At 69.0% G+C, this 57,518-nt stretch carries 52 protein-coding genes and 1 pseudogene (1 of these 53 running past the window's edge); 42 read left to right on the top strand and 11 right to left on the bottom strand.

Annotated elements, in window-relative coordinates:
* The 17 genes from ABZ664_RS30245 to ABZ664_RS30165 all read left to right on the top strand — a co-directional run.
* Positions 1–836 carry the 3' portion of a hypothetical protein gene (locus tag ABZ664_RS30245; RefSeq protein ID WP_362517095.1) on the top strand. Its footprint begins 145 nt before the window's first position, so only the last 836 of its 981 coding nucleotides appear in the window; its start codon lies beyond the left edge, outside the window; it ends in the stop codon at positions 834–836.
* Positions 837–1,181: 345 nt separating this feature from the next.
* Positions 1,182–2,231 carry an ABC transporter substrate-binding protein gene (locus ABZ664_RS30240; RefSeq protein ID WP_362517092.1) on the top strand — a complete coding sequence of 350 codons (1,050 nt, stop codon included), beginning with the start codon at positions 1,182–1,184 and terminating at the stop codon, positions 2,229–2,231.
* Between the two features lie 3 nt (positions 2,232–2,234).
* Complete coding sequence (locus tag ABZ664_RS30235; protein WP_362517089.1) at positions 2,235–3,077, top strand: ABC transporter ATP-binding protein; 843 nt, start codon at positions 2,235–2,237, stop codon at positions 3,075–3,077.
* Positions 3,074–3,976 carry an ABC transporter permease gene (locus ABZ664_RS30230; RefSeq protein ID WP_362517085.1) on the top strand — a complete coding sequence of 301 codons (903 nt, stop codon included), beginning with the start codon at positions 3,074–3,076 and terminating at the stop codon, positions 3,974–3,976. Before ABZ664_RS30235 ends, ABZ664_RS30230 begins: the two co-directional genes overlap by 4 nt.
* The gene (locus ABZ664_RS30225; RefSeq protein ID WP_362517082.1) at positions 3,976–5,097 is read left to right on the top strand and encodes a phosphotransferase; all 1,122 of its coding nucleotides are present in this window, start codon (positions 3,976–3,978) and stop codon (positions 5,095–5,097) included. The genes ABZ664_RS30230 and ABZ664_RS30225 overlap by 1 nt, the downstream gene beginning before the upstream one ends.
* Positions 5,098–5,100: 3 nt before the next feature.
* Entirely contained in the window at positions 5,101–6,057 is a 957-nt protein-coding gene (locus ABZ664_RS30220) for a hypothetical protein (protein ID WP_362517079.1), read from the top strand.
* Positions 6,058–6,193: 136 nt separating this feature from the next.
* Positions 6,194–7,261, top strand: a complete 1,068-nt coding sequence (locus tag ABZ664_RS30215; RefSeq protein WP_362517076.1) for a hypothetical protein — start codon at positions 6,194–6,196, stop codon at positions 7,259–7,261.
* A 15-nt stretch (positions 7,262–7,276) separates the two neighbouring features.
* The gene (locus tag ABZ664_RS30210; protein ID WP_362517073.1) at positions 7,277–7,801 is read left to right on the top strand and encodes an aromatic-ring-hydroxylating dioxygenase subunit beta; all 525 of its coding nucleotides are present in this window, start codon (positions 7,277–7,279) and stop codon (positions 7,799–7,801) included.
* Positions 7,798–8,604 carry an SDR family oxidoreductase gene (locus ABZ664_RS30205; RefSeq protein WP_362517070.1) on the top strand — a complete coding sequence of 269 codons (807 nt, stop codon included), beginning with the start codon at positions 7,798–7,800 and terminating at the stop codon, positions 8,602–8,604. Before ABZ664_RS30210 ends, ABZ664_RS30205 begins: the two co-directional genes overlap by 4 nt.
* Positions 8,605–8,827: 223 nt before the next feature.
* On the top strand, positions 8,828–9,544 hold the full coding sequence (locus tag ABZ664_RS30200) for a hypothetical protein (RefSeq protein WP_362517067.1): 717 nt from the start codon (positions 8,828–8,830) through the stop codon (positions 9,542–9,544).
* A 41-nt stretch (positions 9,545–9,585) separates the two neighbouring features.
* Positions 9,586–10,902: an aromatic ring-hydroxylating dioxygenase subunit alpha gene (locus ABZ664_RS30195; protein ID WP_362517064.1), complete on the top strand. Its 1,317-nt coding sequence runs from the start codon at positions 9,586–9,588 to the stop codon at positions 10,900–10,902.
* A 70-nt stretch (positions 10,903–10,972) separates the two neighbouring features.
* A complete protein-coding gene (locus tag ABZ664_RS30190; protein WP_362517061.1) occupies positions 10,973–12,088 on the top strand; it encodes an acyl-CoA dehydrogenase in 1,116 nt (371 codons plus the stop codon).
* Between the two features lie 60 nt (positions 12,089–12,148).
* Complete coding sequence (locus ABZ664_RS30185) at positions 12,149–13,345, top strand: acyl-CoA dehydrogenase (RefSeq protein ID WP_362517058.1); 1,197 nt, start codon at positions 12,149–12,151, stop codon at positions 13,343–13,345.
* Positions 13,342–14,472, top strand: a complete 1,131-nt coding sequence (locus ABZ664_RS30180) for an acyl-CoA dehydrogenase family protein (RefSeq protein WP_362517055.1) — start codon at positions 13,342–13,344, stop codon at positions 14,470–14,472. The genes ABZ664_RS30185 and ABZ664_RS30180 overlap by 4 nt, the downstream gene beginning before the upstream one ends.
* A gap of 11 nt (positions 14,473–14,483) precedes the next feature.
* Entirely contained in the window at positions 14,484–15,680 is a 1,197-nt protein-coding gene (locus ABZ664_RS30175; RefSeq protein WP_362517052.1) for an acyl-CoA dehydrogenase family protein, read from the top strand.
* Between the two features lie 21 nt (positions 15,681–15,701).
* Positions 15,702–16,427, top strand: coding sequence for a nitroreductase (locus ABZ664_RS30170; protein ID WP_362517049.1), 726 nt, complete (start codon positions 15,702–15,704; stop codon positions 16,425–16,427).
* 454 nt (positions 16,428–16,881) lie between these two features.
* Positions 16,882–17,928, top strand: coding sequence for a hypothetical protein (locus ABZ664_RS30165; RefSeq protein ID WP_362517046.1), 1,047 nt, complete (start codon positions 16,882–16,884; stop codon positions 17,926–17,928).
* 120 nt (positions 17,929–18,048) lie between these two features.
* On the opposite strand, the gene ABZ664_RS30160 is transcribed toward ABZ664_RS30165, so the two are convergent.
* Positions 18,049–18,321 carry a hypothetical protein gene (locus ABZ664_RS30160; RefSeq protein ID WP_362517043.1) on the bottom strand — a complete coding sequence of 91 codons (273 nt, stop codon included), beginning with the start codon at positions 18,319–18,321 and terminating at the stop codon, positions 18,049–18,051.
* A 134-nt stretch (positions 18,322–18,455) separates the two neighbouring features.
* Between ABZ664_RS30160 and ABZ664_RS30155 the strand changes: the two genes are divergently transcribed.
* On the top strand, positions 18,456–21,311 hold the full coding sequence (locus ABZ664_RS30155) for a carbohydrate-binding protein (protein WP_362517040.1): 2,856 nt from the start codon (positions 18,456–18,458) through the stop codon (positions 21,309–21,311).
* 60 nt (positions 21,312–21,371) lie between these two features.
* Entirely contained in the window at positions 21,372–22,535 is a 1,164-nt protein-coding gene (locus ABZ664_RS30150; RefSeq protein WP_362517037.1) for a ThuA domain-containing protein, read from the top strand.
* A 39-nt stretch (positions 22,536–22,574) separates the two neighbouring features.
* On the opposite strand, the gene ABZ664_RS30145 is transcribed toward ABZ664_RS30150, so the two are convergent.
* On the bottom strand, positions 22,575–23,303 hold the full coding sequence (locus tag ABZ664_RS30145) for an NAD(P)H-binding protein (protein ID WP_362517034.1): 729 nt from the start codon (positions 23,301–23,303) through the stop codon (positions 22,575–22,577).
* Between the two features lie 120 nt (positions 23,304–23,423).
* Between ABZ664_RS30145 and ABZ664_RS30140 the strand changes: the two genes are divergently transcribed.
* Positions 23,424–23,906 (top strand): Rrf2 family transcriptional regulator, encoded by a 483-nt coding sequence (locus ABZ664_RS30140; protein ID WP_362517314.1) that lies wholly within the window; start codon positions 23,424–23,426, stop codon positions 23,904–23,906.
* 198 nt (positions 23,907–24,104) lie between these two features.
* On the top strand, positions 24,105–27,809 hold the full coding sequence (gene metH / locus ABZ664_RS30135; RefSeq protein ID WP_362517030.1) for a methionine synthase: 3,705 nt from the start codon (positions 24,105–24,107) through the stop codon (positions 27,807–27,809).
* 807 nt (positions 27,810–28,616) lie between these two features.
* Here the strand turns inward: metH and ABZ664_RS30130 are convergent.
* From ABZ664_RS30130 to ABZ664_RS30105, 6 genes are read right to left on the bottom strand one after another with little or no spacing between them, the layout of a single operon-like run.
* The gene (locus ABZ664_RS30130; protein ID WP_362517028.1) at positions 28,617–29,375 is read right to left on the bottom strand and encodes an enoyl-CoA hydratase-related protein; all 759 of its coding nucleotides are present in this window, start codon (positions 29,373–29,375) and stop codon (positions 28,617–28,619) included.
* Positions 29,376–29,414: 39 nt separating this feature from the next.
* Positions 29,415–29,948, bottom strand: coding sequence for a hypothetical protein (locus ABZ664_RS30125; protein WP_362517025.1), 534 nt, complete (start codon positions 29,946–29,948; stop codon positions 29,415–29,417).
* The gene (locus tag ABZ664_RS30120; RefSeq protein WP_362517022.1) at positions 29,945–31,192 is read right to left on the bottom strand and encodes an FAD-dependent oxidoreductase; all 1,248 of its coding nucleotides are present in this window, start codon (positions 31,190–31,192) and stop codon (positions 29,945–29,947) included. The genes ABZ664_RS30125 and ABZ664_RS30120 overlap by 4 nt, the downstream gene beginning before the upstream one ends.
* Positions 31,193–31,198: 6 nt before the next feature.
* Entirely contained in the window at positions 31,199–31,393 is a 195-nt protein-coding gene (locus ABZ664_RS30115; RefSeq protein ID WP_362517019.1) for a ferredoxin, read from the bottom strand.
* 33 nt (positions 31,394–31,426) lie between these two features.
* Complete coding sequence (locus ABZ664_RS30110; RefSeq protein WP_362517016.1) at positions 31,427–32,644, bottom strand: aromatic ring-hydroxylating dioxygenase subunit alpha; 1,218 nt, start codon at positions 32,642–32,644, stop codon at positions 31,427–31,429.
* Between the two features lie 58 nt (positions 32,645–32,702).
* The gene (locus tag ABZ664_RS30105) at positions 32,703–34,100 is read right to left on the bottom strand and encodes a nucleobase:cation symporter-2 family protein (protein ID WP_362517012.1); all 1,398 of its coding nucleotides are present in this window, start codon (positions 34,098–34,100) and stop codon (positions 32,703–32,705) included.
* A gap of 338 nt (positions 34,101–34,438) precedes the next feature.
* Here ABZ664_RS30105 and ABZ664_RS30100 point away from each other — a divergent pair, with 338 nt between their 5' ends.
* From ABZ664_RS30100 to ABZ664_RS30070, 7 genes are all read left to right on the top strand, one after another.
* Positions 34,439–35,122 carry an aspartate/glutamate racemase family protein gene (locus tag ABZ664_RS30100; RefSeq protein ID WP_362517009.1) on the top strand — a complete coding sequence of 228 codons (684 nt, stop codon included), beginning with the start codon at positions 34,439–34,441 and terminating at the stop codon, positions 35,120–35,122.
* 8 nt (positions 35,123–35,130) lie between these two features.
* Positions 35,131–36,078, top strand: coding sequence for a polysaccharide deacetylase (locus tag ABZ664_RS30095; RefSeq protein ID WP_362517006.1), 948 nt, complete (start codon positions 35,131–35,133; stop codon positions 36,076–36,078).
* Complete coding sequence (locus tag ABZ664_RS30090) at positions 36,075–36,770, top strand: GntR family transcriptional regulator (RefSeq protein ID WP_362517003.1); 696 nt, start codon at positions 36,075–36,077, stop codon at positions 36,768–36,770. Before ABZ664_RS30095 ends, ABZ664_RS30090 begins: the two co-directional genes overlap by 4 nt.
* A gap of 146 nt (positions 36,771–36,916) precedes the next feature.
* On the top strand, positions 36,917–38,200 hold the full coding sequence (locus ABZ664_RS30085) for a DUF1116 domain-containing protein (protein ID WP_362517000.1): 1,284 nt from the start codon (positions 36,917–36,919) through the stop codon (positions 38,198–38,200).
* Positions 38,197–39,759, top strand: coding sequence for an amidase family protein (locus ABZ664_RS30080; RefSeq protein WP_362516997.1), 1,563 nt, complete (start codon positions 38,197–38,199; stop codon positions 39,757–39,759). Before ABZ664_RS30085 ends, ABZ664_RS30080 begins: the two co-directional genes overlap by 4 nt.
* Positions 39,756–40,166: a DUF2237 domain-containing protein gene (locus ABZ664_RS30075; protein WP_362516994.1), complete on the top strand. Its 411-nt coding sequence runs from the start codon at positions 39,756–39,758 to the stop codon at positions 40,164–40,166. Before ABZ664_RS30080 ends, ABZ664_RS30075 begins: the two co-directional genes overlap by 4 nt.
* A complete protein-coding gene (locus tag ABZ664_RS30070; protein WP_362516991.1) occupies positions 40,163–41,395 on the top strand; it encodes an MFS transporter in 1,233 nt (410 codons plus the stop codon). Before ABZ664_RS30075 ends, ABZ664_RS30070 begins: the two co-directional genes overlap by 4 nt.
* Here the strand turns inward: ABZ664_RS30070 and ABZ664_RS30065 are convergent.
* Positions 41,290–41,676 (bottom strand): DUF5615 family PIN-like protein, encoded by a 387-nt coding sequence (locus tag ABZ664_RS30065; RefSeq protein ID WP_362516987.1) that lies wholly within the window; start codon positions 41,674–41,676, stop codon positions 41,290–41,292. The two genes, ABZ664_RS30070 and ABZ664_RS30065, sit on opposite strands and share 106 nt — an antisense overlap.
* Entirely contained in the window at positions 41,657–42,274 is a 618-nt protein-coding gene (locus tag ABZ664_RS30060) for a DUF433 domain-containing protein (RefSeq protein ID WP_362516983.1), read from the bottom strand. Before ABZ664_RS30060 ends, ABZ664_RS30065 begins: the two co-directional genes overlap by 20 nt.
* On the opposite strand from ABZ664_RS30060, the gene ABZ664_RS30055 reads away from it, so the two are divergent.
* Positions 42,275–43,045 carry a serine hydrolase gene (locus ABZ664_RS30055; RefSeq protein WP_362516980.1) on the top strand — a complete coding sequence of 257 codons (771 nt, stop codon included), beginning with the start codon at positions 42,275–42,277 and terminating at the stop codon, positions 43,043–43,045.
* A 148-nt stretch (positions 43,046–43,193) separates the two neighbouring features.
* Here the strand turns inward: ABZ664_RS30055 and ABZ664_RS30050 are convergent.
* Positions 43,194–43,373: pseudogene (locus ABZ664_RS30050) on the bottom strand (helix-turn-helix domain-containing protein); the annotation flags it as partial.
* A gap of 284 nt (positions 43,374–43,657) precedes the next feature.
* On the opposite strand from ABZ664_RS30050, the gene ABZ664_RS30045 reads away from it, so the two are divergent.
* The 13 genes from ABZ664_RS30045 (at position 43,658) to ABZ664_RS29985 (ending at position 57,398) form a co-directional block, all read left to right on the top strand.
* The gene (locus ABZ664_RS30045) at positions 43,658–44,203 is read left to right on the top strand and encodes a GtrA family protein (protein ID WP_362516977.1); all 546 of its coding nucleotides are present in this window, start codon (positions 43,658–43,660) and stop codon (positions 44,201–44,203) included.
* A 443-nt stretch (positions 44,204–44,646) separates the two neighbouring features.
* Positions 44,647–45,489, top strand: a complete 843-nt coding sequence (locus ABZ664_RS30040) for an SGNH/GDSL hydrolase family protein (protein ID WP_362516974.1) — start codon at positions 44,647–44,649, stop codon at positions 45,487–45,489.
* Positions 45,489–46,700 (top strand): acyltransferase, encoded by a 1,212-nt coding sequence (locus ABZ664_RS30035; protein WP_362516972.1) that lies wholly within the window; start codon positions 45,489–45,491, stop codon positions 46,698–46,700. The genes ABZ664_RS30040 and ABZ664_RS30035 overlap by 1 nt, the downstream gene beginning before the upstream one ends.
* Before the next feature lie 27 nt (positions 46,701–46,727).
* Entirely contained in the window at positions 46,728–47,252 is a 525-nt protein-coding gene (locus ABZ664_RS30030) for a GerMN domain-containing protein (protein WP_362516969.1), read from the top strand.
* Positions 47,249–47,932, top strand: coding sequence for a response regulator transcription factor (locus ABZ664_RS30025; RefSeq protein WP_362516966.1), 684 nt, complete (start codon positions 47,249–47,251; stop codon positions 47,930–47,932). The genes ABZ664_RS30030 and ABZ664_RS30025 overlap by 4 nt, the downstream gene beginning before the upstream one ends.
* Complete coding sequence (locus ABZ664_RS30020) at positions 47,929–49,392, top strand: HAMP domain-containing sensor histidine kinase (RefSeq protein WP_362516963.1); 1,464 nt, start codon at positions 47,929–47,931, stop codon at positions 49,390–49,392. Before ABZ664_RS30025 ends, ABZ664_RS30020 begins: the two co-directional genes overlap by 4 nt.
* 473 nt (positions 49,393–49,865) lie before the next feature.
* On the top strand, positions 49,866–50,249 hold the full coding sequence (locus tag ABZ664_RS30015; protein WP_362516960.1) for a hypothetical protein: 384 nt from the start codon (positions 49,866–49,868) through the stop codon (positions 50,247–50,249).
* A gap of 55 nt (positions 50,250–50,304) precedes the next feature.
* On the top strand, positions 50,305–50,973 hold the full coding sequence (locus ABZ664_RS30010; RefSeq protein WP_362516957.1) for a DUF998 domain-containing protein: 669 nt from the start codon (positions 50,305–50,307) through the stop codon (positions 50,971–50,973).
* A 116-nt stretch (positions 50,974–51,089) separates the two neighbouring features.
* The gene (rph, locus tag ABZ664_RS30005) at positions 51,090–53,765 is read left to right on the top strand and encodes a rifamycin-inactivating phosphotransferase (RefSeq protein WP_362516954.1); all 2,676 of its coding nucleotides are present in this window, start codon (positions 51,090–51,092) and stop codon (positions 53,763–53,765) included.
* 313 nt (positions 53,766–54,078) lie between these two features.
* Positions 54,079–54,552, top strand: coding sequence for a hypothetical protein (locus ABZ664_RS30000; RefSeq protein WP_362516952.1), 474 nt, complete (start codon positions 54,079–54,081; stop codon positions 54,550–54,552).
* Between the two features lie 333 nt (positions 54,553–54,885).
* Positions 54,886–55,524 carry a TetR/AcrR family transcriptional regulator gene (locus ABZ664_RS29995; RefSeq protein ID WP_362516949.1) on the top strand — a complete coding sequence of 213 codons (639 nt, stop codon included), beginning with the start codon at positions 54,886–54,888 and terminating at the stop codon, positions 55,522–55,524.
* Entirely contained in the window at positions 55,505–55,825 is a 321-nt protein-coding gene (locus ABZ664_RS29990; RefSeq protein WP_362516946.1) for a DUF6204 family protein, read from the top strand. The genes ABZ664_RS29995 and ABZ664_RS29990 overlap by 20 nt, the downstream gene beginning before the upstream one ends.
* A gap of 457 nt (positions 55,826–56,282) precedes the next feature.
* Positions 56,283–57,398 carry a lytic polysaccharide monooxygenase gene (locus tag ABZ664_RS29985; RefSeq protein ID WP_362516943.1) on the top strand — a complete coding sequence of 372 codons (1,116 nt, stop codon included), beginning with the start codon at positions 56,283–56,285 and terminating at the stop codon, positions 57,396–57,398.
* Positions 57,399–57,518 lie beyond the last annotated feature (120 nt).

Genomic DNA, 57,518 nt, shown 5'->3' with positions numbered 1-57,518 from the left:
ACGTGCGCGCCGCCTCGTGTGTCGACGGCGTGCTGACCTCGACGGTCAGGCAGCAGGCGGGCGGCAGTGCTTTTGGCGCCGACGGCTTCGACGTCGACATCGTCGTCCCGTTCGAGAAGATGCGACTCAGTTATGACGGCCGTGGCCGGGTCGGTCTGGACGAGTCCGGCTGGCTCTGCTCCGGGGCGGGGGACTCCCCGTTCGGCTTCGACATCGAGATCGGCACCCGTTGTGCGCCGATCTCGTGGCGGCCGATCACCACCGAGCTGTTCCCGGTCGACCCGACCAACATCTTCACCGTCGCCGAGCACTACGAGGTCGGCTCGGTGTGGAAGGGCACGGTGTGGAGCGGCGGCCGGAAGATCGAGGCGAGCGGCCTGATGTGGCGTGACCACTCGTGGGGCCGGCGCCGCTTCCGCAGCAACGCCGGATACTGGACGCCGGTCGTGCTCGACGGCGGCCGGCGCTTCCTCACCGCGCTGACCAAGCGCTATGAGGACACCTGGTACAGCTTCGCCGCCGAAGCCGTCGACGACCAGGTCGTCAACGTCTACACCGACTACCTCGTGCGGCAGAACACCGCCCACGGCGAGGTGTTCACCGACGCCAGTTCGCTCGCGGTGCGCGACGAGCGGGTGACCCGCTTCGACATCGACGTCGTCCGGGTGATGGGTGCCCCCCGCAACTGGGACGTCAACGGCCTGCCGAACTGGGGCCTGGTCGACCACGTCGGGCACGTGCGCTCGGGCGATTCCGCGGGCATCGGCTCGTTCCAGACGGCCCCGGTGTCGACCGCGTCGATCATCAAGGCATCGGGTTCCGGCGCGGTGCGCTGACCTGCGCGATCAGAGCTGCGCCCGTGGTGTTTCCGCGATCCGGAGGAGAGGTTTCCCGGGCGCGGTAGCAGGCTGCCCTCTGACACGTCAGCCCCGGTCAAGAGGCTGTGTCGGGCCGGTGACGCCGATGTTCCAGTGCCCGGAACTTCTGGTGGCTGTGCGTATTCGGTCATCTTAGTGTCCCCCCAAGTGGTCCAGGGGGCGCTCGCGCAGCGCGGTCCCGTCGACCTCCGAGAGGCGACAAAGAACCTGGGGCGAGGTTCGGAAATCCAAGTCAGTACGCGACTCGGGGCAGGGCCGCGCGAAGCGGTGAGAAGCTCCCCGATTCCAAATGTGAGGCAGCGGATGTTCAAGCGTAAGAGAGTCTCAGCAATCCTCACGGCCGGTCTGCTGGCCGTCGTGACCCTGGCGGCCTGTGGCGGCTCCGATGACGAGGTTGCCACCGGTGCGGCCAATGCCGCCGGTGAAACCAAGGTTCGGCTGCTGCTCGCCGCGGACACCACCGGTTTCGCCGACGCGATCACCGCCAAGAGCGCCGGCTACTTCGAGAAGAACGGGCTGAACGTCGAGTTCCTCCCCTATATCGCGAACTCGGGCACCCAGGTGCAGGCGGCCGTCACGGGTGACACCGACATCGTCGGCGGGGCGATCTCCGCGCTCTTCTTCGGCACCGCGAGCGATCGTGACGTCGTCGCCGTCGCCCGGGCGTCGAACACCCAGAACGGCGTCCTGCTCGCCAACAGCGACTTCGTCAAGGCACAGGAGGCCAAGGGGGTCACCCAGGCGTCTTCGGTCGAGGAGCGCATCAAGGCGCTTGAGGGCGCCAAGTTCGGCGTCGCCTCCCGCGGTCCCGGTAGTGAGGCGTCGCTGCGGGCGCTGCTGCTGCACTACAAGGTTCCGTTCGGTGAGAACAGCTTCGTCGCCCTGGGCTCGCCCGCCGGCCTGGACTCCGGTCTGAAGGCCAAGCGCGTCGACGCGATCTACACCGGCCTGCCCGGTGGCCTCAATCCGGTCAAGAACGACTACGGCGCGATCTGGCTCGGCCCGGCGGACTATGCCCAGACCGGTGCCTGGGACGCGGGCAACATCGCCTACATGGCGGCCGGTCCGTGGGCCGAGCAGAACCGCGAGACGGTCAAGAAGTTCCTCGCCTCGCTCGACGAGGCCCGTCAGTTGCTCGCCGACGACCCCTCCAAGGCCGCTGAGACGTATCTGACGTTCTCGCCGAAGAACGACGCGGCGTTGGTCAAGGAATCGTTCGAGATGATCAAAGCGAACTACGAGGGCGATGCCAAGATGACCGAGAACTACTTCGCGAAGAACAAGGCGATCTACGACATCTCCAGCGACAAGCCGTCGGCCCTCACCTTCGCCGACGGGGTTTGGACGGAATAGGAGATGTCCTTCACCGGAACGCGGCAGACCACCACCGCCGGCGCCCACACATCGGGCGCCGGCGGGGACGACAACTTCCTCCGCGCCGAGAACGTCTCCGTCAAATTCGGCAAACGAGGCAAGAACGAAGTGCAGGCGCTGTCGAACGTCAGCCTCGGTATCCGGCGCGGGCGGTTCGTATGCTTCGTCGGGCCCAGTGGCTGCGGCAAGTCGACGCTGCTCAACGTCTTCGCGGGGCTCCTGCGCCAGACCGAGGGCCAGGTGTACTTCGACGGCAGGGAACTGGGCGGCGTCAACACCGGTGCCGGGTACATCACCCAGCACGACACCCTGCTCCCGTGGTCGACCGTCGAGTCGAACATCGAACTGGCGCTGCGGGTACGCGGCTACGGCAAGGCCGAGCGCAAGGCGCGCGTCGAGCGGGCACTGGAGAGCGTCGGCCTGGAAGGTTTCCGTACCCTCTACCCGTCGCAGCTCTCCGGCGGCATGCGCAAGCGGGTGCTGCTGGCCCGTACGCTCGCCTACGAGCCGTCGCTGATCCTGATGGACGAGCCGTACGGCGCGCTCGACGCGCAGATGCGCCAGCGCCTCCAGACGCAGCTGCTGGAGACCTGGAGCGCCGGTGACAAGACGATCGTCTTCGTCACCCACGACCTGGACGAGGCTCTGCTGCTCGCCGACGAGATCGTCGTCTTCGCGGCGCGTCCCGGCCGGATCGTCTACCGCACCGAGGTGAACCTGCCCCGGCCACGCGATCTCACGTCGCTCCGTACCGACCCGGGCTTCGGCGAGCTGTGGCAGGACCTGTGGAACCGGATGGACCACACGGCTCAGGAGGACGAATGAAAGGCAGAGTCGCGCCGGTTGAGGAGGCGGAACCGGCGCGGGCGCCCGCCGGCCGGCCTCCGGCCGCGGAGCCCGGCAAGCTTTCACAACGCCGTACGATCGGCACCCGGGTGCGGGAACGGATCACGCCGCGCGCCTTGATCGTCGGCGCCGGAAACATCGGGGTCCTGGCACTGCTCATCCTGGCCTGGCAGGTCTTCGCCGGTCGTCCCGGTGAAGGGCTCGCCATCGTCGACGAGTTCTACGTCGGCCGCCCCGGTGAGGCGTGGGCCGCGTTCGTCGGGTGGGTCGAGGACGGCACGCTGCTCACGAACACCATCATCACCCTGCGCGAGACGCTGTACGGGTTCGCGATCGGTTGTTCCCTGGGCGTCGTGGCCGGTTTCGCGCTGGGCCTCAGCAACATCCTCGGCGACATCCTGCGGCCGCTGGTCATGGCGGCGAACACGATCCCGAAGCTGGCGCTCGCGCCGATGCTGATCATGTGGTTCGGCATCGGTGAGGCGTCGAAGGTCGCCGTCGCCGCCCTGCTGGTCTTCTTTCTCGTCTTCAACAACACCTACCAGGGTGTCCGCGAGGTCGACCAGCACCTCGTGAACGCGTTGAAGATGCTGGGCGCCTCGCGGATGCTCATCCTGCGGCGCGTCACGATTCCATCCAGCCTGGTCTGGGTGGTGACCAGCATGCGGATCTCGGTGCCGTACGCGTTCCTCGGGGCCGTGGTCGGCGAGATGATGGCCGCCCAGGACGGGCTGGGCACGCTCATCCAGAAGTCCAGCAACGCTTTCCAGCCGTCCGCGATGGTGGCCGCGATCCTCGTGCTCATCGTCATGGCGCTGATACTCAACGCGGTGATCAGCGTACTGGAGCGGGTGCTGTTGCGATGGAGGTACGTCTGATGAACCTCAAGAACGATGCCGTCCTCTCGCCGGCGACCGTCGCCGATGTCACGGCCGGCTGGCTTTCCCCGATCCTCGCCGCCGAGGGGGTGGCCTCGCCGCTGACCGGTGTGCGTATCCAACCCCTGGGGGAGGGCGTCGGTGAGATGTCCCAGGTGGCGCGGGTGCACCTCGACTACGGCCCGTCCGAGTCGGGCACCGGGCCGGACAGTGTCATCGTCAAGCTCTCCAGTTCGTTGCCCAAGCGCATCGAGATGGCCGTCGAGATGTCGACGTACAAGCGGGAGTTCCGTTTCTACGAGACCATCGGCGACGACAGCCCGTTGCGCTCACCTCGGTGCCACCACCGGGAGATCGACGACGACGGGGCCCGGTTCGTCCTGGTCATGGAGGATTTCCCCCATCACATCCCCGGCGACGACGTCGCCGGGTGCACCGTGGAGCAGGCCGCCCTCGCCCTGAAGTCGGTGGCCTCGCTGCACGCCCGGTACTGGCGCACCCAGGATCCGGCGCTGCATCGGACGTTCGCCCGGCACGACGCGAGCCACGGGCCGTCGATCGCGGCGAAGGTCGGGAGCAGCTGGGCCACGATGATCGCCGACTTCGGCGACCTGCTGCCGGAGCGGCTGCGCGGCATGCGTGACGAATATCTGGCAGCCCTGCGGTCGCTGCAGACCTGGCTGTCGGAGGACGCCACCATCGTGCACGGCGACTTCCGGCTCGACAACCTCATGTTCGGCCCGCCGGGACACCCGGACGCGTTCGTCGCCCTCGACTGGCAGGGCATCATGCGGGCCAAGGGCATCCAGGACGTGTCGTACCTGGTCACCCACTGCATGGACACCGAGGTCCGGCGACGCCACGAGCAGGATCTGCTCGGCGTCTACAGTGCCGCCCTCGGCCGGCACGGGGTCACCTACGGTCCTGAACAGGCCTGGCACGAGCACCGGCTCGCGACGCTGCTGTTCTTCTCCTACGGGGTGGTCGTCTGCGGCTCGCTGAAGACGGACAACCCGCGGGCCCGCCGCCGCGCCGCAGGCCTGGTGCGGCGACTCGGCCAGACCCTGCTCGACCACGATTCGATCACGTTGATCGACGAGATCAACACGAAGGGGGTGTAAGGGGTGGTGGAGCTGACCGGTGCCGACGAGTTCGCGCACACCCCCGGCGAGGGCTCCTGGCAGGAGAACTACGCGTTCTACGGCGGCAACGCCGCGCTCACCGAGGGCCTCAGCCTGCACCTGCAGCACGTCGCCCGGGACGGGACCCTGGACGTACGCGCGGGGGTGACCGTCGGTGGCGTTTCCACGACCACCACCACGCACAGCTCCGGTGAGGACTGTTTCGCCTCACCAGGGCTCACTGTGGAGGTCATCGAACCGTTCCGGCGATGGCGGCTGCGCTACGAAGGCCGCGGCTTCGTCGGACCGGACGCCGACGGCTGGTACTTCACTCAGGACGGCGACGTGCCGTTCGGCTTCGACGTGGAGTTGACGACCAGGCACCACCCGATCTTCGTCTCCGAGCTCGCCGCGAAGTTGTTCGCCGACGATCCGGGCGCCCGCGAGATGGGCATCTGGTTCGTCGCGAACCACTACCAGGTCGGCGCCGAGTGGGTCGGCCGGCTGTTCAGCGGTGACACCGTCACCGAGGCGTCGGGGCTGCTGATGCGTGATCACACGTGGGGTCCACGCGACATCAGGATCGACGACATCTTCTGGACGCCGATGGTCTTCGACGGCGCCCGGCGCTTCATCGCCTCCAGTTGTGCCCTCTACGACGGGGTTTGGCGCAGCTACTTCATCGAAGCCGACGAGACCGGCATCGTGCACGTGCTCCCGGACTACCGGGTCCGCACGAACGCCGTCGCATCCCGGCCGGCCTTCACCGCGGCCGACTCCATCGCCGTCGGCGACGGAGTCGTGCGCCGCTTCACCCATCCACGCGGCGTACACGTTCCGGCCGGACGCAAGAAGACATTCCAGGGCAGCACCCGCGGCCTGGTCAACTTCCTGGCCGAGGTGCACTCCGACGCTTCTGTGGGGTTCGGCACGGTCCAGTACGTGCCGATCACGCCTTGACCGTCGGTGGGGGTTCCGAACACCAGAACTCGAAGTGGTCTGCCGTTCCGGAACCCCAGAGCATGGCCTCACGTGACAACCGGCCGTCCGTACGCGACCCGGGCGGTCCGCCTTCCCGACTCGCAGAGGATTCAACATGGCAGACGTGATCGGTCTGGGCATGACCCACTACCCGATGGTGGCCACGGACAACGCGAACATGGCGAGCCTGCTTCGCGGAACGCTGAAGGACCCCGACATCCCGGCCGACCGTAAGGATCCGAAGAACTGGTCCGAGCAGGCGCGGCGTGAATGGGGCGACGACGCCGGAGCCGCCGCGGCGCAGGGGCACCGTGAGGCGCTGCGCGCCGGCTTCGACCGCATCCGGGCCGAGCTCGACGAGTTCCAGCCGGACGTGATGGTGGTCTGGGGCGACGACCAGTACGAGAACTTCCGCGAGGAGGTCGTCCCGTCGTTCTGCGTGCTGGCCTACCAGGACACCGTCGTGGACCCGCTGGCGCTGCTTCGCAAGCGCAACCATCCGAACGCGTGGGGCCTGCCCGACGAGGGCCAGAGCTTCGTCATGCGGGGCCGGCCGGACTTCGCCAAGCGGCTCGTCACCGACGTGATCAACTCAGGTTTCGACATCGCCTACTCGTACGAGAAACGCAGCGGGATCAACTTCCCGCACGCCTTCGCCAACACCCAGCTCTTCCTCGACTGGGACAACGTCGGCAAGGAGTTCCCGTACCCGATCGTGCCGATCGCGGTGAACTGCTACGGCGAGCACGTCATCGCCCGCCAGGGCGGCATCGCCCGCTTCGCCGACATCAACGCCGGTGAGGACCTGGACCCGCCGGGGCCGTCGCCGCTGCGCTGCTTCGAGCTGGGCCGGGCCGTCGGCCGGTCCGTGCGCGCCGGCGGTCGGCGAGTGGCGCTGGTCGCCTCGTCGAGCTGGTCGCACGCCTTCCTCAACGACAAGGACTGGCACCTGCGTCCGGACACCGAGGCCGACCTGCGGCTCTACGACGCCCTGGTGGCGGGCGACTACGACACCTGGCGCGCGGCCACCACCGGCGAGGTCGTCGCAGCGGGCCAGCACGAGATGCTGAACTGGTTCTGCCTGCTCGGGGCCATGTCGGAGCTGGGACTGGAGCTGCGGTGGAGCGAATTCGTCACCACCGAGGTCTTCAACTCCAACAAGGCATTCGCCGTCTACCGCTGAGCGGAGAAACATTCCATGACTGAGACGACAGCCGTGAGGCCGGCCGCTGCCCCGGTCTCCGACGCGGAGCTGCGCGCGGTGGAGCGGTACCTGTTCCAGGACGCCGATCTGCTCGACGAATGGCGGTTGCACGAGTGGCTCGGGCGTTTCGCGCTCGAATGCCGCTATCTGGTGCCCTCCACGGACCTGCCGGACGGAGATCCGAGCCGGCACCTGTTCCTGGTGCAGGACGACCGGTTCCTGCTGGAGCAGCGGGTGAACTCGCTGCTGACCCGGTCGGCGCACGCCGAGTACCCGCATTCGAAGACGCGGCGGCTGATCACCAACATCCGGGCCGTCGACGAGGGCGACGACCGGCTGACGGTGCACGCCAACTTCGCGATCTATCGCACGCGCCCGGGGGTGTTCGACACCTACGTCGGCCGGTATCGGCACGTGCTGCGCCGTGACGCGGAGCACGGTTTCGTCTTCACGGAGCGGCGAGCGATTCTGGACCTCGACACGCTGCGCCCGCAGGGAAAGGTGAGCATCATCCTGTGAACAGGTTGGCGGGACGTATCGCGATCGTGACCGGTGCCAGCCCGAACATCGGCGGCGCGCTGGCCCGCGGGCTGGCGGCCGAAGGCGCCAAGGTCGTCTGCACGGATCTGTCGGCGGCCACCGCCGAGGCGTGCGCGAAGAGCATCGTCGAGGCCGGGGGGCAGGCGCTGGCCGTGGCCGGCGACGTCACCGACCCGGCGCACAGCGAGGAGGCCGTCGCCCTGGCGGTCTCGAACTGGGGCGGGGTCGACATCCTCGTCAACAACGCCGTTCTGTTCAACCAGAAAGGCATCCTGACGATGCCGATCGAGCAGTACCGGCGTCAGTTGGACGTCATTCTCTCCGGTGCCTTCCTGTTCACCCGCGCCGCCGCGAAGGCGATGATCGCGGCCGGTTCGCCGGGCAGCGTCGTCAACGTGCTGTCGACGGCGGCATGGCAGGGGCAGCCGGGCAACATCGGATACTCGACCGGCAAGAGCGGTCTGATCAACTTCACCCGGTCGGCGGCGATGGAGCTGGCCGAGCACCGCATCCGGGTGAACGCGTTCACCCCGACGGCGACCAAACCGGTCGACCCGGTCAGCATCGAGAGGACGGCGAAGATCAAGGCGACCTCGGCCCGCGACTACACGATGGATTTCGCGGGCCTGATGCCGTGGCATCGGCTACCGGTGCCCGATGACTACGTGCCGACGGTGGTCTTCCTGGCCTCTGACGAGTCCGCCATGATCAACGGAACGAACATCACCGTCGACGCGGGTGCCACGGCCAAGTACTGGCCCTGGAACCCGCACGGCGCCTAGGTCACGCGCAGGTGCCGGACCGTGAGGATCTTGGCGCCGGCAGGGCGCCGCGCCCCGCTCGGACTGGGGGCGCACACCGGTTCGCCGCAGAGTTCCGGCTGCTGAGACGGGAGATGGAACGGCGGGCCACCCACTGCAAGAGTGACGTCGTCGCCGTTCTCCGACGACGTCAGCGAGATCCTCCCGCCGCTGCCGGGAGAGTGAGCGAAGGAGTACCTCGAAGGTGGACGCCTTGATCCGGATCAAGCCGACGCGACGTACGGTCGCCGTCGGGACCCGGACCATCCGGGCCGAACAGATCCATCTGGGCGGTGCCCTCCGGGGCGCCGCGCTGGTCCTGTGCGATGCGGGTGATCTCGGCCCGGACAGTGAGGCCGTCGCCAACGACCTGCTCATGCAGGGGTACGAACCGCTGGTCGCCGAGATCGACGGGGACACGGCGGAGCGGGAGCACCGTGCCGACGTCGACGCGTTGCTCGGCGTGCTCGCCGAGCGCGGCTGGGAACACCAGCAGGTCGGGGTCCTGGGCTACGGCGCCGGCGCGCGAGTGGCCCTCACCGCGGCCTTCGGTTTCGATCTCGGCGCCGTCGTCAGCATCTCGTCGTCGGCGGCCGATGTCGCCGCTCACGCGCTCCACCTGCTTGACCGGCCCGCGGTCATGCGCGTGCCCTGGCTGGGGCTGTTCACCGCCACCACGACACAGGCCGCCGACACGCTGGCCGATCTGCGGCGCAGGCTGCGCGCGGACGCTCCGGTGTACACGCGGGTGGTCGGCTACGCGGGCGGGTCGGCGTGGCCGCACCTCGACGATCGCGACGCGATCGACCACGCGGCCTCCTTCGACTCCTGGCAGAGGGCGATGGAGTGGCTGAACCTCCGGGTCGTTCCGCGACCCACCGAGCTCGCTCTGGCATGGGCACGGCGGCAGGCGAACGAATGACCGTCGCCGAGTCCGAAGCACGATTGGAGAATCGAGTTTCCATGTACATCGACGATGACCGGACCAAACCGCGATTCAGGGTCCACCGGTCGGTGATGGTGGACACGGAGGTCTTCAGGCTCGAGAAAGAGAAGATCTTCAACCACACCTGGTTGTACGTCGGTCACGAGTCCGAGCTGTCCAAGCCGAACGACTTCAAGACCCGTTCGGTCGGTGGACGGCCGCTGATCTTCGCCAAGAACAACAAGGGTGAGATCAAGGTCTGGATCAACTCGTGCCCGCACCGCGGTGCCCTTCTCTGCCGGGAGCCGAAGGGTAACGCCCGATTCATGACGTGCTTCTACCACGGCTGGGCGTTCTCGATCTCCGGTGAGATGGTGTCGCTGCCCGGCGACCAGTCCTACGGCCCCGACTTCGAACGCCCGTCGCTCACCGCGGCCCCGAGGATCGACTCCTACCGCGGGTTCGTCTTCGTCTCCTTCGACCCCGACATCGTCGACCTGAAGACCTACCTGGCCGGTGCCGCCGAATACCTGGACCTGATCTGCGACCAGTCCGAGGTCGGCATGCAGGTGATCGAGGGCACCCACGAGTATTCGGTCCGGGCCAACTGGAAGCTGCTCGTCGAGAACAGCTACGACGGCTACCACGCGGTCACCGCCCATCAGCGCTACTTCGAGATGGTCAAGGCCGCCCGGGGCAGCCTCGACGGCTCGGCACTGGGCAAGTCCTCGGCGATCGACCTGGGCAACGGCCACGCCGTCATCGCCGGTGCCGTCTCCGCCCTCGACACGTTCGGCCGGCCGCTGTCGGAGGAGGGCCGGCGGGAGAAGGCCGAGCGGCTCGGGCGGCTGCGCCAGATCCACGGCGACGCCTGGGTCGACCGGATGGAGGGCGCCCGCAACTTGGTGATCTTCCCGAACCTGGTGGTCATCGACCTGACCATGGGTGTCGTGATCCGCAAGATCGACCCGCTGGCGCCGGACCACATGGAGGTCACCGGCTGGGAGCTGGTCCCGCCGGAGGAGGGCGACGACCTCAGGCGTCAGCGGCTCGACAACTATCTGACGTTCTGGGGGCCGGGCGGCCTCGCCACCCCGGACGACGTCGAAGCCCTGGAAGCCTGCCAGCGAGGTTTCGCCGCCTTCCAGGAACTGTCCTGGTCGGACATCTCCCGCGGCATGGCCAAGCCCGACCCGTCCGGCTCCGACGAGCTGCAGATGCGCACCTGGTGGCGGCAGTGGAACCGGCTCGTCACCGGTGAGCGACTCCCTCCGGAGGAGCACGCCCCGCTGGCGCCGCACTACTCGGGCCGATCCATCCTGCGCGCGGATCTGGAGGCCAGCCCCACCTCCTGACCTCGATCCCGAGGACATCCGCCCGACCTCCGAACTATCCCCCCGCGTCATCGAAGGATGTGAAACGCCGATGTTCGATCTTTCACCCACCGCCGCCCAGCAGAGCGCGGTGGAGGAACTACGCAGCTTCCGCCCCCGGATCAGAGAGATGGCCCGAGAGGTCAACCGTACCGGGAGGCTCCCCGCCGATCTGAGGACCGACCTGAGCCGTGCCGCCGGGGCGACGCCGGAGGCCATCGCCGACGGCAGCTCCGTGCTGCTGGACCCGGTCGGCCTCGTTCTCGTCGCCGAGGAACTCGCCATCGCCGACGCCGGGACCGCACTGGAGATCATCGGTGCCGCCCAGGCGCAGCTGCTCGCCGCGGCCCTCGGCGACAGCGCCGCCGTCGAGCGCATCGGCGCCCTGCGGGCCTTCGGCGACGTAGCCCTCGGTCTGTACGAGGGCTACGGCCGGGCCCCGTCCGAGTACCGGCTGCGCGCGGAACGGCAGGGCGACCAGTGGTCGCTGAGCGGCCGTAAGGACCCGGTGTCGCACGGCGCCGACGCCTCCGCCGTCCTGCTCGCGGGCCGCACCGACGACGCCTCCGCCGCCTTCCTGGTAGAGGCAGCCGGTGTGCAGGTCGAACGCGACGACCGGAAGGAGGGCAAGCTCGCCCTCGGCCTGGTCGCCTCCGCCGCCGTGCGCGTCGACGGCGTACCGGTGCCCGCCACCGCTCGGATCGGTGCGAGCGCCGAGGAGTTCACCGTGCTGCGCGCGTTCAACACACAGCGCCTGCTCGTTCCCGCCGTCTCCGTCGGACTGGGCCAGGCCGCCGTCGACACCACCGCCGAGTGGGTGTCCGGGCGCAAGGTGCGCGGTGCCGCCCTCGGCCGCAACCAGGGCGTCATGTTCCCGCTGGTCGACGCGGGCATCGCGCTCAGCCGGGCCCGGCTGCAGATCTGGGACCTCGCCTCCCGGCTCGCCGAGTTCGACACCGGCGCCGTACTGGAACGCCGCGTCGGCCGTGCCGTCGCCGCCGCCTGCGCCGCCGGCACCCAGGCCGCCCGAATCGCCTGCAACACGATGGGCTGGCGCGGCCTGAGCCAGCAGTTTCTCGCCGAGGCCCGCTACCGGGACGCCGGCGTGCTCTCGGCCGTCGACTTCGACGTGCTCCACCACAACGTCCCCGTCATCGAAGCGGCCTGAGATTCCTCTTCTCGACCGGCGAAGCGACCACCGATCCCTGCGGAGCAAAGGAACTCAGCGATGGCGATCTCCCTCAAACCCTCTCAGAAGACCGTCGAACTCGTCGAGCTGACCCGCCGCTGGTCGCTCGACGTCGTCCGCCCCTACGCGCGCGAAGCCGACACCAACGAGATCTACCCCGACGTGCCCGAGGTCATCGAGGCCTGTCCGCTCGACGTGGCCCCCGTCGGGTTCGCCACCCTGCGAGACGACGAGTACGTCGACCGGGCACACACCCTGAAGACCGACATCGAGTTCGGCCCCAACGTGCTGTCGGTCTTCATGACCGAACCGCTGTCGCAGGGCGACTCGTGGGCCTGGCAGATGCTGCACGGCGGCACCGTCTCCGAGGACTTCATCAACCTCATCGGCACGCCCGAGCAGGTCGAGAAGTGGTGCACCGGCGAGCACGTGCTCACCGCCATCGCCATGACCGAGGACCAGAGCGGCACCGACCTGGCCGGCATCCAGACCACCGCCGTGCGCGACGGCGACGAGTGGGTGCTCAACGGCAAGAAGGTCTTCATCTCCAACCTGCTCGAATGCGAGTGGATCGTGCTGCTCGCCACGATCAGCCCGGAGGCCGGCAGTGCCGGGGTCCGCGCGTTCATCCTCGACAGGGACGACATAGCGAAGTTTGACGTCACCACCGACAAGGAAGACAAGATCGGATTCCGGTTCATCCGGAACGCGACGTTCGAACTGCACGACATCCGCATCCCGTTCGACCGTTGCGTCGGCGGTCCTGAGGCCCCCGGCGTCGCCGCCGCCCTCGGTGTCTTCTCGAAGAACCGGGCTACCTGCGCCGTCTGGGGCACCAGCATCGCCCGAGGCTGCCTCGGCTTCACCGAGCAGTGGATCGACGAGCGCGCCGAGGAGTACTCCCCGGCGCGGCTCACGCGCATCCGCGCCGACTTCGCCGAGATGCACGACACCCTCGACGACGTCGTGCGCCTGGCGCTGAAGTCCGCCTGGCTCAAGGACAGGGGCGAGAACGCCGCCGCGACGGCCTGTGAGGCCAAGGCCGTCACGCCGAAGCTCGCCGAGTCGATCGTCCTGCGTTGCCTTCAGCTCGTCGGCGCGGAAGGCGCCTCCGAGCGGCACCTGCTGGAGAAGTGGTACCGCGACATCAAGATGACCGACGCCATGCTCGGCCCCAGCCAGGTCCAGCGCCGCAGCGTGTCACAGATGCTGCTACGGGGGGGAGCGGGCCGATGAGCGCGTCGTTCGATCTGGCCCTGCCCGACGAGGTCATCGCCATGCGGCAGGCCGCGCGCAGCCTCGCGCTCGGCCGGCTCGACGCGGTCGCCCGCGAGGTCGACGCGACCGGGCAGGTGCCCGCCGATGTGGCCGGGCACCTGCGCGACATGGGCTTCACCTGTGTCGTCGACAGCGAGTTCGGTGGCGGCGGTGTCCCCGACACCCACACCCAGCTGATCGGCGTCGAGGCACTGGCTCACGGCGATCCGTCGATCGTCGGCGCGGAGGTGTTCACCGGCGGCGGAGCGCTGCTGCTCAGCCTGCTCGGCACCGCCGGGCAACGGCGGCGCTTCCTGCCAGGAGCCGCCGCCGGCTCGGCCGCCGCGCCGGCGGTGGCGCTCTACGAACGCTTCGAGCCCTCTCCGCGCGCCTACGACACAGAGATCACCCGGACCGCCGACGGTCGATACCTGGTACGCGGCGAGAAGGTCGCCGTCGCCCTGGGCGGCGGGGCCGATCATGTGATCGTGGTGGGTCGTGACCCCGAACAGGACGTGTTGCGGGCCGCCGTCGTCGCACTCGCCGACATCGAGGTGGCGAGCGCGCCGGCCCAGGGCCATCTGGCGATGTCCAGTGCCGGGCTGACCGGAATCCGATTCGACGTCACCGTCGACGCCGACGCGCTGCTGCACGACGAGGTCGACGGCGTCACCCTCGCCCAGGCGGTCGCGCGGACCCGGCTGCTACCGGCCGCCGTCGCGCTGGGCGGGGCGACCCGGGCTCGCGAGTACGCCACCCGTTACGCCACCGAACGCGTCGCGTTCGGCCGGCCGATCATCTCCTTCCAGGGGGTGTCGTTCACCCTCGCCGACAACCACATGCAGCTCGACGCGGCCCGGCTGGGTCTGTGGAGCATCGCGACGGCACTCGACGGGCTCGACGACGACCGGCTCGCCGACGAGGTCGGCCGCATCGTCGCCGAATGCCACGCGGCGGCGACGACGGCGACCCGCGACGCGATCCAGATGCTCGGCGGGCACGGATTCCTCACCGACCACCCGGTCGAGCTCTGGTACCGCTGTACCGGCCTGCTGTCGACGATCGACTGTGATCCACGTTTCACCCGGTTCGCACCGGCCGTCTGAGGGAGCCACACATGGTGAATCTGGAGCTCAGCCCGGAGCTGCGGCGCTACGAGCGAGAACTGCGCGAGTGGTCGGTGGAGATGGTGCGCCCGCACGCCCGCAAGGCCGACACCGACCACGAGCCGCCCGCGAACTGGAAGGAGATCATCGACTCCTGCCCGGTGCCACTGTCGAAGAACACCGCTCCGGCCGGTGCCACCGATCACCCAGAGGATCTGCCCACCTTCCCCGACGGGGAACTGATGCGTGGCCTCGTGCAGTACGAGATGCTGAACTACGGCGACATCTGGGCCATGCACTGCATGGGCGGTGGCATCGCCCACATCGTGGTGCGGATGCTCGGCACCGAGGAACAGTCGAAGCGCTGGTACGAACCGATCATCAGCGGTGGCGGCACGACCGGTTTCGCGCTCACCGAGCCGCAGTTCGGCTCGGACACCAGCATGATCCAGACACGGGCCGTTCGTGACGGTGACACCTGGGTGCTCAAGGGCCAGAAGATCTTCTGCAGTCACGGTGCCTCCGCCGACTTCGTCGTCGTGTTCGCCACGACGGACCCGTCGCGCGGCGCCGCCGCGTCGGAGGCGTTCGTCGTCGAACCAGGCACCTCCGGCTTCGAGATCATCCGGGCCAACGAGGACAAGCTCGGCCTGCGCTCCTGGGAGACCTCGCAACTCGGCTTCGCCGACTGCCGGATCCCGTTGGAGAACCGGCTCGGCTACGTCCCCGGTGCCGACGACACCGCGGGCGGTGGCCGGCTGGGCGCGCTCAGCGTGCTCAACAACAACCGCCCCAACGTCGGCAGCATGGCCATCGGCATCGCCCAGGCCGCCCTGGACGTCACCGTCGAGGTGCTGGGAGAACAGCGGCACGGCTACAGGCCGCACCGCTGGTCGGCGATCCAGGACGATCTCGACGCCATGTCGGCGGCGCTGGAACGGGGCCGCCGGATGTGCCGCCGCGCCCAGTGGATGCGCCGGCAGGGCCTGCCGAACAGGCTGGAGGCCTCCGCGGCGAAGGCGTTCTCGCCGGGCACCGCGGAACGCGTCGTCCGCCGCTGCATGCAGATCCTCGGTCCGGACGGAGCCAGTACGGACCTGCTGCTGGAGAAGTGGTACCGGGACTTGAAGATCCTGGACATCTTCGAGGGCACCGGGCAGATCCAGCGCATGGTTGTCGGCAAGGAACTGGCGAAGCAGGCCGGGTAGGGGTGAACCGGGTTGCCGACCATGACTTTCAACGAAGGCGAGCGCGGTGAGTCGGCGGGCGGCGGGGAGCCCGCTCGACTTGACGATGTGCTGGAGCGGATCCTGACCGGACGCCACAGCTGCCGGGGTTTCCGCTCCGAGCAGGTGCCGCCGGAGCTGATCGAGCGGATGTTCGCTCTTGCCCAGCGCACCGCCTCCTGGTGTAACTCCCAGCCATGGCAGGTGATCCTCACCAGCGGTGAGGCGACCGAGCGGTTCCGTACCGTGCTGTACGAGGCGGCCTCGACTCGTGACGGCAGTTCGGACATTCCACAACCGCAGGAGTACCGGGGCGTTTACCGGATACGACGGCGGGAGGCGGGCTACGGGCTCTACGAGAGCCTGGGGATCGACCGGAAGGACTTCGAGGCGCGAAGGCGCCAGGGCCTGGAGAACTTCCGCTTCTTCGGCGCGCCCCATGTCGCAGTGATCACATCGGAGCGGTCACTCGGTCCCTACGGCTACGTCGACTGCGGCGCGTACGTATCCATGCTCCTGCTGGCCGCCGAGAGCCTGGGGATCGCGGCGGTCGCGCAGGGCGCGATCGCGATGCACTCCGATACCGTGCGCGCGCACTTCCGGATTCCCGACGACCGAATGATCGTCTGCGGTGTCTCCTTCGGCTACGCCGACGAGGAGCACCCGGCGAACCTTTTCCGCACCGGCCGAGAGGAACTGACGAACGTGGTCGACCGGCGCGACCGGTGACCGTGGAGGGGCCGGTCTTTCATCGCTTTTCTTTGTCTTTGCGGCCTGCTGCTGATAACGGATCGGTAAGACCGTACTGTCATGGGCCGCATACAGTGTGTGATTTTGCCAGGGTGGGAGGGCGAACCGCGAGACGGGAGGCGAGATGCACGGTGAGCATGATCGGACTCACGGTCACGGCCTCACGGCGAGACCGCGAGGGCGCATGCCGTACGGCGATCCGCCGCCCCGGCAGCCGTCGCCGTCCACCGGGCAGCCGCCCTCCGAGCCGTCGCACGCCCCAGAGGCGCCGTGTGCCATCGGAGTCCCGGATCCCCCGGAGCCACCGGATCCCCCTGAGCCACCGGAGCCGGCCCAACCTCCGCGCCCCGTACGGCCTCCGGCGTCCCGGGCGCCCGTGGGGCCGCCTTCTCCTCCCTGGCTACCGGAGTGGCCAGAATGGGAAGGTGGGAAGGTGCGGCGCGGGCCCGCGCGGCACCGCAGGGACGAGCAGGACGAGGAGGGCGGCGACGCCGTCCCCCGTTCACCGGTCCGCGACTCCCGGACATACCTCGACAGCAGGCCGTTCTCCATGCCCCCGCCTCCCAGCCCGTGGCGACGGCCGTGGTCGCGTCTCTCGCGCGACCAACTCCTGAGGCCCGCGCTGATCGCGGGGTTCCTCGCCGCGGCCGGGGTCGGTGTCTGGTCGTCGGGCTGGTCCCCGTGGGACGGGGTCCCCACCGCCGGTACGTCGCCCGCGACTTCCGGGGAGGGCGTTCTCCTGGGGCACGACATGGTGATCACCGCCTCGCGAGCCCCCGGGGTGGACGCGAAGGTCCCGCCTGGGACGGGGAGGACTCCCGAAGGCGGGAAGGAAACGGACGCGAAGGCCCGGAAAGGAAGGGCTCACGAGGGAGGGAAGGGGCCGGGCCATGAGGGGGTCGGTAGGGCCGGCGGGGACAGGAAGGTCCCGGGCCGTGCCCCGGTGGGGACGCTTCCGGCGGAACGCGCCCTCTCCTCTGACAGAGACACCAAAAACGAGTGGATCGAGCGGGTGGAGCGGGCAGGAGCCGCCAAGAAGCCGGCCGAGCGGCACGCACGGCACCGCGAGGGCGATTCCGCACGGGCCGCCGCCGGGGCGGAGACGGGGCGGGCGAAAGAAGGCGCGGGGCAGGAGAGCGGGCGCAGGACCGCGTCGAAGGCCGGTGCGGGGCGGGGGAAGGCGAGCGGCGGGCGAGGGGACGGAAGCGCCGGGCACGGAGCGGGGAACGCGAGGGACGCCGGGGGGACGACGGGACGGTCGCGCTCCGGGGCGCGGGAGGGCGGGACACAGCCTCGGGCGGGCAGGACGGGGGCGCCGGCCACCGGGTCGCCGCCGCCCTCGGCCTCCAGAAGCAGGCCGTCGTCCGGAGGCGGCATCAGCGCCGGCTACGCCTGCCGTCATCTGTCCTCCACGGACTGGCGCCACGCCTACTGCATACAGGTGTGGAACGACTACAAAAACAGAAACGGCCTGCGTTGACCCGCTTTCCGCCTGTGACTTCGGCTGACGCGGAGTGATGATTAACCGCCGAACCGGATCGGACAAGGACGCTGACCCGCGACGATGCGGCGCGTAAGGAAAACGGGCCCGGATATGTTTTCATCCTGAGGGCCGGATGATCGCCGCGTCGGCTCGCAGCCCCGTTCCCATCGAAGGATCCGCCGCGTGGGAGGGGAGCGGTTCGGGTGTTTTCGTGTTGGTGGGCCTGACCTGGGAAGCCTTGACAGGGGGTTTACAGGCAATTTCCGGCGTGTTAAAAATCTGTAACTCGTGCAGCGGGTCGCGAAAAGCCAGATTGTTGGTTGTCGCGACATCGTTGGTTTTCACGGTTTCGTTCTCTGAGACGGCACCCTCCGAGAACGCGCGCACCATCGCACGAACCCGGTATCACCGCACCACCGCACGAACCCTGGTATCACCGGCAGCACGTGGCAACGCTGCCGGCGGCATAAGCGCGGCGGCGCGCGCCTTGCCTGACTGTCCCCCAAGTCAGGAAAGGACCCTCCATGTCCCCACGCCCTCGGCCGTGGGCCAGGCTGCTGACCGCAGTCCTGCTCATCACCACCGGCGTCGTGGCCACCGGATCGACGGCCCAGGCGGTCACCGGATCGGCCACCGGCGCGGCGGCCCGCGCGATGATCGACATCCCGGCCTCCGACTATCAGCAGGTCGCCCTGGCCAGGGGCTCCGGCTCGCTCGGTGAGGCGATGTCGCTGACGGTGCTGCCCGACAGGTCGGTCCTGCACACGGCGCGTGACGGCACGATCCGCCGTACGACCGCGGCCGGGAGCACCGCGACGGCCGGCAAGCTCAACGTCTACACGCATGACGAGGAGGGGCTGCAGGGCATCGCGGCCGACCCCGCCTTCGCCACCAACCGTTACGTGTACGTGTACTACTCGCCAAGGCTGAGCACCCCGAACGGTGACGCGCCCACCACCGGCAGCGCGGCGACCTTCGACCAGTGGAAGGGGCACCTGAATCTCTCCCGGTTCACCCTCAAAACTGACAACACCCTGGACATGGCGAGCGAGAAGGTCGTTCTGCAGGTGGCGAACGACCGTGGCCAGTGCTGCCACGTGGGCGGTGACATCGACTTCGACGCGGCGGGCAACCTGTACCTGACCACGGGCGACGACACCAACCCGTTCGAGTCGAACTCCTACACCCCCATCGACGAGCGCACCGACCGCAACCCGCAGTTCGACGCCCAGCGCTCCTCGGGCAACACCAACGACCTGCGCGGCAAGGTGCTCCGCATCAAGCCGCAGGCCGACGGGACCTACACCATCCCCAGCGGCAACCTCTTCGCCCCGGGCACGGCCAAGACCCGCCCTGAGATCTACGCGATGGGCCTGCGCAACCCGTTCCGCATGTCGGTCGACAAGGCCACCGGCATCGTCTACCTGGGCGACTACGGGCCGGACGCCGGCAGCAGCAACTCCAGCCGCGGCCCGTCCGGCCAGGTGGAGTTCAACCGCATCACGGCCCCGGGCAACTACGGCTGGCCGTACTGCACCGGCACCAACACCACCGCCGAGACCTACAACGAGTACACCTTCCCGTCCGGACCCTCCCAGGCGAAGTACAACTGCACCGGAGGCCCGACGAACAACTCGTTCCGCAACACCGGTCTGACCACCCTGCCCGCGGCCAAGCCCAGCTGGATCCGCTACGGCGGCGACGCCGGATCGCCGCCGGAGTTCGGCAGCGGCTCCGAGTCGCCGATGGGCGGCCCGGTCTACCGCTACGACGCGAACCTGAACTCGGCCGTCAAGTTCCCCGCCTCGCTCAACGGCCGCTACTTCGCCGGTGAGTACGGCCGTCGCTGGATCAAGGCCATCGAGGTCACCTCCTCGGGGGCGCCCGGCGAGATCTCCGCCTTCCCGTGGACCGGCACCCAGGTCATGGACATGACCTTCGGCCCCGACGGCGCCCTGTACGTTCTCGACTACGGCACAGGCTCGGGCAACCAGGCCCTCTACCGCATCGAGTACATCGGGGGCGGCAACCGCAACCCGATCGCGAGGGCCGCCGCGAACAAGACCTCCGGGGCCGCGCCGCTCGCCGTCACCTTCTCCTCGGCCGGCAGCTCCGACCCCGAGGGCGGCGCGCTCACCTACTCGTGGAACTTCGGCAACGGGGCCACCTCCACCGCGGCCAACCCCACCTACACCTACACGACAAACGGCACCTACACCGCCACGCTGACCGTGCGGGACTCCGGCGGGCTGACCGGCACCGCCAACGTCACCATCACGGTCGGCAACACCGCGCCCACGGTGAACTTCGCCCAGCCCGTCAACGGGCAGCTGTTCTCCTTCGGTGACACGGTGCCCTTCCAGGTCAACGTGAGCGACCCCGAGGACGGGACCATCGACTGCAGCAAGGTCACGGTCACCTACCTCCTCGGCCACGACAGCCACGCCCACCAGATCACCAGCAGGAACGGCTGTTCGGGAAGCATCGCGGTCCCCACGGACGGTGAGCACGACAGCGCCGCGAACATCTACGGCGTCTTCGTCGCCAGCTACACCGACAAGGCCGGCCTGACCACCGAGAGCACGCGCACCCTGCAGCCTCGCCATCGCCAGGCCGAGCACTTCGGCGCCCAGTCCGGCGTCCAGCTCGCCGACCACGCCACGGCCGAGGGCGGCAAGACCGCGGGGTTCATCGACAACGGCGACTGGATCTCCTTCACGCCGTACGCGCTCGGCAACGCGACCTCCATCACCGCCCGCGTCTCCTCCGGCGGTGCCGGCGGAACGCTTGAGGTGAGGGCGGGGTCGGCCACCGGTACGCTCCTGGGCACGGTCACCGTGCCGGTCACCGGCGGCTGGGACACCTTCAGGGACGTCTCGGCCAACCTGAGCAACGTTCCCTCGGGCACCAGCACGCTGTTCCTCGTCTTCAAGGGCGCGACGGGTCAGGGCAACCTCTTCGACCTGGACGCCTTCACCCTGAACACCGGCGGCGGCACCGGCACCACGGTCGAGGGGGAGGCCTACACCTCCAGCTCCGGCGTGCAGTCGGTCACCCACGCCGGAGCCAGCGGCGGCAGCACGATGGGCCACATCGAAAACGGTGACTGGGCCGGCTACAGCACGCTGACCGCGTCCGGGGCGAAGACCTTCACCGCGCGCATCTCCTCGGCGGGTGCGGGCGGCACCATCCAGATCCGCGCCGGCTCGCAGACCGGGACGATCCTCGGCTCGGTGGCGGTACCGGTCACCGGCGGCTGGGAGACCTACCGGAACGTCACCACCACTCTCACCGGGACGGGCTCAGGGGCGATCTTCCTCACCTTCACCGGTGGCTCCGGCTCACTGTTCGACATCGACACCATCACGATCACCAAATGACGAATCCCCGGCGCGGCACTTCGCCGCGCCGGGGATTCTCACGTACCCGAAAGGACAGCGATGCGTAGTCTCATCGCACGCGGGCTCGCGGTAGCCGCTGCGGCCCTCACGGCGGCAGCGACCGTGCTCGTCCCCGGCGCGGCCCAGGCCGCCGCCCCGTTCGACGTACTGGTCTTCTCCAAGACGGCCGGATTCCGCCACGACTCCATCCCGACCGGCATCCAGACCATCAGGGACCTGGGCACGGCGAACGGCTTCACCGTCACCGCGACCGAGGACGCGGGAGCCTTCACCACGGCCAACCTGGCCACGTACGAGGCCGTGATCTTCCTCAGCACCACCGGTGACGTCCTCAACAACACCCAGCAGAGCGCGTTCGAGAGCTACATCAACGGCGGTGGCGGCTACCTCGGCATCCACGCGGCGGCCGACACCGAGTACGGCTGGGCCTACTACGGCCAGCTCGTGGGCGCCTGGTTCAGCAGCCACCCCGCGATCCAGCAGGCCACCGTGAGGACCGAGGACAACACGCACCCGGCCACCTCCCACCTCGGCGCCACCTGGAGCCGCAGCGACGAGTGGTACAACTACGGCACCAACCCCCGCTCCAACGTGCGCGTCCTGCAGAACCTCGACGAGGGCAGCTACAGCGGCGGCAGCATGGGCGGCGACCACCCCATCACCTGGTGCCGCACGCAGGGCTCGGGCCGCTCGTTCTACACGGGCCTGGGGCACACCATCCAGTCCTACGCGGAATCGGCCTTCCGCAGCCTGCTCCTCGGCGGCATCAGGTACGTGGCCGGGCAGGTGACGGCCGACTGCAGCCCGAGGACCTCAGGCACCAGCATCACGGTCGAGGGGGAGGCCTACACCTCCAACTTCGGCGTGCAGCCGGCGAACCACGGCCCGGCGAGTGGCGGCAGGACGGTGGGTTACATCGACAACGGTGACTGGGTCGGGTACTCGTCGGTGAACGTCTCCGGGGCGAAGACCTTCAGCGCCCGCGTCTCCTCGGCCGGTGCCGGTGGCACCATCCGGGTGCGCGCGGGCTCGCAGACCGGGACGGTGCTCGGTACGGTGACCGTGCCGAACACCGGCAGCTGGGACACCTTCAGGACCATCTCCACCACCCTCACCGCGACGGGTTCGGGGCCGTTGTTCCTCACCTTCAGCGGTGGCTCCGGCTCGCTGTTCGACGTGGACACCATCACGATCACCAAGTAGTGCCCGCGGCCGGCGGTCGAGTGGTACGCGCGGTGCGGCCTACTTCAGCCAGTCGGTGTAGCGGGTAAGGGCGATGCGGGCTCCGTCCCCGGCGACGAGTACGTCGCCGGGGACGGCGGCGAACATGCCGGCGGCGTCGTCGGTGGTCACCGAGCGACCGTCGCCCTTGGCGGCGAGGGTGATCCGGCCCAGTTCGTCCAGCGGGTACACGTCGGGTCCGGCCACGTCGAGGGTGCCGTTCAGGGGTGCCCCGGCCGCGACGTCGGCGACGGTGGCGGCGACGTCGTCGGCGGCGACCGGCTGGAGGGGGGTGCGGGGCAGGCGGACGGTCTCCTCGTCGGCGGTCCAGGACAGGATGGCGTCGACGAACTCCATGAACTGGCCGGCGCGCACGATCGAGTAGGGGACGGGGCCGGCCTTGAGGAGATCCTCCTGGAGGGTCTTGGCGCGGTAGTAGTCGGTGGGGACCTGATCGACGCCGATGATGGACAGGATGACGAAGTGCCTGGCGCCCGAGCGCCGGGCCGCGGCCAGCAGGTTGTCCATCGAGGTCTGGAAGAACGCGGGGGACGCCTCGTCGAAGGTCGGGGAGTTGGTCAGGTTGACGACCACGTCGGCGCCGGCCAGCGCGGCGTCCACGCCCTGACCGGTGAGCACGTCGACTCCGTTGGACAGCGAGTGCGGCACCGCCTCGTGCCCTGCCTCGTTCAGGATCTTTACCACCTTTGATCCGATCAGCCCGGTTCCGCCGATGACTGCGAACTTCATGACACGTCCTGCCCTTCCTCGATGACCCATGCCCGCTAACTCGGACATCTTCTATCCGAGATATTACACGGATATTTTTTGTCCGGGTAGTAGGGGGTGGATTAGAGTTAAGAGGTGAAGATGTCCGGTGGGGTCGAGTGGGCCCTGCACTGCTGTGTCGTACTGACCTCGGTGGAAGAACCGGCCTCGGCCGCCCGGCTGGCACAGCTGCACGACGTCTCGCCCAGCTACCTCGCCAAACAGCTCCAGGCCCTCTCGCGCGCCGGACTCGTCCACTCGGTCCAGGGCAAGGCCGGCGGCTACGTCCTCACTCGCTCCCCGGAGCTGATCACCGTGCTCGACGTCGTCGAGGCCGTCGACGGGCCCGGCCCGGCCTTCGTCTGCACCGAGATCCGCCAGCGGGGCCCGATGGCCGCCTCGCCGCAGTCCTGCACCGCCCCCTGCGCCATCAAGCGCGCCATGGCCGGCGCCGAGACCGCATGGCGGGAGGCCCTGCGGTCCGTCTCGGTGGCCGACCTGGCCCGCGACGTCAACTCCGACTACGGCCCCGGCGCGCTGGCCGGGATCAGCGCGTGGCTGAGCGCGACCGAGGACGGCCCCTGACGACCGCCCTCGCTCAGAGGTGCTTCATGACGGTGTGTGGGCAGGAGCTTTTCAAATAGTGGACTGTTGTTTGGCGTCCCATCCCAACCCTCGGTACCCTTGATCTCAAGGTCGAGAGGCGCTGCAACGGGCTCAGGTCCGCCACGCTCGGCCCTGATCTTCCGGCAAGGGCGCCTCCCACAACAGGGAGGTGGATCGATGAACGGATCTTCGAAGCACGTCGGTGAGCACGAGAGCGACTCCGTCTCGCACGCGGCCGGTGACGGCCCGCGTCCCGAAGGCGGCACACAGGGAGCCGAGGCCCGTGCGCGGGCACTGCGCGAGCTTCTGGGGCAAAGAATCCTGGTGCTCGACGGAGCCTGGGGCACGATGCTGCAGGGGGCCTCGCTCACCCCGGCCGACTACCGCAACGACCGCTTACTCGACCACCCGCGCGACGTGACCGGCGACCCTGACCTGCTGAACCTGACGCGCCCCGACGTCATCCTGGACATCCACCGCCAGTACCTCGCGGCCGGCGCGGACATCACCACCACCAACACCTTCACCGCCACGAGCATCGGCCAGGCCGACTACGGGCTGGAGTCGCTGGTGCGGGAGATGAACCTGCGCGGCGCCCAGCTGGCCCGCCAGGCCGCCGACGAGGCGGGCGGGCGCTTCGTGGCCGGTTCGATCGGCCCGCTGAACGTCACGCTGTCGCTCTCCCCGCGCGTCGAGGACCCCGCCTACCGGGCGGTCTCGTTCGACGAGGTCCGCGCCGCCTACGCCGAGCAGATCAGCGCGCTGGCCGAGGGCGGGGTCGACCTGCTCCTGATCGAGACGATCTTCGACACGCTCAACGTGAAGGCCGCGATCACCGCCGCGCGCGAGGTCGCCCCGCACCTGCCGCTGTGGATCTCGGTGACGATCGTCGACCTGAGCGGGCGCACGCTGTCGGGACAGACCGTCGAGGCGTTCTGGAGCTCGATCCGGCACGCCGAACCGCTCCTGGTCGGCGTGAACTGCTCGCTGGGCGCCGAGGAGATGCGCCCGCACGTCGCCGAGCTCGCGCGCCTCGCCGGCACCTACGTCGCCTGCCACCCCAACGCGGGCCTGCCCAACGCGTTCGGCGGCTACGACCAGACCCCGGACGAGACGGCGGCGCTGCTCGACGAGTTCGCCAGGTCGGGGATGGTCAACGTCGTCGGCGGGTGCTGCGGGACCTCGCCGGGGCACATCGAGCGGATCGCGGCCGCCGTGTCCGGCCTCCCGCCCCGCCAGGTACCGGCACCGACGGCCCGCACCCGCTTCAGCGGCCTGGAGCCCTTCGAGATCGGCCCGGACACCGGGTTCGTCATGATCGGCGAGCGCACCAACGTCACCGGCTCGGCGCGCTTCCGGCGCCTCATCGAGGCCGACGACCACCAGGGCGCCGTCGACGTCGCGCTGGAGCAGGTACGCGGCGGCGCCAACCTGCTCGACGTCAACATGGACGCCGACCTGCTCGACAGCGAGCAGGCGATGACCACCTTCCTGAACCTGATCGCGACCGAGCCCGAGGTGGCCCGCATCCCGGTCATGATCGACAGCTCGCGGTGGAGCGTGCTGGAGGCCGGTCTCAAGTGCGTGCAGGGCAAGGGCGTCGTCAACTCGATCAGCCTCAAGGAGGGCGAGGAGTCGTTCCTGCAGCAGGCGCGGATCATCCGCGACTACGGCGCCGGCGTGGTGGTCATGGCCTTCGACGAGCAGGGACAGGCCGACACCGTCGAGCGTAAGGTGTCGATCTGCGCCCGCGCCTACGACCTGCTGACCCAGAAGGCCGGGTTCGCCGCCGAGGACATCGTGTTCGACCCCAACGTGCTCGCCGTCGCCACCGGCATCAGCGAGCACAACGGGTACGCCAAGGCGTTCATCGAGGCCCTGCCGCTGATCAAGCAGCGCTGCCCCGGGGCGCTGACCAGCGGCGGCATCTCCAACCTCTCGTTCTCCTTCCGAGGCAACGACGTCGTGCGCGAGGCGATGCACTCGGCGTTCCTGCTGCACGCGGTGCGCGCCGGCCTCGACATGGGCATCGTGAACGCCGGGCAGCTCGCGGTCTACCAGGACATCCCCGCCGACCTGCTCGAACTCGTCGAGGACGTGATCTTCGACCGGCGCGAGGACGCCACCGACCGGCTCGTCGCCTTCGCCGACACGGTGAGCGGGTCCGGCACCCGCCGCGTCGTGGACCTCGCCTGGCGCGAGACCCCGGTGGAGGAGCGCCTGTCGTACGCCCTCGTACACGGCATCGTCGACTTCATCGAGGCCGACACCGAGGAGGCCAGGCAGCAGCGGGCACGCCCCCTGGAGGTGATCGAGGGGCCGCTCATGGACGGAATGAAGATCGTGGGCGACCTGTTCGGGTCGGGGAAGATGTTCCTGCCGCAGGTGGTCAAGAGCGCGCGGGTGATGAAGCGCTCGGTCGCCTACCTTGAGCCCTACATGGAGGCGGAGAAGGAGCAGGCGCGGCTGGAAGGGCGCCTGGACACCAGCCGGGGCCAGGGAAAGGTGGTGCTCGCCACCGTCAAGGGCGACGTGCACGACATCGGCAAGAACATCGTCGGCGTCGTGCTCGGCTGCAACAACTACGAGGTCGTCGACCTCGGGGTGATGGTCCCCGCCTCGGTCATCCTGGACACCGCGGTCGCCGAGGGAGCCGACGTCGTCGGTCTCTCCGGGCTGATCACCCCGTCGCTGGACGAGATGGTCACCGTCGCCGAGGAGATGCGCCGCCGCGGGCTGAAGCTGCCCCTGCTGGTCGGCGGCGCCACGACCTCGCGCCAGCACACCGCGGTCCGCATCGCCCCCGCCTACGACAACCCCACGGTCCACGTGCTCGACGCCTCCCGCGTCGTCGGCGTCGTCTCCGACCTGCTGGACGCCGACCGCGCCGTGGCGCTGGAGGCGAGCAACCGCGCCGACCAGGAACGCCTGCGCGAGCAGTACGCGAACAAGCAGCGCACCCCGCTGCTGAGCGTCGAGCGGGCCCGCGCGAACCCCGAGAAGGTCTCCTTCGAGGACCTGCCCGTCCCCGACTTCACCGGGATCCGCGTCGTGGAGCCGGACCTGGCCGTGCTGCGGGAGATGATCGACTGGCAGTTCCTCTTCCTCGCCTGGGAGCTGAAGGGCAAGTATCCGGCGATCCTCGACCAGCCGGTGGCCCGCGAGCTCTTCGACGACGCCAACACCATGCTCGACCAGATCATCGCCGAGGGGAGCTTCCAGGCCAAGGGCGCCTACGGCTACTGGCCCGCCCACTCCGAGGGCGACGACATCGTGCTCGAACACGGCCTGCGCCTGCCGATGCTGCGCCAGCAGACGGCCAAGCCCGACGGGCGGCCCAACCGCTGCCTGGCCGACTACATCGCCCCGGCCGGAGACCACCTCGGCGGGTTCGCCGTGGCGATCCACGGCGCCGAGGAACTCGCGGCCCGCTACGAGGCCCAGAACGACGACTACCGGTCGATCATGGTGAAGGCCCTCGCCGACCGCCTCGCCGAGGCGTTCGCCGAGCACATCCACCTGCAGGCGCGGCGGGGCTGGTTCGAGCCGGACGCCGACCCCCTCATCGAGGACCTGCACGCCGAACGCTTCCGCGGCATCCGCCCCGCGCTCGGCTACCCCGCGAGCCCGGACCACAGCGAGAAGCGGGAGCTGTTCGAGCTGCTGGACGCCGACCGCCTCGGCATGGGCCTGACCGAGTCCTTCGCGATGACCCCGGCCGCGAGCGTGAGCGGGCTCATCTTCGCTCACGAGTCGTCGCGGTACTTCACCGTGGGGCGGCTTGGCCGGGACCAGGTCGAGGACTACGCCGTGCGGCGTGGCCTGGACCTCGCCGAGGTCGAGCGCTGGCTGCGGCCCAACCTGGCCTACGAGCCGGAGTGATCTGATCCGGCTTCCCCGTGTGGCGATGCGGGGAAGCCGGTCTTTTCCGGTCGGCTTGGTCAACGAATCCGTCTGGGATGTCGTGATTTTCTCGTTCTTGATCGGCTGGCTTCGACGACTGCCGATCATCAGAGGTCGCGTTTGTCGTCTCTGTGCCGGGGTGCCCTTAAACGCTCGCCTGTGTCAGAGGTGCATTCGTTCCGTCAGCGAGAAGACTTCGGCCCTGATAGTTGGTCCCAGAGCTAACGGGATGATTGGGTTTCCCGAGGAAAAGTCGAAGGGGAGGCCGGTTGACTCAGTGGCAGAGTGTGGCGAGGTCGGCGTTGATTGGCTGGCTCGATCGCTCTGGTCGCGGGCTATCGACTCAGGCATAAGGTAACCATGCGGCGGTTCAACCGTGAGTACATCGCGCCGAAGCTGGCAGCCTTTGCACCGACAAGACCGGCCTACCGTGGTTAATCAACGTGCGCCGGAAATCATGTTCGATCCTGTCCGAGTATCTTCGGGGCAGAGAATCTCATTGTCCTACTAATGCTCGCGGTAGGTGAGTGGTCGAAGGCGCGTCGCCTCGGCCGCGGAGGCATTCGTCGCGGGTAGGCGGCGGCCGGGGCGACGCGCAGTGAACACCTGACCTTCGACGTCCTGCACCGATGAGGGGCGCGGGGCTGAATCGGAAGGCGTACACGGTGCAGGCCGGTTCGGCTTCGGGTCGCGATCGGTCCGATTCCGCCGCGGCCGTGCCTGGGCGGCCTGAGAGCCGATGTCCGGCTCTCGCCCCGGGGTGCCTGTACGGTCCGGCCCGCGGAGTCAGTCGCCGGTGAAGTTGGGTTGGCGTCCTTCTTGGATCGAGGCGAAGCCTTCGCGGAGGTCCTGGGTGCCGAACATAAGTTGGTAGCCCCGGCGTTCCAGGGCGATGCCGGCTTCGAAGGAGGTGTCCAGGCCGAGGCGTACGACCTCCTTGATCTGCCGTACGGCCAGGCGCGGGCAGGCGGCGATCAGCGCGGCCAGTTCCACGGCCCGGTCGATGGCGTTTCCTTCCACCACCTCGGAGACGTAGCCGAGCCGGTACGCGTCGGCCGCGCTCAGGGGGGCTCCGGTGAGGAGGGCGTACATCGCGTTCTGCCGTCCGATGGTGCGGGGCAGGCGCTGGGTCGCGCCGCCGCCGGGTACCAGACCGATGGTGATCTCGGTCTGCGCGAAGCGCGCGTTCTCCGCCGCGATGACGAAGTCGCACTGCAGGATGAACTCGTTGCCACCGCCGAACGCGTCTCCGTTCACGGCGGCGATCACCGGCTTTCCGCTGTACCAGAACGCCTGGTGGGTGTAGGCGCGGATCGCGCCCACCACGTCGCGACCGGCCTGTTCGCTCAGGTCGGCGCCGACGGCGAAGACGGTGTCGCCACCGGTCAGGACGATCGCGCCGATGTCGTCGTCCTTGTTGAGGGTGTCGACGGCGGCGGCGAGCAGCTCACGTACCTCGGTGTTGAGCGCGTTCCGCACCTCCGGCCGGTTGAGCCGGACGACCGCGACACCGTCGCGGGGCTTTTCGATCTCGACAACTGCCATGGTGGCCTTTCTGCCGGCCCGATCACGGGCGGAGGGATGTCAGTGGTGGGACTCGAAGGTGTCCATGTTCGGGTTGTTCTTAAGCTTTCCGAAGATCTCGGAGCCGTCATTGATCCAGTGCGGGGCCCCGGGGGTGCCGGTCGCGCCGTCGAAATCGGCGACGCCGATGAAGCAGATCATGAACCAGATCAGTTCCGCCGCGAACATTTCCGGGTGCTCGCGCGGGATCCGCCCGCCGACCCGCCGGGTCCACTCGACCATGGCCGTCTCCAGGTCGATCCGGAAGCCCAACGTGGTGTCGGGGATGTCCGTGTCGTGGAAGGTCACCAGAAGCCAGTCCTTGCCCTCCTCCGCCGCGTACGTCACCCCTTCGAAGGTGAACGCGGGCCAGAAGGGCCGGTCGTGGAGGTACTCGTCCTCGGTCGGCGGGTGCGAGGTACGGCGGTTGGTGCGGTAGCGGTCGCTCAGCAGCGACCACATGTTGTCCCGGATCACCCCGAACAGCGCGGTGTCCTCGGCGCGGCCGCCGTCATGTGCGTGCCTCGTGCCGTCCCCGGCGGGATTGCCGTTCACGTTGCGTACGCTCCCTGGCTCGTCATTCCTTCGGACTGGATACGCGCCTTCATCCGCATCACCGCACGCGGCGCGTTGACCCCGGCCGCGGCGACGACCCGGCCCTCCCGGAAGTAGGTCACGAACGGGTGCCCGCCCGCCCCGGCCGTCTCGACATGGACCTCGTCGTGACCGCGCGCGTGGCCGACCATCTGGTACTTGAGCCCGTACTGGTCGGACCAGAAGTACGGCACGTCCGCGAACGCCGGAGGTTCCCGGCCCTCCTGCCCGGCCTGCCAGCTCTCGACGGCGTGCCGCGCCTGGGCCGACGCGTTGCTCCAGTGCTCGACCCGCATCCGGCGCCCGAACAGGGGGTGCCTCCAGTTGGCGACGTCCCCGGCCGCGAAGATGTTCGGCCGCGCGGTGCGCAGGGCCTCGTCGCAGCCGAGGCCGTCGGAGAGGTCGAGCCCGCCGCCGTTCAGCCAGTCGCAGGCGGTTACCGCGCCGAGCCCGAGGACGACCAGGTCGGCCGTGGTCTCCTCGCCGTCGTCGAAGGTCAGGACGACCGGGCCGTCCGGCCCTGCCGCCGACAGGCCGGTGACGGTCGTCAGCAGCCGCGTCGTGACACCGTGGGCGTGGTGCTGGTCCAGGCAGAACCGCCCCAGCTCGGCGTCGAACACGGGCTCCATCGGCAGCCGCCCCTGCACGACCAGCTCCACCGGCAGTCCGCAGGACCGCAGCGACGCGGCCATCTCACTGCCGACCAGGCCCGCGCCGACGACCACCGTGCGCGGCCGCCCGGCCAGCCGCTCCCTGATCCGCTCGGCGTCGGCGAGGGTTCGCAGGCAGTGGACCCCCGGCAGTCCCGCGAACCCCTGTGGTACGCGGGCGCGCATCCCGGTGCAGACGAACAGGGCGTCGAAGGGGATCCATTCGCCGTCGGACAGTTCCGCTCCGGCCTCCGTCTCACGGGTGACCAGTACCCGGTCCGCGTCCGGATCGAGCCGCGCGCACACCGCGCGGTCCGCGATCCGCAGCCGCAGGCCGTACTCCTTGGGGGCCGGCAGGCGGATCCCGTCGCTGGTGACCTTGCCCTGGATGAGTTCTTTGGACAGGGCGGGTTTGGAGTACGGGGCTGTGCCTTCGAGGCCGCGTACCCAGACGACTTCGCCGGTGAAGCCGCGCCGGTTGAGTTCGGTGACCACGGTGTGGCCGGCGAGCGAGCCGCCGGCCACCACGATGGTCTTCGAGGTGTTGCCCACCACGATCGCTCATTCCTCCAGGGTCAGGGCGAGGACCGGGCAGGAGGTGACCGACTGCCGGACCCGGGCGTGGACGGCCGGGTCGTCGGGGATCTCGTCCACGATGTGCAGCGTCAGGTCGTCGTCGATGTCGAAGACCTCGGGGGCGATGCCCATGCACACGCCGTTGCCATCGCACAGGTTGCGGTCAACAGTGAGTTTCATGTCGTGTCCTCACACAAGGGGTGGTCTCGCCGTTCAGAGGGCGGGCGAGGGCTTGAGGGCGCTGTCGGCCAGGTCCACGTAGTCCTGGTAGCGCTTCAGCAGCCACTGGTTGAACTGGAGGAGCGACTCCTCCTGGTAGGAGTAGCGGCCCGGACGGCGGAAGCGGGAGCGCATGCCCTTCTGCAGGGAGGCGTCCGAGCTGGCGTCCTGCTGGTGGAAGAGGACGAGACCATCCTGAGCGATCTTGTAGAGCTGCTCGAAGCGGGGGTGCTTGGTGGACTCCTCCGGATACAGGTGGCCGATGCGCAGGTTCATGTGCTCGGGCCCGTCCGGCAGGACGAGGTAGTAGAACAGGCCCTCCGGCACCGCCCCGAAGCCCAGGTTCGGCGGGATCGAGGCGAACATGACCTGGTTGCGTTCCTTCTCGGTGAGCGTCGGGATCACCGGGAGCAGGGCCTTGGCGGTCGGGTTGAAGCCGGCGTCGGCGTGATAGAAGCCGGTCGGGTGGTAGATCGCGCCCTCGTCGGGACTGATGTCGACGAAGCTGGTCAGCCTGACGTGTGCGAAGTCGTGCAGCATGCCGTGGAGATAGGCGCTGTGGTACGGCTCGATGCCGTTCTCCAACTGGGACTTCCAGTTCCAGTTGTTACCGCGCAGCTCGGCCACCGGCATGCTCACCATCTCGCCGATGTGGTAGTTCTCCAGCTCGGCGGTCAGCTTGGTGAGCGTGGGCGCGAGCGGCTTCGCGTCCGGGTCGAGGTTGGTGAAGACGAAGCCGTTCCAGATCTCGACCCGGTGCGAGGGCAGGTATGCCTCTCCCTTCAGGTTCTTGAGGCCGATGGTGTCGTTCATGGACGGCGCCGCGATGAGGTTGCCGTCCAGCCCGTAGGTCCAGGCGTGGAAGGGGCAGCGGAAGAGTTTGCCGGTGTTCCCCGACCCCTCGCACACCAGGTGGGCCCGGTGCGCGCAGATCGGACTGAGCACCCGGATCTCCATGTCCTTGCCGCGGACCATCATCAGGGGTTCGTCGCCCATGTCGACGCGCACGAAGTCGCCGGGCTTGGGGATCTCGTCGACGCGGCCGAGGCACAGCCACTGCCGCATGAAGATGGCCTCCTGCTCGAAGGCGTAGAACTCCGGATCGACATAGCACTCGCGGGGAAGGTTCCATCCGGTGGCCATGTCGCGGGAGCCCTCTTCGATGACCTTGAGGATCTGCCGGAGATGCGTTGAAACGGGCGCCTGACCCATGATGATGGTGCTCCTTAGGACTTCTGCGATATGTGTGGGATGACGCCGGGCGTGGGAGTCACACCGTGCTCTCGGTGCTCTCCTGAGCGTCAGGGCTTTCGGTGGCCTGGGTGGCCGGTGTGCTCTTGCGGACCAGCAGATGGTTGAAGATCAGGTTGAGCAGCAACGCCACCAGCACGGTGGCCGTGATGGCGCTGCCGAGGATGAACTGCGCGTCCTGGTGGAAGTTCTGGTAGATGGCGGGCACCACGACCGGCAGCATGCCGACGCCGAGAGCGACGGCGACGATGAGCAGGTTCTGGTTTCCCTCGAAGTCGACCTTCTGCAGCATCTGGATGCCCACGGCCGCCGTCATCGCGAACATCACCAGGCCGGCGCCGCCGATCACGGGACCGGGCAGGCTGGCGACGACCTCGCCGAGCTTGGGAATGACTCCCATGATCACCAGCAGGATGCCGGTGACCGTGATGACGTAACGGCTTTTAATCTTGGTCAGGCTGATCAGCCCGACGTTCTGCCCGAACGTGGAGTCCGGCACGGAGTTCATGAACCCGGCGAGTATGGCGGCGAGGCCGTCGGTGGCCAGGCCCCGGGCCATGTCCTTGTCGGTGACCTTCTTGCCGACGGCGTCGCCGATGGCGAGAACGCACGCGGTCATCTCGCTGAAGACCACGATCATGGCCACGCACATCGCGATGATCGGGACGACCCGGAATTCCGGCGCGCCGAAATGCAGTGGCGTGGAGAAGCCGAACCATTTGGCGCCGGCCACGGACGAGAAGTCGCCAAGGCCCATGAACCAGGCGATCACCGCCCCGATAACGAGGCCGAAGAGCACCGAGACGTTGCGGGCGAACCCCTTGAACAGGCGGTTCACCAGCACGATGATCACCACGACGGTGAAGGCCAGCAGGATGTACCGCACGCTCGCGTAGTCCGCCGCGGCCGGATCGGAGCCGATGATCAGATCGGCGCTGACCTTGATCAGCGAGAGTCCGATGATCGTGATCACACAGCCGGTGACCAGGCTCGGGAAGAACCTCAGCACCCTGGAGAACGGCCGGGCGATCAGGACGCCGAAGACGCCGGCCACGATCATCGAGCCGTACATGGTCGGCAGGCCGTACTCGGAGCCGATCAGGATCATCGGGGTGAGGAAGGTGAACGAGGCGCCCGCGACCACCGGCATCCGGATACCGAAGAAGCGGGTCAGGCCGACGCTTTGGATGATGGTGGCGATTCCGGCCACCAGCAGGTCGGCGTTGACGATCAATGCGATGGTGTGCGTGTCGAGTTTCAGCACCGCGCCGAGCACGAGTGGAACGGCCACGCAGCCCGCGTACATGATCAACATGTGTTGCAGGCCGAAGAAGAACAACTGGGGGACGGGCAGGACTTCGTCTACCGGGTGGCGATTCGAAGCCGCTGGCTTGGGTGCGCGGACGGTAGGTGACACGGCGGTCTCCTGGGCACTGAGTGGAACGAGCCCTGGTCCCTCCGGCGGCGTCGACAAGGCCAAGATCCGGAGCTATGGGCATGCGTGAGCAGGAATCCTTGCTGCTCCGACGATCGAGGTCACCCGTCGAAGAGCCGGTTCAGTGAGTATCCGGTAGTGCGGTATATGGAGATTAAGGGCGACCCATATCACTGTCAACGACTTGTTTTCCTGCGGATCGTTTCTTAGGATCCTGGATACCGTATCCCCGATTCGATCCTTTGAGCGGAGACATAGTGCAGCCGACCGCCCGGCGGATAGGCCTGATCACCCCGTCTTCCAACACCGTTGTGGAGCCCGTGACCGGCGAACTGCTGACCTTTCGGCAGGACGTCTCGGTCCACTTCACCCGGCTCCGGGTGACGAGCATCAGCCTCGATCCCGCCGACACCGGCCAGTTCGGCCAGGACTCCTTCACCGACGCCGCACGCCTTCTCGGCGACGCCCGCGTCGACGTCGTTGCCTGGAACGGCACCTCGGGCTCGTGGCTCGGTCCCGGCCGGGACGAACGCCTGTGCCGTGCCATGGAGCAGGTCACGGACACTCCCGCGACGACCTCGACGCTGGCCGTCCTGGAGGCGCTGCGGACCTTCGAGGTCCGGCGGCTGGGCCTGCTCACGCCGTACACGCGGGACGTCGGCGACGCCATCGCCGCGCACTACGCGGACCACGGCTTCCCCGTGCACGCGGCCCGCCACTTCGGCCGTACCACCAACTACGACTTCGCGCTGACCACGAACGCGGAACTGGACGGGGCCTTCGGCGAACTCGCCGCCGCGGACTGCGACGCCGTCGCGGTGGTGTGCACCAACCTGCGCGCCGCCCACCTGGCCGCGGGCTGGGAGAGCCGGACCGGCGTCCTGGTGGTCGACAGTGTCGCGGCGACCCTGTGGCAGACCCTCGGACTGGCCGGGGACACCACACCGATCACCGGGTACGGCCGGCTGCTCGCCGGCCCGCCCGCAGCCTCCAGGCAGAGATGAGGAACGCCATGGCCAAGGAAATCAAGATCCTTATCGGGGTCGACGTCGACGCCGTCGCCGGCTGGCTCGGCTCCTACGGCGGTGAGGACTCGCCGAACGACATCCAGCGCGGGGTGTTCGCCGGCGAGGTCGGCACCCCGCGGCTGCTCCAGCTCTTCGAACGGTACGACCTGCGGACCACCTGGTTCATCCCGGGCCACTCCATCGAGACCTTCCCCACCGAGATGGCGGCCGTCGCCGACGCGGGGCACGAGATCGGGGCGCACGGCTACTCCCACGAGAACCCCATCGACATGTCCCCGGAGCAGGAACGGGACGTGCTCGGCCGCTGCGTCGAGCTGATCCGGCGCCTGTGGGGACGCCCGCCGCGCGGCTACGTCGCCCCCTGGTGGGAGATGAGCCACGACACCCCGGCGCTCCTCAAGGAGTACGGCTTCTCCTACGGCCACTCGCAGAACTACAACGACTTCCACCCCTTCTACGCCCGGGTGGGCGACGAATGGACGAAGATCGACTACAACCGCCGGGCCGAGGACTGGATGAAGCCCCTCCAGCACGGCACCGAGGTGGACCTCGTGGAGTTCTGCGGCAACTGGTACGTCGACGACCTGCCGCCGATGATGTTCGTCAAGAAGTCCCCCAACAGCCACGGCTTCGTCAGCCCCCACGACGTCGAACAGCTGTGGCGCGACCAGTTCGACTGGGTCTACCGCGAGTTCGACTACGGGGTGTTCCCCGTGACGCTGCACCCCGACGTGTCCGGGCGGCCCCAGGTGCTGCTGATGCTGGAACGGCTCTTCGAGAGCTGGCTCGACCTGCCCGGTGTCGAGTTCACCACCTTCGACGCGGCGGCCGACGACTTCCGGCGGCGCTATCCTTTTCAGGGCACCGAGCGGCCGGCACCGGTCGGCGGCGGTTCGGGACCGAGACGGAAGACCGGGAGGACGGCCCTGTGAGCAGGCAGGCGGACGCGTCGGGCTCGTTCGACATCGACGCCGACTACAAGCCGCTCAGGGACCGCGTCCGCGACGAGCTGCGCCAGCGCATCATCGACGACGTGTACCCAGCCGGCACGCGGCTCGTCGAGACCGAGATCGCGGCCCAGCTCGGGGTCTCCCGGCTGCCGGTGCGCGAGGCGATCCGGGCGCTGGAGAGCGAAGGGTTCGTCAGGACGGTTCCCCGCCGCGGCGCGGTCGTCGTGGAGCTTTCGGCGCAGGACGTCGAGGAGCTGTTCGACGTGCGCGAGACGCTGGAGGTCCTGGCCAGCCAGCAGGCCGCGACCCGGGCCACCAAGACCGAGCTGCGGCGGGTACGGGGCATACTCGCCCGTGGCCGCAAGGCGCTCGACGCCGGGGACCGGGTCGCGCTCGGCAAGGCCAACGAGGCGTTTCACGACGAGATCCTGAAACTGTCGCACAACAGTCTGCTCCAGACCGTGCTGGAGCCCCTGCAGGGGCGCCTGCACTGGCTGCTGCGGCAGACCGGCGACCCGCACGACCTGTTCGAGGAGCATTCCGCGTGGTTCGAGGCGATCGCCTCGGGCTCGGCCGATCTCGCCGCCGAGCATGCGCGCAGACACGCCCGGCTGAACCGCGAGATCGTACGGACGCTCCTGGCCGAGCGGCAGCACCAGGCTCCGCCGGCCTAGAAAGCCCCCGCGACCTCCGCAGCGCTCCGGCGAGCGCCACCTGAGCCTCGCCACGTACCGCGAGTCCCCGTCGCGTCCCCACCCGGCATGTCGCCTCGCGATGCCGTGATCTCTTTTTCGTCCTCCCACCGACCAGGAGCAGCACCATGTCCGATCCCACGGGGTCCGATCCCACGCGGGCGACCCTCGACGCCCTGAACGGCACCGACGTCCGGCTACGTCACGTCTGCAAGGCACGCGACGCCACCGACCAGGTCGGGCCGCGGCGATTCCTGCACGCCGGGCCGCCGATCGAACTCGCCGACATACCCGGGCCCATGCGGGGCGCGATCATCGCGGGCCTGCTGCTGGAACGGGAGGCCGGGTCGGTCGCCGAGGCCGAGGCGATCATCCACCGCGGCGAGGTGAGCATCAGCCCCTGTCACGACGCAAACGCCGTCGGGGCGATGGCCGGGATCATCACGCCGAACACCCCCGTCGTGGTAGCCGAGACCACGGGCGGCATCAGAACGTTCTCCCCTTTGAACGAGGGCGTCGGCGGGGCCATGCGCTACGGGTCGTACGACGAGGTGACCCTGGCACGGCTGCGGTGGCTTGGCGACGTGCTCGCCCCGGCCCTCGACGCGGCCCTCCAGCGCTCCGATCCCCTCGACCTGCTCGCCCTGGTGGCCGAAGGGCTGCGGCGCGGCGACGACTGCCACAACCGGCTGGTCGCGACCAGCGCGGCCCTGCTGGTAACGCTCACCCCGGGCCTGCTGCACACCCCCTTCGACCGCGAGGACATCGCGAAGGTGGTCTCGTTCATCGCCGGCAACGGGCACTTCGCACTGCCCTTCGCGATCTCCGCCGCCAAGGCGGTCACGCTGGCCGCCGGCGGGATTTCCGGCAGCCCGATCGTGACGGCCATGGCGAGCAACGGACGGGAGTTCGGCATCCGCGTCAGCGGGCTCGGCGACCGCTGGTTCACCGTGCCCGCGCCGATCGGCGACCCGGTCCTGCTGGAGGGGGCGACCCTCGACGACGTCACCCCGACCATGGGCGACTCGATGATCTCCGAGACCGCCGGCTTCGGCGCCTTCGCGATGACCGCGGCGCCGGCGATCATGTCCTTCGTCGGCGGCGACACGGCCAGGGCCCAGGAGATCACCCGGAGCATGCGGGACGTGTGCGCCGGCACCAGCGGGCGTTTCCTCATCCCCGCCGAGGACTTCCGGGGAACACCGCTCGGCATCGACGTGCACCGGGTGCGCGCCACCGGCATCGAGCCCGTCATCAACAACGGCCTCGCGCACCGGGAGCCGGGACGCGGCCGGGTCGGCGCCGGGATCACCCCGATTCCGGTGGAGCCGTTCGCCGCGGCGAGCCGGGCGTTGGAGGAGACCGCTCCCGAACGGGTCGGCGCGGCGGGCGAACCGGGGCGCCACGCATGAGCGGTACGAGCATTCCCTCCTTCACACCCGCCGATCTCGCCGCCGTCGCCGGCCGATGGGGCCTCGACCCCGGCCTGGTGGGCCGGCTCGGCCCCGCGATCGACCGGATGCGCGACACCTACGGCCGCGTGCGGGAACTGGCCACCGAAGGGCGTCCCCCCGAGCCCCCGCCCATCGCGGTCACCCGGGTCCCGCGTGGCCCGGACGATCCGTACGGCGCCTGGCTCTACCGGATCGACGCCCCCGGGCAGCCGGGAGACGGGCCGCTCGCCGGGCGAACGGTGACCGTCAAGGAGTCGATCGCGGTACGCGGAGTGCCGATGACCCTGGGCAGCCGCCTCATGGCCGGCTTCGTCCCCGGGTCCGACTCGGCGGTCGTCGGCCGGGTGCGGGACGCCGGAGGGGTCATCGTCGGCACGTCGGTCTGTGAGGACCTGTGCTACTCCGGGTCGAGCTTCACCAGCGCGCACGGCCCCGTCGGCAACCCCTGGGATCCGCGCCGCTCGGCCGGCGGCTCCTCCAGCGGCGCCGCGGTCCTGGTGGCGACCGGGCAGGCCGACTACGGCATCGGCACCGACCACGGCGGCTCGGTCCGCAACCCCGCCGCCTGGTGCGGCGTCTTCGGCCTCAAACCGACGTACGGGATCGTCGAGTACGACGGTGCGATGCCGACCGAGCGCACGCTGGACCACATCGGCGTGCTCACCCGGAGCGCCGCCGGCCTGGTCGCCTTCCTGGAGGCGACCGCGGCGCCGCACCCGGGCGGGGAGCACGAGTCGTACGCGGGCCAGTACGCCCGCGAGATCACCGGGCTGCGCGCCGGAATCCTCACCGAGGGATTCGGCTGGCCCGGCCGCTCCGACCCGCGTCTCGACGACCAGGTCCGCGAGTCCGCGCGGGCGCTGGAACGGCTGGGGCTGACCGTGTCGGAGGTGTCGGTGCCGCTGCACCGGTACGGCAGGGACATCCATCTGCCCATCTCGATCGAGGGCGGCCTCACCACCGTCTTCGAGTCCCGTCTCCAGGGCAACAACCACTTCGGGCCCTACCACCCGAACTTCGGGGAGACCTTCGGCGAGGCGATCGCCCGCCGTCCCGAGGACATACCGGTCGGAGGGGTGCTGGCGCTCGTCGGCGCCACGCTGCTACGGGACGCCACCCACGGCAAGGTCATGGCGTACGCGCAGCAACTGCGGGTGCGGCTGCGCGAGCAGGTCGATCGCGCGCTGCGCGAGGTGGACCTGCTCGTCCTGCCGAGCGTCCCGATGCCGCCCCACCCGCTCCCGGCCGACCCGCGCGAGGCGGTGATCGGCACCGACCTCCCCTTCGAGATGCACGACAACAACTGCGTGTTCAACCTCACCGGGCACCCGGCGCTCAGTGTCCCGTGCGGATTCGTGGACGGACTGCCGGTCGGCATGCTCCTCGTCGGACGGCCCGGCACGGACGCGCGACTGGTCCGCGTCGCGGCCGAGTTCGAGGAGCGCGTCTTCCGCTGCCCCCCACCCCCGCGTCACGACCCGGATGCGAACCTCCCTACCGCGAGGAGCGGACGATGACCGAGCCGGCACTGAACTTCTTCGGCGAACTCCTTGAGCCCTGCGGCTTCGACCCGATCACCGGATACCGTCGCGACGGCTACTGCTACACCGGCCCCGACAACCCCAAGGGGCACACCGTCTGCGCGATCGTCGACGAACGCTTCATCGCTTTCCAGACCACGGTCGACAACGACATCGCGACTCCCCGGCCCGACCTCGCCTTCCCCGGACTGAAGCCAGGCGACCACTGGTGCGTCATCGCGTCGAAGTGGTACGAGGCGTACCTGGCCGGCTGCGCCTGCCCGGTGAACCTCGCGGCGACCAACGTCCGGGCGCTGGAGGTGATCCCACGAGCGGCACTGCTGGAGTACGGGGTGGACCTGCGTACCACGGCCCCGGACGACGGCCGGGACACCTCACCATGAGCCGCTGGAACGCGCTGCGTGCCTACACGGCCCTGCCCGCCACCACCGGATCCCTGTTCCTGGCGGTCACACTGATCGCTCGTATCCCCGCGACCATGGGGCAGTTGGGCTCGCTGCTGCTGGTCAGCGGGGCCACGGGCTCCCTCGCGCTCGGCGGCGCCACGGCCTCCGCCTTCGCCGTGGGGCAGGCGGCCGGCGGGCCGCTCGTCGGGCGAACAGCGGACCGGTACGGGCACCGGCCGGCCGGGCTGGCCGCGGCGCTGCTGCACACGGCGGCCCTCGTCCTGCTGGTGGTGTGCGTCGTGCGGGGCATGCCCACGTGGGCGGCGCTGGTGGCGTCGGTGGTCGCGGGCTTCTCGGTGCCGCAGGTCGGCCCGCTGTCCCGGGCCCGCTGGACCGCGCTGGCCCACCAGGGACGGCTGCCCATGAACCGCTTTCCCGCGGCGATGAGCTTCGAGGGAACGGGCGACGAGTTCGCGTTCGTCCTCGGGCCCGCGCTGGTCGGCGTCATCGCGGCGGCGACCTCGCCCCCTGCGGCGGTGCTCGTGGCGGCCGGGCTCACCGCCACGATGTGCGTGGCGTTCGCCCTGCATCCCACGGCCGCCGCGGTCGCCAGGGGCGAGCGCCGGGACGGGGACACCTCGGCCCCGGTACTGCGCGGCCCCGTGTTCCTCCTCGCCGCCGGGCTGACCGGCCTCGGCTGCTATTTCGGCGCGGTGCAGGCAGGCATCACCTGGCGCGCGGTCGACGCCGGCGCCGACGGGGCGGCCGGGCTGATCTACGCGATACTCGGGCTGAGCAGCGCCCTCGCCGGCGTGCTCGTCCCGATGCTGCCCGCGTCCTTCACGCCGGCCCGCCGGCTCCAGACGGGCTTCGTCCTGCTGGCCGTTCTCACCCTGCCCCTCGCGATCGTCGGCGGGCTGCACATCGGCGGTCTCTGGCCACTGGGCCTGCTGATCGTGCTGCCCGGTGTCACCATCGCACCGATCCTCGTCACCGCCTACACCCAGGGAGAGATGACGGTCCCGGCGGAGAGGATCTCGTGGGTCATGACCCTGCTCACCTCTTCCGTCGTCGTCGGCTACGCCGTCGGCGCGCTGCTGTCGGGCACCCTCGCCGACCGCTACGGCCCGCTCGCCGCCTTCCTGATCGCGCTCGCCGCGGCCTGCGTCGGCGCCACGGCCAGCACCCTCGGCCGACGCCACCTGGCAGCGCTGCACCCCAGGTAGGAGCCATGGCACGCCACACCTCGCCCTTGGCCGCCGGCTTCGATCCGATGCAGCCCGGAGGCGGCGATCGCCTCGACCTCCCGAGGGCGCTGCATCTGCCGGGCGTCGTTGGTCAGGATGACGTGGAATCCCTCGGCCACCGCTCGGGGGTAGAGGTTCTCGTCCCGGGTTCCTGACCTGCGGTCGAGATCCAGCAGGTGGACGATCTCATGCCCCAAGACGAAGGCGTTGATGGCCTGGTGGAGCGGCCGGGACACGTTCTCATCCAGCAGCAGCCTCACGCGGTTCCTTGGGGGGATCGTAGCTGTCAACGTAGTCGGCGAAGTCGGCGGCATCCAGGGCCGCCGTGGAGGTGACGCTCGGGTAGTACTCAGAGATCCGCTCCGGGGGGAGCCCATCCCGGAGCAAGGCCGCGACCTCGTCGTAGGGGACGCGGATGCCCTCGATCACCGGCACTCCGCCGCGGACCGCCGGATCCACCGTCACATGCGCGCGAGGCCGCAGCAGCGGCGGGATGTGCCTGCCGTCGCGGTAGAACGGCTGCAGGACATCGACCATCTCGTGGATGACCACGTTGGCCTTCTTCCGTACCAGGTCGACCGCCTGATCGGGCTCGGCCAGGTAGATGCTGCCGCCGTCGGCGACCAGGGTGTACGAGGAGAGGTGGTCGTGTTCTTTCAGGTCGTCGCGGAGCGTGTCGAGCGCCCGTCTGATCTTCTGCAGTGAGGCGTCGTTGCGCAGCTTGACGCAGGTCCACAACGCCACCACATCGCGGAAGGAGTAGAGAACGGGCCGGGTGCTGGAGATCTCCGGGATCAGCACCGCGCCACGGTTGACGCCGGCCTGGTGCAATCCATCACACTCTGCCAGGGTGATCATGTGGTCGGTAAGTCGATTCAACAGCTCTTTGCCGATGCCGGTTGCGATGGATGGCTATGCGTCCTGGACATAGACGGCGCCGCGGAAGTGCACGTCGGCGGCGATGACCTGGTCGTGGCTGCCTCGGTCTTCAAGGTCGCCATAGCCGTGGAAGTCTTCCGACAGGCCGACGCGGGCCATTTTGATCTACAAGACCGAGTCCATATCAGGCCCAACGCGCGAACAGCAGGCCCGACAGGCTTTTCTACCTTCGCCGACGAAGTCGACGCTTCCATACGCGACCTGACCAGGATGATGCTGGTCGTGAGCGATAACGCGGCCACCGACATCCTCATCGATCGTGTCGGCCTGGACCGCGTTCGAGCGACCTTGACCGAATTGGGGCTGAAGGTAACCGCGATTCCCTTCTCCCTGCAGGCCATGCTCGACTCGATAGGCCAGGACGCGAGATTTACCGACTGGGCAGAACTGACTCACGCAACGGCCACAGCACGCTCGGCCGATGAATCCCAGGATCTGCAGGAACGGCTGTGGTCCTCCCGTGCCATGCAACCCGAACATGCAATCCGCACGACTCCCAGGGAGATGGCCCAGTTGCTGCGCCTGATCTGGCGCGACGAGGCCGGCCCCGCTGAGGCGTGCGCCCAGGTCCGCCAGCTGATGGCTCAGCAAGTGACCAAGAATCGCCTGGCAATGGGCTTTCAACGTGATGTCCGCGTCGCAGCCAAGAGCGGAAGTGAGGTGCTCCAGAGATTCCGGACAGCTCCTTGATCAGCAGCCTGATCCGGGCCAGGGTCCAGCGCTGATCGGCCCAGCCGTAGGCGGCCGCACCACCTCCCAGTTCCGCCTCCAGCCGATCCAGCTGCTCATCGCTCAGCCGGCATCTGCTGCTGGGTCCTTGGGAGACCAGGGCGGCCTTGCCGCCTGCCAGCCAGGCCCGGCGCCACTCACACGCCGATTTGCGGGTGATGCCCAGCAGCTGGGCCACCCGCGGCGCACCCATTCCTCCGGCGAACATGTCCGCGGCCCGAAACCGCAGCTCCTCACGCTGCGACCGAGCCCGGGCGGACAAGCCCCCGCTTCTGTCCGCGTATCTCATACCTTCAGGTCTACATCCACGCGGACAACGCACCCGAATCGGCCCCAAGCACACCGTTACGCCGAGACTTCATCCTCAGTAACACCGGCTCCGGAGTCAACCCCCGAAGGACTTCCGGAGCGGACCACTTGGCGTGTGCTTCCAGGAGCCTCAGAAGGTGTCGTGTTTCGCTAAGAAAGCATGATTAAGCGCCAAGGGTTGAGCGCGATCGATAATGGCGAAGCCGGATAAGCTATATCCGTAAATCTTGTCACCAGGGTGTCCGACTAGTGAGAAGATCAGGGGTGCTCCGAATAGCAAACGCAGTACTCGTAAGATTACCGGGACTGCTGCACGCACTTGCGCTGAAGCACCGTGAGCTGCTGAAGTTCGCGGTGGTGGGTGGAACAGCGTTCCTGGTAGACAACACGGTGTTCTATGGGCTGAAGCTGACCATTCTGGAACCGAAGCCGGTGACCGCGAAGGTCATCGCGGTGCTCGTGGCGACGATCGTGTCCTATGTGTTGAACCGCGAATGGTCGTTCCGGACCAGGGGCGGTCGCGAGCGCCGTCACGAGGCTGCGCTGTTCTTCCTGGTCAGTGGCATCGGTCTGGTGCTCAGCTCCGTGCCGCTATGGATCTCCCGATACGTGTTCCTGCTGGAGACCCCGGACGTGAGCCTGGTGACCCAGGAGATCGCCGACTTCGTGAGCGCACAGGTCATTGGCACATTGATCGCCATGGTCTTCCGTTTCTGGGCGTTCCGGAAGTGGGTCTTCCCTGACGAGGAGGCCCGGTCCAGCGACGTGCGACTGGCTCCCACTCCCGATTCCACAGAAGAGGCGGCTTGATGGCCAGCTTCATGGGGACGTTGCCTGGGTCCTCGGTGATCTCGTAAGGAGCGACAGCGGAGCGCGTCCCACCATGAGCCCATCCGCGTCAGAGGGGGGTCGGTGTCCTGACCTGTGGCGGCGAAGGTCCGTTTGGTCCGGCCCTCACCGCAGGGAATGTCCCTCTCCCCGGGATCAGTGATCTTGACATCCAACGCCTGACTTCTCTTCATCAGCTCGGTGATGTGGAGCTTCAGGGTCTCACTGGCTTCGGCGGTGGTGGGCTCCTTTTCGGCGCAACCGGAAAGCGGAGATCCACCGCTATCCGCCTCCGCTGTCGTAGCCACGGCCACAGTGTGGGACGAGGTCGCGGAGGCGAAGCTCTGTGATGGCTGATCCCTCATTGTGTGATGAAACGATGACAGCGCGGCTGACCACCGGATTCGTCTGATTGCCTACGGATCATGCGACCGACGAACCCCTCTCCTGACTTCCCGTTCCCTCATGGCTCCACCGGCCGCCGCCGCGCCGGAGTGATGGCGGCCGCCGTCGCGGTCGGGGCCATGCTGGTGGCCTGCGGCGCATTCACCGCAGCCCCCGGCGACGGACCGGCCGCGACGACCGCGACGACCGCGACGGCCCGGCACGCCGACCAGGCTGCGAACGGCGTCAGGGTGTTGTGGATGGGCGACTCCATCGCGGGTGCGGAGGCCCCGGCCGTGGAGGCCGCGTTGAAGGCCGGTGGTGTGTGGTTCAGGAACGCCACCTCCGACGGCGGCGGCACCGTCGTCGCCGGTGATCATCCGGTGACAATCGTGGCGGCCAAGGACACCTGGAAGAGGCTGAAGAAGGAGCTGGCCTCCTTCCGGCCGACGGTGATCGCGTACCAGATCACCAGCTACGACTGGGGGACGCCCCGCCAGCAGCTGGCGGCCTACCAAGAGCTCTCCCGGACGGCGAAGGACGCCGGCGCGCGGCTCGTCCTGGTGTCCGCTCCGCCGTTCAAGATCGACGGGTTCTACAAGCCCCACGAGGACGCGATCAAGAGCGCGCCCGCGATGGCCGCCAAGGTCGCCGACGTTCGCTACCTGGATGCCTCTGAGCTGTGGGGGGACGACTACGCCGCCGACAGGGCACAGCGTGCCACAGACGGGATCCACTCCTGTCAACAGGGGTCGGCGGCCTTCGCCGCCTGGTTCGTCAGGCGGCTCGGCGACCTGGCGGGCTTCACTCCGCCCGCCCCCGGCGTCTGGGCCACCGGGCCGTGGACCGGTGACGAGCGCTTCGTCAAACTCGGCTGCGGTTGATGGATTCGGTCTCCCGCCGCGCGCATGTCGGCGCGCTCGACGGGCTGCGTGGGCTCGCCGTCGCCGGGGTCCTGCTGTTCCACGCCGGGCACTTGCGGGGCGGGTTTCTGGGCGTGGACCTGTTCTTCGTGCTGTCCGGCTTTCTGATCACCGGTCTGCTGCTTGAGGAGCTCGCCGGGCGCGGACGTATCGACCTGGTGGCCTTCTGGGGGCGCAGGGCCCGGAGACTTCTGCCCGCGCTGGCCGTCATGGTCGTGGCGACGTTGCTGCTGGCCTGGGCGTTCGCCGGGCCGGGCGTGCTGGGGTCCGCCCTGCGGGACGCGCCGTGGGTGGCCGCCCAGAGCCTGAACTGGCATTTCATCGGCGAGCGGATCGGATACTGGAACGCCTCCGGCACCCGTCTGTTCGCCCACCTGTGGAGCATCGGCGTCGAGTGGCAGTTCTACCTGGTCTGGCCCCTGGTGGTGGCGTCGGCCGGGAGGGGGCCCGGCGGGCAACGACGCGTCGCGGTCGTCGCGGTCGCCGGTGCGCTCGGGTCACTCCTGCTCATGATCAAGCTGGGGGCGGCTGTGGACACCACCCGCGCCTACGAGGGCACCGACACCCGGGCCTTCTCCCTGCTTCTCGGCTCCGCTGCCGCCACGGAGCCCGTCCGGAACGCGGTGGCCGGCCTGTCGCGCGTCGCCGTGGAGGTGATCTGCGTCGTGCTGCTGTGCGGGCTGCTCGCCTCATGGTTGTTGACCGGCGGGGAAAAGGCCCCGGCCCTGTTCCAGGGCGGGATGTTCGCCCACGCCCTGGCCGGTGCCGTGCTGATCGCGCTGCTGGGCCATGCGCGGGGCGGTCTGGTGGGCCGGGCGGTGGGCAGCGGTGTACCGCGCCGGCTGGGCGAACTGTCCTACAGCCTGTACCTGTGGCACTGGCCGGTCTATCTGCTGCTGCCACGGCCGGTGGCCGGGCTCGCCGGCTGGGGCTGGACGGTCGGCGCGATCGGGCTGTCGCTGCTGGCTGCGGTAGTGTCGAAGGTCGTCGTCGAGGACCCGGTACGGTCGCGCACCCGGTGGGCCACCGGAGGCCGTGGATGGGTGGCGCTGGCCGTCGCGGGAGTGATGGCGGCGGGAGTGTGGGCGGTGATACCGCGGCCGCTGCCCGGTGCGGGGACGGTCGATGTGAGCAGGCTCGGCGGGCTCCAGCCACGTCACGCCGCTGAGTGACAGCGCGTGGAAGAGGAGGAACGACACATGCCGGGGGTGCTGCGCCGCGTGGCGGCCGTTCTGGTCGTGGCGGCGGCGCTGGCGGGCTGCGGGATCACCGACACCGATGTGCTGCCCGCCGGTCAGCCGGTCCAGGGCGGCCTGACCGAGAACAGCGACCGGCTGCTGCGGGTGTACTTCGTCACGCAGGAGGGCACCTGGCCGGTCTCGCGCCCGGCCCCGGCCGGAAACCGGCTGCAACGGGCGATGGACGCGTTGCTCGCCGGTCCCACGGCGGAGGAGCGGGCCCGAGGGCTGGTCACACGGCTTCCCGCCTCAGCCCGGCCGGTCCGGGCCACGACGAGCGGAGGCCGGGTGAAACTGCGTCTGCCCTGGCAGGTACGCGAGCTGCGGCCGGTGGCGGTGAGCCAGCTCGTGTGCACGGCCGCCGCCGCGGACGTCGGCGACGATCCCGTCGTCGAGGTGGTCGAGCCCGCCATGGACCGGCCCTGGCCGGTCAGATGCGCCGAGAACGGATCGGCCGTCCCCGCCGACCAAGGAGCCTCCCCATGACCCGTGTGCTCGTGATAGAAGACGATCCGGCCGTGCGCCGGGGCGTGAGTGTCGGCCTGCGCCACAGGGGCCACGAAACCGTGCTGGTCGCGACCGGTGAAGACGGGCTGGCCGAGCTCGTCGCGAGCGCTCCCGAGGTCGTGCTGCTCGACCTGATGCTGCCCGGTATGAGCGGCCTGGAGACCTGCCGCCGCATCCGCGCCTTCAGCCAGGTGCCCATCGTGATCCTGTCCGCGCGCGACGATGACGTGGACATCGTGGTCGGTCTGGAGGCCGGCGCCGACGACTACGTGATCAAGCCTGCCAGCAGCGAGGTCATCGAGGCGCGCATGCGCGCGGTGCTGCGCCGTACCGCGCCGCCCGCCTCCTCCGACCGGGCGCGCACCACTCACGGCGACCTGCTCGTCGACCGGGTCGCCCTGCGCGCGCTCAAGCACGGTACGCAACTCGCGCTGGCGCCGACGGAGCTGAGGCTGCTGCTGTTCCTGTCGGCCGCGCCCGAACAGACCTTCAGTCGCCAGCAGCTCCTGGAACAGGTGTGGGAGCACACCTTCTACGGCGACTACCGGCTGGTCGACGCGTGTGTGATGCGGCTGCGGGCCAAAATCGAGGACGACCCCCGCAACCCCCGCTACATCCAGACCGTACGCGGCTTCGGCTACCGCTTCGGGCCGTTGTGATCCACCTGTCCTTCGTTCGCGGCCTGCGAGCTCAGCTGGTCCTGGCGTTCCTGCTGGTCTCCGTGCTCAGCGCGCTGAGCGTCGCCGTCTTCACCTTCCGTCAGGGCCGCGCCGCGATCGTGGAGCGCGCCCAGGCCGACGCCCTGCAGGAGCTGCGCGTCCACCTCGCCTCCCGGACGCCCGACCTGCCTGCCGACCCCGGCGAGACGGAGCTGCGTACGCTGGCGCTGCAACTGGACCGCACCGCGGGTATCCGCGGCTGGCGCACCGCCCTGTCCTATCGCGGCGGCCCGCTCATCGCCACCGGAGCGCAGCCGCCACTGCCCGCGCGGTTGCGCGCTCGAGCGGCCACCGCGACCACCGCCCTGGCCCAGCGCTTTCATCGCGGCCAGGTGCCCTGGCTGGCCGTGGCCCTTCCGGTCACCGCCGCCGCCCGTCCGCACGACCCCCCGCCCCTCGTCGTCTACGCCTCCTTCTCCCTGGCTTCCCAGCAGCAGGATGTGGACACCCTGGCGGCCGCCGCCCGCGCCGGAGCCCTGCCCGTCGCCCTGGTCTCCATCGTCCCCGCGCTGCTGGCCGCGCGCAGACTGCTGCGACCGGTACGGCGGCTGCGGGCGGCCGCCGAGCGGATGGCGGGCGGCGGTCTCGACACTCGAGTACGCGTCACCGGCAACGACGAACTCGCCGACCTCGGCCGTACCTTCAACACCATGGCGGCCACACTCCAGTCCGACGCGGCCGCGCTGCACGACATGGAGGCGCGGGCACGCCGGTTCGCCGCCGACGTCTCCCACGAGTTGCGCACCCCGCTGGCGGCCATGTCCGCCGTGACCGAGGTCCTCGACGTCGACGCCGCCTCCGGCCGCCTCGCGCCGCTCACCGCCGAGGCGCTGCAACTCGTCTCCGACGAGACACGCAAGCTCAGCCGCCTGGTGGAGGACCTGATCGAGGTGTCCCGCTTCGACGCCGGCGTCGTCGTACCGAACCTTGACGAGGTCGACGTGGGCGAGCTCGTCGGCAAGACGCTGGCGCTGCGGCACTGGCGCGACCGGGTCCGCACCGATGTCCCCCCTGGGCTGCGCGCCCGGCTCGACCCGCGCCGCGTCGATGTCATCCTGGCCAACCTCGTCGGCAACGCGCTGCGGCACGGCGGTACGGCGGTATCGGTCCTCGTCCAGGTCAGGGCCGACACCGACCGGATCGCCGTCACCGTCTCCGACGACGGGCCCGGCATCCCCGCCGACCTGCTGCCCCACGTCTTCGATCGCTTCACCAAAGGTGACGCCGCCCGTACCCGTACCGACGGCAGCGGCCTGGGCCTGGCCATCGCCACCGAGAACGCGCGCCTGCACGGCGGTACCCTCACCGCGACCAACGCCCCCCGAGGCGGAGCCGTGCTGACCCTCACCCTGCCGCGGAATCCACCGCGAGGAACGCCCGTCACTCGCGGCACCGGGTGAACGGGCGGGCCGGACCCGGGAAGAACGAGGCCGGAGCCGACCCGAGATCCAGCGCCGACTGAGGCGGGGCTACGCCGTGCCTGCGAGGTCTGGTGCGTGAACTGGGTCAAGGCTCCGTGCCAGTGCACGCCCAGGCTGTAGAGCACGCGTGAGTCGGGGGCGAGGAGCGGGCCGGCGTGGTTCATCATGCCTGTCGGCCCGATCTCCCTGCAGATGGCAGGCAGACCCTCTCCGACGCACCCCGCGCATGTGAGGTCCCCGTTGCCCAGAGACGGCGCAGGCGGTAGACCGAGTCCTTGCCGGATCCCGCCGCGTACAGGTAAAGGTCGCGGCGGTCGCGGTCAGCGCGTGGTCGGCCATGGACCAGGGGGGCGAGCCCGGGCAGGGCGGCGTGTGCGGGAGATGTCGGTGGCGACCGCCGTCTCAACCCGTTCCACGGTGAGTGGCGGCAGCTTAACGATTCCGATCACACCGTGCCCGCGCGCTTCGTATCGCTTCATGTGATCTTGCGGTCACGGAATGATGAGGTCATGTCGGGACGCGTTCTGAAATGGGCGGGCATCATCGTGTTCATCGTCACGGTGAGTGCGATGGGCCTCTACCTGTTCACCCAGGACAAGCTGGAGGAGGCCGACCAGTCGGCGAGCGTGATCGGCGCGTTCATCGCGTTGAGCAGCCTCGCCCTGACCCTCTACGGAACGCTCACCGACCGCCTTGCCCGCTCAACCTCGACCAGGGGCGCGGTCCGATGTGACAGGGAATGCGGTCGGATCGGCATCGGCGCAGTTCGGGAACGTGACGGCGTGACGGCGTCGAATCCCGTCCTCCTCGTTCGACGCGTCAGCGAGGCCGGGTGAGACCGGCGGAACGAGTACGGCGACGGATCCCCGTCGCAGCAGAGAGGAAACCGTCATGACCGCCTTGCAGCCCGGCCCCACCGCCACCGGTTCCACCACCCCGGCGACGCGTGTGCTGCTCGCCTGCGCCATCGCCGCCGCGCCGCTCTTCGCGGTCGTGTCGCTGGCCCAGGTGTTCACCCGCGAGGGCTTCGATCTGACGCGCCACCCTCTGAGCATGCTGAGTACCGGCGACCTGGGCTGGTTGCAGATCACCAACTTCCTGGTCAGCGGGGCTCTGACGGTGGCCGGCGCGATCGGCCTGGGCCGCGCGCTGCGGGGTACGCCCGGTGGCACCTGGGCGCCCCGGCTGGTCCTGGTCGCGGGGGTCGCGATGGCCGCGGCCGGGGTGTTCGTCATGGACCCGGGCGACGGCTTCCCCGCGGGCACCCCGCTGGGCCAGACGGGCACGTTGAGCGGGAGCGGCCTCATGCACATGGTCGCCGGGTCCATCGCGTTCACCGCGTACATCGCGGCCTGCTTCGTGCTGGGCCGCCACTTCTCCCGGGCGGGCCGTCCCGGCTTCGCCGCCGCCTCGCGGCTCAGCGGTCTGGTCTTCGCCCTCGGTGACGGGTGGGCGATGACGGGTGGGACGGCCGGATCGCTGACCCTGGCGATCGGCGCGCTCACCGGGATGGCGTGGATCGCGGTGGTGGCGGCGGATCGGTGGCTCGCGCTCAGGTAGTGAGATCCGTACGGCCCGGTCTCCTCGCGTCGCGAGGGGCCGGGCTTTTCCCGTTCCGAGATCTGAGGGTGCGCCGCTCCCTGCCCCTTTCATTTTGTACCAGATTCGCGCGCCTCATGAGACATCAAAAAGTACTTCATACTGCCCGTTGCGAACCGACCCGACGAACGATGGGGGCAACGGAATTGGGTTACGTACGGGGTTTCGAGGAGATCGACTCGACGGATATCGCGGACGTCGGAGGAAAGGGGGCACACCTGGGCGAGCTCTTGCGAATCAATGACATTCGCGTGCCGGACGGCTTCTGCGTCACGACGGAGGCCTTCCAGCGGATCGTGGCCGAGGCGCCGTCGATCGACGCCCAACTCGACCTGTTGTCGCGGGTGAAACCGGACGACCACGCGGCGATCCGCACCCTGAGCGCCGAGATCCGCCGTGTCGTCGAAGGCGTGACGATCCCCGACGACCTCGTGGCGGCGATCAGTGAGTCGCTCGCCCGGCTCGGGGAGCAGGAATCCTACGCGGTGCGTTCCAGCGCAACGGCCGAGGACCTGCCGACCGCGTCCTTCGCCGGTCAGCAGGACTCGTACCTGAACGTCGTGGGCCTACCGGAGATCCTTGCGCACATCCGAAAGTGCTGGGCCTCGCTGTTCACCGAGCGGGCGGTGACCTACCGGCGCCGTAACGGCTTCGACGACCGCAGGGTGCGGATGGCCGTGGTCGTACAGCGGATGGTGTTCCCCGACGCGGCCGGGATCCTCTTCACCGCCGATCCCGTGACCTCGAACCGGAAGATCGCCACCGTGGAGGCCGGCTGGGGGCTCGGCGAGGCGCTGGTCTCCGGCCTGGTCGCCGGGGACGTATACACGGTGCGCGACGACCAGACCGTCACCACGGCGATCGCGACCAAATCGCGGTTCGTCCAGGCGTCGCAGGCAGGCGGCACCCAGGAGGCACCCGTCGAGCCGGGGCGCCAGACACAGCCGGCTCTGACGGACGCACAGGTCGTGCGTCTGGTGCGGCTGGGCCGGCGCATCGAAGCGCACTTCGGCAGGCCCCAGGACATCGAATGGTGCCTGGTCGGAGATGACTTCCACATCGTGCAGAGCCGGGCGATCACCACCCTGTTCCCCGTCCCGGAAACCGACGACCAGGACAACCACCTCTACGTCTCCGTCGGCCACCAGCAGATGATGACCGACGCGATGAAGCCGCTGGGACTCTCGGTGTGGCAGCTGACGACCCCGCGGCCGATGCCCGAGGCGGGCGGACGGTTGTTCGTCGACGTGGCTCCCGCCCTGGCGACGCCCGCGGGGCGCGCGAGCATCCTGGGAACCCTGGGCAAGTCCGACCCGCTGATCAGGGACGCGCTGCAGACCGTCCTCGACCGCGGCGACTTCATCCGCTCGGTTCCCGGCGAGGAGTCTGTCGCCGCCCCGGCCGGTGCCCCACCCGCGCCGATCGAGACCGATCCGGCCGTCGTCACCGAGCTGATCCGGCACAGTCAGGAGTCCGTCGCCACCCTGCGGAGCGAGATCCGGACACTGTCCGGGACGGCGCTGCTCGACTTCATCCAGGCCGACATCGCGGAGCTGAAGCGCATCCTGTTCGATCCGCGGAGCCTTCAGGTGATCATGGCGGGGATGGAGGCGGCCTGGTGGCTCAACGACCACCTTGAGGCGTGGCTGGGGGAGAAGAACGCGGCCGACGCGCTCACGCAGTCCGTCCCCCACAACGTCACCTCCGAGATGGGGCTGGCGCTCCTCGACGTCGCGGACACGATCCGGCCGCACGCCGACGTCGTGACGTTCCTGCACCGCGTCGTGGACGAAGGCCGGGAAGGCGACGGCTTCCTGAACGAGCTGGCCGAGCTCGCCGGCGGGCAGGAGGCGCGTGACGCCATCCGTGGCTACCTGGACGAGTACGGCATGCGCTGCACGGGCGAGATCGACATCACCAGGACGCGCTGGAGCGAGCAACCCGCCACGCTCGTGCCCACCATCCTCGGCAACATCAAGAACTTCGAGCCGGGCGCCGGCAAACGACACTTCGAACAGGGACTCCTGCAGTCACGAAGGAAAGAGGAGGAGCTTCTGACGCGACTGCGGGCCCTGCCCGACGGGGAGCAGAAGGCCGAGGAGACAAAGCGGATGATCGACCGCGTCCGCACCTTCGCCGGATACCGGGAGTATCCCAAGTACGGCAAGGTCAGCCGCTACTTCGTCTACAAGCAGGCGTTGCTGCGGGAGGCTGATCGTCTCGTCCGCTCCGGCGTCCTGCGCGAGAAAGAGGACATCTTCTTCCTTCGTTTCCCGGAGTTGCGAGAGGTTGTGCGTACCGACGACGTGGACGCCGAACTCATCCTGCAAAGGCGGGAGGCGTTCCGGTCGTACGAGGCGCTCACGCCGCCCCGGGTCCTCACCTCGGACGGCGAGGTCATCACCGGCCGGTATCGGAGGGAGGACGCCCCGCCCGGCGCGCTGGTCGGCCTCCCTGTCTCGGCCGGGACCGTCGAAGGCCGTGCCCGGGTCGTCACGGACATGGCGCGGGCCGACCTGAAGGCGGGCGACATCCTGGTCACCGCCTACACCGACCCCGGCTGGACACCCCTGTTCGTCACCATCGCCGGGCTGGTGACGGAGGTGGGCGGTCTGATGACGCACGGGGCGGTGATCGCGCGGGAGTACGGCCTGCCGGCCGTCGTGGGCGTGGAGCAGGCCACCCGGCTGATCCGGGACGGGCAGCGGATCCGCGTGCACGGAACCGACGGGTACGTCCAGATCCTCGCCTGAGCCGATGCGGTCTCCCGGCCCCCTTGAATCTTTCAAGGGGGCCGGGCGCGGCTCGCGATCGGCGGACCGAAACATCAGGTACACGCCTTCAGGGCCGGTGTCCGTGGAATTTTCATCAACGTCGCTGGTCGCACGTTCTCCCGTGCGGTCGTTTCCCTGGAAGACGACGAATTGACCGGCGGTGGATTCGGACTTCGGGATCCCCTCGCCGTGACGGTTGTGGCTCTGTTGAAATCGCTCGACTGTTGACCGTGCCGGGCGAGAATGCTGAATTCGCGGTGGCCGATGTCAGAAGTATTAAGGAGGAACGGAGATGTTCGCCGCGAAACTGCTTCGTCGAGGACTGGCGGTCGGATCCGCACTGCTCGTCACCGGGGCGTTGGGCGTCGTGGGCCTGGCGCAACCCGCCGCCGCGACCAGCGCCGTACTGTACGGCAGGGTGGAGTGCTCCAATTCCAACCACTATGGAAATGTCAGCACCTGGTATCCCTCGAACGTGATGATTCGTGCCGGATCGTCCTCGATAACCCCCGGCCTGGTCAGCGTCCCCGGCACGTACGCGTTCCAGTTCGCCCAGACCCTGCCCGCCGGGAGCACATCCGTGGGGATCCAGGCCCTGTGCAGCAGCGGCCACTCCCCGTACGGCGACTTCACCGGAACGGTCACTTACACCACCATTCCCGCCGGGACAACCAGCATCACCGCGAGTTGGAGGTGCTCCACGGCACCGGTCAACCCTGGCCCGTGGATCACCGACTGCACCCTGCAGTCGGCGTCGTTCAGCTAGATCTCGTTCCGTTCCGGCGAGTCCGCGCGTCTGCGGTCAGGCCGGAGCCGGGTGAGGTGAGTGAGGACTCCCAGGTCGGTGAGCGAGTTTCCCGGAGCGGGCATCCGGGGTCATCGGCATCACAGGCGGCTCCCTTTGAGGGGCCGCCGGGGGTCTTGGCGGCCGGTTGCCGGCTCGTTAGACGGTTTGTTTGACGGTGTCCGACCGCTCGCGCTCGATCCCGGGCGCGAGCCACGCCGAGGTGCGTGAGGCACGGTTTGATGGCCAGGGCGCCAAGATGGTGCGGAAGACGCAAAATTGCAATCGACTCCAAATTTTGAGTAGGCTCCACACATGTCTGAGGGCCTGCGCGAGCGCAAGAAGCGACAGACCCGGCAACGTGTCTCCGATGTGGCCCTCGGCCTGTTCGTCGCGCGTGGCTTCGACAACGTCACGATCGCCGAGATCGCTGCGGCTGCCGAGGTGTCGGTCAACACCGTTTACAACTACTTCCACACCAAAGAAGACCTCGTCCTGCCCCCGGAGGAGGCATCCCCGCAGCGACTGGCCGACATGGTACGCGGGCGTGACCCCGGCCAGTCGGCGGCCGATGCGGTCCTGTCGCGGCTGCGGCAGGAGGTGAGCGGGCACGAGCGCAAGGTCGGGCTGAGCGAGGGGTTCGGCCGCGTGCTGGAGATGATGCGAGCCGCGCCCACGCTGACCGCCCGGCTTGAGTGGCTTGCCCACCAGATGACCGCCGAGCTGACCGCCCGGTTGGTCCAGGAGACCGGAGCCGCGCCCGGTGACCCGGTGCCGGGGGCTGTCGCCTGGCAGCTTGGGAGCCTGCACAGCATGGTCCTGTCGGAGATCGGCAGGCGGACCGCGGCCGGTGAGCGGCCGGACGCCATCGCCGCGGACGTGCTGGAGCTGATCGACGCCGCGGAGGGCCTCATGGGGGAGCGCCTGCTCGGCTATGCCGTACGAGAGGGATGAGCAGTTGTTCAGAGTGACGATCAGAGGAAAGTTCACCGGGCTCGACGACGCGGGGCGGGCGGCCGTCCTGGCCGCGAGCGACCTCGCTTACACCGAGGCCGGGACGTTCACCCACGATCAAAGCGTGACGGCCTTCACCTTCCGCTGCCAGGTTCCGGCAGGCCCGGACGACGGCCAGGACGAGGCGGCGCTCGGCGCGATGGTCGCGCTGGAGGCGCACGGGCATTCGCATGAGATCTTGCAGCTCGCGGTGACCGACATGCGCGAGATCAAGATCCGTCCCAGGGGGCGGCGGATGTGACCGCCGAGCCGGCCTCGGTATGGATCCCTCCGGCCGCAGCCCCGACAGCGCTGCCGCTTCACGGCGACATCGCCGGCTACGTTGACAGCCGTGCCCCGGCTGGTGCCTTCGGGTAAGTCATGACGGTGTCCACGCTCAGCGTGGTTGTTGTCCGTCGCGGTTGCCGATCACTTTCGGCGGGACGGAGTGAGAGCGCCGCCTCCGGGTGGGTGTTGGGAACGGATGCCGGAGCCGCCTCCGGGAAAATCATCGGAAATGAACCTTTCATCCGTTTTGTAGCGTATGGCCAGTTCCAGGCCGGTCGCCTTCCGGGAAGCATGCGCCACGGTTGCTCCGGGGCCGGGGAGTGGGCGACGGTGGTGACCTTCTGGCGTGAGGACTCCGCCCTCACTCGGCGCGCCAGGACTCGTCATCCCGGCATTCGAAATCCCGGCCTTCAAAAGGAGACCTTCACACGATGAGGTCACGTACGCTCCGACTTCTGCGCGACCAAGTGCACGTGTCCGACGGCGTCACCGTCCACCGAGTCTCGGTATGGCGGATGGTCGTCGCGGCCGCCGTCGCGATCGCGACCGCGCTCATGTTCACCACCGTGATGGCGGCCCCCGCCTCGGCGCACGGCTCGATCAGCGATCCGCCCTCGCGCAACTACGGCTGCTGGGAGCGCTGGGCAGGTGACTTCCAGAACCCGGCCATGGCCCAGCAGGACCCGATGTGCTGGCAGGCCTGGCAGGACAACCCCAACGCGATGTGGAACTGGAACGGGCTGTTCCGCGAGAACGTCGGCGGCAACCACCAGGGCGCGATCCCGGACGGGCAGCTGTGCAGCGGCGGCCGGACCGAGAACGGCCGTTACCGGACCATGGACACGGTGGGCGCGTGGAAGACCGTGGACCGTCCCTCCTCGTTCACGATGAACCTGCTGGACCAGGCCTCGCACGGCGCGGACTACATCCGCGTCTACGTCACCAAACAGGGCTTCAACCCCAAGACCCAGGCGCTGAAGTGGAGTGACCTGGAACTCGTCAACGAGCTGGGCAAGAGGCCGACGGGCACCACCACGGCCATCCCGGTGAACGCGCCCGGCCGTACCGGCCACCACATCGTCTACACCGTCTGGCAGGCGAGCCACCTCGACCAGTCGTACTACTTCTGCAGCGACGTCAACTTCACCGGTGGCACGAACCCCGACCCGACCCCCACGCCCACTCCGACCCCCACCCCGACCCCCACGCCGACCCCGACTCCCACGCCCACCCCGACCCCGGGTCCGGGCGGCGGCTGCTCGGCCACCTACCGCATCGCCTCCGACTGGTCCAACGGCTACCAGATCGACGTGAACGTGACCGCAGGCTCCAGCGCGATCACCGGCTGGACGGTGAAATGGAACCTCGCGGGTGGAGAGAGCATCCAGTCGGCGTGGAACGCGACCGTGACCAGCAGCGGGGTCGCGGTCACCGCCCGCAACGCCGCCTACAACGGCTCGCTGGGCGCCGGCGCCTCCACCACCTTCGGACTCGTCGTCTCCGGCTCCAGCAGGAACATCCCCGCCCTCACCTGCACGACGACCTGACCCTCTTTCACTGAACGGGCACACGTCGGCCCGCCGCCTTTCGGCGGCGCTCGCCGACGGCGCCGACTACGTCTTCCTCGTCAACCCGGACACCTGGACCCCGCCACGGCTGATTCGTAC

Source organism: Streptosporangium sp. NPDC006930 (assembly GCF_040635605.1).
Taxonomy (GTDB): domain Bacteria; phylum Actinomycetota; class Actinomycetes; order Streptosporangiales; family Streptosporangiaceae; genus Streptosporangium.
This window is presented reverse-complemented; position numbering and strand designations above follow the sequence as displayed.

Bases quoted from the DNA above. Each gene is read 5' to 3' on its own strand.
- ABZ664_RS30240 (WP_362517092.1), top strand. From the start codon at position 1,182: ATGTTCAAGCGTAAGAGAGTCTCAGCAATCCTCACGGCCGGTCTGCTG.
- ABZ664_RS30235 (WP_362517089.1), top strand. From the start codon at position 2,235: ATGTCCTTCACCGGAACGCGGCAGACCACCACCGCCGGCGCCCACACA.
- ABZ664_RS30230 (WP_362517085.1), top strand. From the start codon at position 3,074: ATGAAAGGCAGAGTCGCGCCGGTTGAGGAGGCGGAACCGGCGCGGGCG.
- ABZ664_RS30225 (WP_362517082.1), top strand. From the start codon at position 3,976: ATGAACCTCAAGAACGATGCCGTCCTCTCGCCGGCGACCGTCGCCGAT.
- ABZ664_RS30215 (WP_362517076.1), top strand. From the start codon at position 6,194: ATGGCAGACGTGATCGGTCTGGGCATGACCCACTACCCGATGGTGGCC.
- ABZ664_RS30210 (WP_362517073.1), top strand. From the start codon at position 7,277: ATGACTGAGACGACAGCCGTGAGGCCGGCCGCTGCCCCGGTCTCCGAC.
- ABZ664_RS30195 (WP_362517064.1), top strand. From the start codon at position 9,586: ATGTACATCGACGATGACCGGACCAAACCGCGATTCAGGGTCCACCGG.
- ABZ664_RS30190 (WP_362517061.1), top strand. From the start codon at position 10,973: ATGTTCGATCTTTCACCCACCGCCGCCCAGCAGAGCGCGGTGGAGGAA.
- ABZ664_RS30185 (WP_362517058.1), top strand. From the start codon at position 12,149: ATGGCGATCTCCCTCAAACCCTCTCAGAAGACCGTCGAACTCGTCGAG.
- ABZ664_RS30180 (WP_362517055.1), top strand. From the start codon at position 13,342: ATGAGCGCGTCGTTCGATCTGGCCCTGCCCGACGAGGTCATCGCCATG.
- ABZ664_RS30175 (WP_362517052.1), top strand. From the start codon at position 14,484: ATGGTGAATCTGGAGCTCAGCCCGGAGCTGCGGCGCTACGAGCGAGAA.
- ABZ664_RS30170 (WP_362517049.1), top strand. From the start codon at position 15,702: ATGACTTTCAACGAAGGCGAGCGCGGTGAGTCGGCGGGCGGCGGGGAG.
- ABZ664_RS30160 (WP_362517043.1), bottom strand. From the start codon at position 18,321: ATGGTGCGCGCGTTCTCGGAGGGTGCCGTCTCAGAGAACGAAACCGTG.
- ABZ664_RS30155 (WP_362517040.1), top strand. From the start codon at position 18,456: ATGTCCCCACGCCCTCGGCCGTGGGCCAGGCTGCTGACCGCAGTCCTG.
- ABZ664_RS30150 (WP_362517037.1), top strand. From the start codon at position 21,372: ATGCGTAGTCTCATCGCACGCGGGCTCGCGGTAGCCGCTGCGGCCCTC.
- ABZ664_RS30145 (WP_362517034.1), bottom strand. From the start codon at position 23,303: ATGAAGTTCGCAGTCATCGGCGGAACCGGGCTGATCGGATCAAAGGTG.
- ABZ664_RS30140 (WP_362517314.1), top strand. From the start codon at position 23,424: ATGTCCGGTGGGGTCGAGTGGGCCCTGCACTGCTGTGTCGTACTGACC.
- metH (WP_362517030.1), top strand. From the start codon at position 24,105: ATGAACGGATCTTCGAAGCACGTCGGTGAGCACGAGAGCGACTCCGTC.
- ABZ664_RS30130 (WP_362517028.1), bottom strand. From the start codon at position 29,375: ATGGCAGTTGTCGAGATCGAAAAGCCCCGCGACGGTGTCGCGGTCGTC.
- ABZ664_RS30115 (WP_362517019.1), bottom strand. From the start codon at position 31,393: ATGAAACTCACTGTTGACCGCAACCTGTGCGATGGCAACGGCGTGTGC.
- ABZ664_RS30110 (WP_362517016.1), bottom strand. From the start codon at position 32,644: ATGGGTCAGGCGCCCGTTTCAACGCATCTCCGGCAGATCCTCAAGGTC.
- ABZ664_RS30095 (WP_362517006.1), top strand. From the start codon at position 35,131: ATGGCCAAGGAAATCAAGATCCTTATCGGGGTCGACGTCGACGCCGTC.
- ABZ664_RS30085 (WP_362517000.1), top strand. From the start codon at position 36,917: ATGTCCGATCCCACGGGGTCCGATCCCACGCGGGCGACCCTCGACGCC.
- ABZ664_RS30080 (WP_362516997.1), top strand. From the start codon at position 38,197: ATGAGCGGTACGAGCATTCCCTCCTTCACACCCGCCGATCTCGCCGCC.
- ABZ664_RS30075 (WP_362516994.1), top strand. From the start codon at position 39,756: ATGACCGAGCCGGCACTGAACTTCTTCGGCGAACTCCTTGAGCCCTGC.
- ABZ664_RS30070 (WP_362516991.1), top strand. From the start codon at position 40,163: ATGAGCCGCTGGAACGCGCTGCGTGCCTACACGGCCCTGCCCGCCACC.
- ABZ664_RS30060 (WP_362516983.1), bottom strand. From the start codon at position 42,274: ATGATCACCCTGGCAGAGTGTGATGGATTGCACCAGGCCGGCGTCAAC.
- ABZ664_RS30040 (WP_362516974.1), top strand. From the start codon at position 44,647: ATGCGACCGACGAACCCCTCTCCTGACTTCCCGTTCCCTCATGGCTCC.
- ABZ664_RS30035 (WP_362516972.1), top strand. From the start codon at position 45,489: ATGGATTCGGTCTCCCGCCGCGCGCATGTCGGCGCGCTCGACGGGCTG.
- ABZ664_RS30030 (WP_362516969.1), top strand. From the start codon at position 46,728: ATGCCGGGGGTGCTGCGCCGCGTGGCGGCCGTTCTGGTCGTGGCGGCG.
- ABZ664_RS30025 (WP_362516966.1), top strand. From the start codon at position 47,249: ATGACCCGTGTGCTCGTGATAGAAGACGATCCGGCCGTGCGCCGGGGC.
- ABZ664_RS30010 (WP_362516957.1), top strand. From the start codon at position 50,305: ATGACCGCCTTGCAGCCCGGCCCCACCGCCACCGGTTCCACCACCCCG.
- rph (WP_362516954.1), top strand. From the start codon at position 51,090: ATGAGACATCAAAAAGTACTTCATACTGCCCGTTGCGAACCGACCCGA.
- ABZ664_RS30000 (WP_362516952.1), top strand. From the start codon at position 54,079: ATGTTCGCCGCGAAACTGCTTCGTCGAGGACTGGCGGTCGGATCCGCA.
- ABZ664_RS29995 (WP_362516949.1), top strand. From the start codon at position 54,886: ATGTCTGAGGGCCTGCGCGAGCGCAAGAAGCGACAGACCCGGCAACGT.
- ABZ664_RS29990 (WP_362516946.1), top strand. From the start codon at position 55,505: ATGCCGTACGAGAGGGATGAGCAGTTGTTCAGAGTGACGATCAGAGGA.
- ABZ664_RS29985 (WP_362516943.1), top strand. From the start codon at position 56,283: ATGAGGTCACGTACGCTCCGACTTCTGCGCGACCAAGTGCACGTGTCC.